We start from the raw sequence: 43,176 nt of genomic DNA, 5'->3' as shown, positions 1-43,176 counted from the left end.
TTTCATCGTCCCTTCTGGCCCGACATCGGGCCACAGGACTCTAAAACTGGTTGGACTCATTCACTGGGAACACGCCATGCCCACGTGTCCATCGCAGCGCGGAACGCTAACGTCCCAATCGCGACCGATTCACCTTCTTGAACTGCCGTCACCCCGCGCGTTGACGCCGCGCGTCCGTCGTAGAGGCGCTCCACTGCGAAGTCGCATAACTGTCCGCCATCGGCCGGCCTGAGGAAGTGCACCGTGAGACTACTCGCGCGGAGGCTTGATGCGCTGTCAATGGCCAAGTAGAAGTCGCCGCTGGTGGCCAGGGAAAGTCCCCACTCCGTTGCGGGTAGTTGGCTAACTCGTCTTGGCGGCTCCCTTCTTGTGGTCGGCGTGGCGCATCCGGTAGGACTCGCCGGAGGTGACGACGATGGTGGCGTGGTGCAACAAGCGGTCGAGGATGCTGGCGGCGGTGGTGTGTTCGGGCAGGAAGCGTCCCCATTGCTCAAAGGGCCAATGTGAGGCGACAGCCAAAGAGCGACGCTCATAGCCGGCGGCCACGAGCCGGAACAACAGTTGGGTGCCGGTGTCATCGAGCGGGGCGAAGCCGATTTCGTCCAGTATGACGAGGTCGGCGCGGAGCAGGGTGTCGATGATTTTGCCGACGGTGTTGTCGGCCAGCCCGCGGTAGAGCACCTCGATGAGGTCAGCCGCGGTGAAGTAGCGGACTTTGAATCCGGCGTGCACGGCGGCGTGCCCGCAGCCGATGAGCAGGTGACTCTTGCCCGTCCCGGGCGGACCGACCACAGCTAGATTATGTTGCGCCCGAACCCATTCCAGACTCGACAGGTAGTCGAACGTTGCTTGGGTGACCGAGGACCCTGACACGTCGAACCCGTCGAGGGTCTTGGCGACCGGGAACGCCGCGGCCTTGAGGCGGTTGGCTGTGTTGGAGGCATCGCGGGCGGCGATCTCGGCCTCGACCAAGGTCCGCAGGATCTCTTCGGGGGTCCAGCGTTGGGTCTTGGCCACCTGCAACACCTCGGCGGCGTTGCGGCGCACGGTGGCCAACTTCAGCCGCCGCAGCGCAGCGTCGAGATCAGCGGCCAGCGGCGCCACCGAGGCCGGAGCCACCGGTTTGGTGGCGGTCACGACGCCGTTCCGTTGGTCGACGTGCCAACGATCTTGTAGGCGTCCAGGGATCGTGTCTCGGCGGTGGGCAGGTCGAGGACCAGGGCGTCGCCGGCGGGGCGGGGTTGTGGAGTGCCGGTGCCGGCGGCCAGGATGGAGCGCACGTCGGCAGCGCGGAACCGCCGAAACGCCACCGCTCGGCGCAGGGCGTCGACCAAGACTTGTTCGCCGTGGGCGGCGCCGAGTCCGAGCAGGGTGTCGATCTCGGATTTCAGTCGGGTGTTGCCGATCGCGGCGGCGCCGACGAGGAACTGCTGCGCTTCGACACCGAGAGCGCAGAACTGTTTCTCTGCTTGGGTTTTCGGGCGTGGCCCACGCGAGGGTGCGGGGCGGGGTCCGTCGTAGTGTTCATCGAGAATCGAGGTCTCGCCCGGGCTGACCAGTTCGTGCTCGGCGACGATCACCCCGGTCGCCGGTTCCAGCAGGATCAACGCGCCGTGATCCACGACGACGGCCACGGTGGTGCCGACGAGGCGTTTGGGCACCGAGTAGCGAGCTGAGCCGTAGCGGATACATGACAGGCTGTCGACCTTGCGGCGCACTGACCCGGCGCCGATCGCGGGCCGCAGCGACGGCAGAGCCGTCAGCACCGTGCGTTCCTCCACCAGCCGCACATTGGGCACTGCGCAGATCTCGGCATGCACCGCGGCGTTGACTTCGGTGCACCACGATGCGGCATGGCTGTTAAGGGCACGCAGATCAACCGTTTCGCCGGCCAGGGCGGTTTCGGTGAGCAGCGGGATGGCCAGGTCGTCTTGGGCGTAGCCGCACAGATGCTCGACGATGCCCTTCGATTGGGGATCGGCACCGTGGCAGAAGTCTGGGTCGAACCCGTAATGGGAGGCGAACCGCACGTAATCCGGGTGTCGGGACAACGACATTGGCGACCACGCCGCCTTTGAGGCAGCCCATCCGGTCGGCCAGGATCTTGGCCGGCACCCCGCCGATCGCCTCGAGGGCCTCGGCGATCATCGCCAGCGTGGTGGAGGCCTTCTCGTCAGCGGCGAAGCGCACGAACCGCCACCGTGAATACGCCAGCACCGCGCAGAACACCATCAAGCCCGGTGCGGCTTGGGCCCAGTCCATCACCAGATACTCACCCGGTGACCACACCGCCGGACGGCGCTGATGCCGGTTAGCGTTGCGCCACAACACTTTCTGCTCGGCCACCAACCGGCGAAAGTTGCGTGCCGAGCCCTGATAGCCGGCCGCCCGGGCAATCGGCAACATCCGCTTCGCCGACATCTTGCCCTTCGACTTCTCCACCCGAGTCGCGACCAGGTCGGTGAACGCATCGACATTGCGTGGTCGTGGTTCGCGCGGCGGCGGCCCGCCGGCCTCGGCCCGCTCGATGACCCGCTTGACCGTCTTATGGGTGGTGCCGCACAGCTCAGCCGCGCCGCGATACGACCCGACCTGGCGATACGCAGAAATGATGTTCATACGCTCCCTTGCAGACTTCAATAGAGCTCCCTGGGCGGTGTGGTGACAGTTGGCGCTATCACCGTCACCGCCCAGGCCCACAGCTCCCGGAAATGACACGCGAGCCCGCAAAGGAGTGGGGACTTCTACATGGCCACCAGTGGGGACTTCCTACTGGCCACAAACGGGGACTTTCTCATGGCCATGGGCATGCGCCGACGGTTTCGCGCGCCGCCGCAAGGGTCAATGCCAAGGTCGTTCCGCCGAACATCCGGCCGCGGCGCGGGTCGGTGTTTCGTGAACGCCATGAGCGTTCGGAACCGACGCGGTCGAGCTCGAATATGCCCAGTATCTGGGCGGCGAGCTGACTAGCCTTTGATATCGGGGTCAATCGCGCCGTGGCCTAACATTTTCGGGCCCGCGTATCCGCGGACTAGGCCGAGGGCTTTATATCGAGGTCGCCGTCGTATTCGACGATTGCTAACGCAATGCGCAAGTACCGGGACACGAGCATGTCTACAGTTATGTTCCCGGCTGGGCGGTACCACTCGGCGATCGCATTCAACGCGGCGATGAGCGTCCGGCGCGCGTCGTCGGGATACGGTGTCTTGAACGCGCCGGTCTTTACTCCTTGCGCAATAACCTCATCGAGCAATCCCGCGACGGCGGCCCGTCGATCCGATAGCCGCTCGGCATATTCAGGCTCGAGATTGCGGATCTCTCGAATAAACAACAGGCTGTCAACACGGCGGTTTGCGCGGTATTCGACCAAGCTCTCGATGAGAATCAAGAACCTATCGACCGGATCGTCCCCTGCCCTTTCATCGGATGCCGAATGACGAGCCAAAATGTCGTGGAAACTGTCGATCGCCTCATTCAACACGCCATAGAGCAGCTCTTGCTTACTCGCGTAGTAGTGGTATAGCACAGAAAAGCTGAGCGCAGCTTCTCTGGCGATGTCGCGGATTGAGACAGCGTGATAGCCACGCTCCACGAACTCGCGACGAGCAACATCCCGTAAGGTGCCAAGCCCAGCGGGATTGTTCTTGAGCGCTCGCGCCGTGGTACGCGAGCCTCCAAAGCCGTCGGCCGCCGCGTCGCGCTGTTTCATCGCTTTCCCTGGTCGTCGACGTGGCGAGACTGCGGCCCCTCCGCGATATGCGTCTTGTGACGAAGTTGCGCCATCGCAACATCATCTCATCCCAGAACGAACGATCGTCCTATAAATCATGAGATTACAGAGTTCACGGCGACGGTCGCCGCCGCGCTGGGCCATTCGGGTGCGCGTCGTTCGTGGAAAGCCGCCATCCCCTCGACTACGTCAGGTTCCTTCATCGTCTGCGCCTCCAACGACGCGGACAACATCACGTTGAGCACTGCGTCCCTCGCTTGAGCAGCGTTGATGGCCCGCTTGGTGTACGCAATCGCTTGGCGCGGGCCAGCCGATAGGCGCGCGGCTAGGGAGCGGGCCTCGGCAAGGACAGAGGCTGTGGGAACGACTCGATTGACCAGTCCAATTCGCTCTGCCGTCGACGCATCGACCGGATCACCCGTCAGTAGGAATTCCTTGGCCCGTGCTGGTCCGATCAGCGCAGGCCATATCGCGGTGCCGCCGTCTCCTGCAGCGATGCCCATCCGGACGTGAGGGTCGGACATAGTTGCGGTATCGGCCATGATGACGACATCGCTTAGCAATGCCAGGGTGGCACCGAGGCCGACGGCCGCACCATTGACGGCCGCGATGACCGGCTGTGGAACTTCCAGGAATTCGCGCACGATCTTGCTCACATCACCCATCGCTCGCGCTGTCGACCATGGGTCCGCATCACGGGTTTGCTGAATGAGCTCGGTGTCCCCGCCTGCGCAGAAAAAGCGGCCTGACCCGGTGATCACGACTGCACCAATGTCACGCTGTTCTGGTATCCAGCGCAAGAAGGCAAGGATTTCGTTGTGCATGGCGCTGTTGACCGCGTTCGCCCGTTCGGGTCTGTCGAAGGTGAGTGTCATCACTCCGTCGGAAGCGGTTTCCATGCTAAGTGTGCTGAACATGCGCGACATCGTCTACACCCTCACTTCTGGTCGATTGCTGCCACCGAGGCGTCTGGGCGAACGCGATCTCTTCGCTCCCGCGAGGAGGCTGCGGGCGATCGTCCGCACCTGGATTTCATCGGTCCCGCCGAAGATCTGCAGAACCTTGGCGTCACGACAGAGCTGCTCGACGTTGTTCTCGGCCATGTAACCGTTGCCCCCGAATATCTGAACCGCTTCGAGGGCGACCTCCATCGCCGCCTGCGCTGTGTGCAGCTTGATGGCGGACGCCTCTGCGAGCGTGGGGCGAATCCCCGCATCCGACATCGCGATGTACTGCAGCAGCATGTGTTCGGTATTGAGACGCGCAACTTCCATTTGGCCAACTTCAGTTGGATCAGCTGGTAGTCACCGATCGGCGTGCCGAACTGAACGCGGGTCCGCACGTACTCGGTGCACAATTCAAGGCAGCGCTCGATTATCCCCAGCGCGTTGGCAGCCATGCTTGCCCGCTCCATCGCAAAGGTTGCCTTGGGTCCGGAGTCCGATGACTCCCCGGACTTGCCGGAATGGCCATCCTTGCCCGTCCCCCGCAGCAATCTATCCAGGGTGACGAAGACGTCATTCAGCTGGAGTTCACCGGTCGGCGAGGAGTGCAATCCCATCTTGCGCAGGGGTCCGCTCTGCCAAAGCCCAGGCATCCCCTTGTCGAGCACGAACGTCATGATCTTGCGCTTAGCCGGCGGCGTCTCATCGTCGAGCTTGCAGATGAACACAATAGTGTCGACGTTCGGCGCGTTGCTGATGAATGTCTTGCTCCCACTGAGCAACCACCCGCCGTCGGTCGGTCGGGCGGTAGCGCGCATCGCACCGAACGCATCTGAGCCCGATTCCGGCTCGGTGATTGCCCAGGCGCCAACCTTAGTCAGTGTCAGTAGATCTGGAACCCAGCGGCGCTTCTGTTCGTCGTTACCTGTCCGCAGGATGGCTCCTGCCGTCAAGTCGATGCTGGCACCAAGCGCGGTCACCAGGCCGGGTGAGTGCCGGGAGAACTCCAGAAGCGGAATGAGCTTCTCGCTCGCGTTGCGCGGCGGCCTCTCACCAGCCAGCGTCGCCTCGAAGCGTTCCATCGCGCTCTCGCCAACACCGAAGTCTGCGTAGAACTTTCGGAGGATATCGAAAGGTGGAACGCCGTCGAATTCGATCGCCTCCCGCTGCGGGGCGACCACCGTTTCCACGAAGCGGCGGACCGCAGCGCGGTACATCAATTGTTCATCTGACCAACAAAGCATCGCGAGTCCCTTCTCGGCTGCGAATGATGCCTTGGTTCCGCGGCCGACTGTGCGCCGCTGCACTGCGGTCCACACGTCTCGGCGACGGCACGTGGCCCTCCTGGGCGTCCGCCGACCTGAGCACCTCCTTGATCAGAGGCGCTTGATACGAGTAGAAGTCGTCTCCGCGACCATGGGCATAGCGCACGAATTGACGCGACGCGCTCACGCCAAGCGGTGCTTTCTGTGTTCCGGCGGTCAACGGCAGCGAGCAGACCATTGCTGAGCGCAGTGTCGATCGCTTTCCGCGCGGATTGACCATCGATGGTGATCAGCAGCGTGCCGTCACTGTATTCGACCATTACCTCATCTGTCATTCTCCCTCCCCTGATTCGCGATTCATCGAGGCGGAAGACGAACGGCACCGTCGAGACGGACCACCTCGCCGTTCAGGTAGCTGTTGGTGATCAGTTCCATCGCCATGGAGGCGAACTCGTGATCGAAGCCGAGTCGTGGCGGAAAGCCAACACTTGCGCCAAGTCTGGCCTTGAATGCGTCGGCCTTCTCCCCTTGACCGTAGATGGGGGTGTCAATAAGGCCTGGCGCTATGGTGTTCACCCGAATGCCGTGTAGAGCCAGGTCACGGGCCATCGGCAGAGTCATCGCAACCACTCCACCCTTGGCGGCCGAGTACGGTGTCTGACCGATCTGTCCGTCGAATGCCGCGACCGACGCCGTGTACAAGATTACCCCCCTGGCACCGTCGTCGAGCGGTTCCGAACGCGTCATGGCGGCGGCAGCAAGGCGAGCGCAGTTGTAGCTACCGATCAGGTTGACTCGGACGACGAACTCGAACTTCTTGAGCGGAATCGGGGTCCCCTCGCGGTCCACGATTCTGGCCGCCGGACCGAGACCGGCACAGTTGACCAGCACGCATAGCGGGCCGAGTTCGACCGCTGCGTCGACTGCGGCCTGTACCTGCGCTTCATCGCTGACATCGGCGTGAGCGAAGCTTCCGCCCAACTCGGCGGCCACCTTGCGGCCTAGGTCTTCCTGTCGGTCGAGATCACGACCCTGGCGCCGTGCTCTGCGAGCGCTTTGGCGGTGGCCGCACCGAGGCCGGAGGCGCCACCGGTGACGATCGCGGCTACACCGTCGATATTCATGTCTCAGATCCGTTCGATGATCGTGGCGTTGGCGAGACCGCCGCCTTCGCACATGGTTTGCAAGCCGTAGCGACCGCCGCTGCGCTTGAGCTCGTTCAGCATGGTGGCCATCAGCTTCGCGCCCGATGCACCTAGCGGATGGCCCAGCGCGATGGCGCCGCCGTTGACGTTGACCCGATCCATGTCGGGATGCACTTCCTTCTCCCAGGCGAGCACTACTGACGCGAATGCTTCATTCACCTCGAAGACGTCGATGTCGGCAGCCGTCAAACCGGCCTTCTTCAAGGCCTTTTCGGTGGCAGGGATGGGTCCAGTCAGCATGGACACCGGATCCACACCGGCGAGAGCAAAGGTGTGGACCCGCGCCAGTGCCTCGAGGTTAAGCCGCTCCGCCGCTTCTTCGCTGGCGATGAGTACCGCCGCTGCGCCGTCACAGATTTGGCTGGATGTGCCTGCGGTGATCTTGCCGCCCTCCTTGAACGACGGCTTGAGCGTTGCCAGGGATTCAACCGTGGTTTCCGGTCGTATGCCTTCGTCGGAATCGACGACGTCACCTTCGGTCACCTCGCCGGTTTCCTTGTGGCGCCGCTTGGCCGGCAGCGGCAGGATCTCGTTGTCGAACCGTCCTTCGTCGCGCGCACGCGCCGCTCGCTGCTGACTGCGTGCCCCGTACTCGTCGAGTTGCTCACGAGAGAGATTCCACCTGTCGGCGATGATCTCCGCCGAGATTCCCTGCGGAACAAGTCCGCCGGCAGGCTTGTAGCGCTTGCGCACCGCTGGCCCGTACACATATCCCCCAGGCGTGTTCGAGGCACCCATCGGGGTCGTACTCATGACCTCCACTCCGGCGGCTACCGCGATGTCGTAAGCGCCGGCCATCACCCCTTGCGCCGCGAAGTGCACGGCCTGCTGCGACGATCCACACTGACGATCGATCGTGGTGGCTGGAATGCTCTCCGGCAGTCCTGCAGCCAGAACACTGCTGCGACCGATGTTGAAGGCCTGATGCCCTACCTGCGTTACGCAGCCCATGATGACGTCGTCAATCAGCTCCGGATCCAATCGATTCCGCACGACGAGCCCATTGAGCACCTCTGCTGCGAGGTCGACGGGATGCCAGCCCGACAGATTTCCGTGGCGCCTCCCGCCTGGCGTGCGGATCGCGTCAACGATCACCGCTGATGAACTTCTCATTGATTGCTTCCTTCCTTGGATTACCAGTCACCAGCGGTTCCGCTGCTTCGGTCCGGTGAGAAGCGGCTTCCAGTTCGCTAACCATGCGCACAGCCCACTTGTAGTCGGGCTTGCCGGTATCGCTGTGGACGATGCTGGGAACCACGTGGACAACTTTGGGAGCTTTGTAGCGGGCCAGCCGGCGACGGCAGAAGCCAATGAGCTCAGTCTCATCGATGCCATTTGGAGCCACCACGACGGCAGCGACCTCGGATCCCCATCGCTCGCTCGGTCGACCGCAGACCAGTGCGTCGACGACGTCGGGATGGTCCTTGAGCACGGCCTCGACCTCTTCGACGAAGACCTTTTCTCCACCTGTGTTGATGGTCAACGAGTCTCGCCCGAGGAGTTGAACTTGGCCGTCGGCGAGTAGTCGCGCGCGATCGCCTGGAATGGTCAATCGGATACCGTCGACGACGGGGAACGTGCGCGCGGTCTTGTCAGCGTCGCCGAGATATCCCAGCGGGATTCGACCGGAGCGTGCAAGCCACCCAACGCCCTGATGCCCCGCTTCGAGGAAGCGGGTGCGGTCTTCGGCGACCACTCTCATCGACTCGTCGGGGGTGAAGGTGACGTCCGCGGCTGAGGCGTCGTCGACACTTAGCCGACTACCGAGGATGCCGGATTCGGAGGACCCGATGTTCACGATCACGCGAACGCCGGGCATGAGCTCGATCAGGCGCCGCTTGCAGTTTGCGTGCAGCGCAGCGCCGCCCGAGACGATTACGCGGAGCGACGACACATCGTAGTGCGTGTGCTCCAGTTCCTGCACGAGCGGCCATCCGAATGCGTCGCCCACGAACGTGATCACGCCGACGCGGTGTTTCTCTACCGTTGTCAACACGTCCGCGGCGGCGAAGTTTTGTGCGCGCTGTGGGAATACAACCGTGTTGCCTTCGCAAATGGCCTGCAGCGCCGCCCACTGCGCTGCGCCGTGCATCATCGGCGCACACGGCAATACGCGGATCGGCTCGCTACGAATCGCCTCGAGGCTTTCATTGAGATCAATCCATTCGCGCCCCGTGCGCCGGTTTCGCAATCCGAGCGTGGCGACCGCCACGTCGCCCTGGCGCCACAGCACACCCTTCGGCATTCCCGTGGTGCCTCCGGTGTAGATGACGTAAAGGTCATCGGGCGAGAGCTCGTCGTGTGCCACCGGTGACACTGATGCCAGCGCCTCTTCGTAGTCGATCGCTCCGGGCAGCAGAGGATGACCGCTTCCGTCAGCTACTTGCAGCAGCGTCTTGATACCTGTCAGGTCAGGCAGGACCTTACTCAGCGCCGGGGCGAAAGCAGCATGAAACTGAATCACGGAAGGAGATGCATCAAGCAGCAGATAACGCAACTCATCAGCCGTGTACCGATAGTTGACGTTGAACGGCGCAGCTCTTCCGAGAAATGAGCCCACCAGGCCCTCGACGAAGTGCGCTCCGTTGTGAAGATACTGCGCCAGGAGGTGTTGTCCCGCCTCGTGACCGCTCAACGCCGAGCGGTCTACGAAGTGACCGATGCCGCGCTCGTTGAGGAATGCTGCCAACCTCGAAGATCTGTCGATGAGCTTTGCGTACGTCAACGATTTGCCGCCCTGGAGCACGGCGGTTCTATCCGGAACCTTAGCTGCGACAGCCCGGATCAGTGCACCGATGTTCAGGTCATTGGTCATCGGCGCAAGATCTGGTTCGACACGATTCCGTTCATTCGGCACATCGGAACTTGTTCGGTTCGGGTGAGCCGGAATGACTTTGGTGGTTGCACAACGATCGGCGGGTGCCGGTGTGCCGAAGTCGGAGGGCAACACCGGCCACTGGTCGACGTCGCCTGGGCTTCACATGGGGACGGCTTCCAGCGGGTGGTTGATGCATGAGACGACATAGCCTGTGACGACCGGCTAATCCTGTGAATGACCGGCTAAGGCGATCATCTTGTCGTGGTCCTCGGCCGGGTAGAACTGAGCAGCCCAACGACGCATCGCCGAGTAAGCCTTGGCTTCTTCTGCAGCGAAGTGTGGGCGTTGAAGGTAGGTCATGTTCGCCCAGATAGGGAAGTCTTGCTCAATGACCGTCTGCTGCACCTTGATGAATGTGACCCCGGGCCCTTCGGGCTTCGTCCGGTCGGCGCCTTCCGGTTGCTGCGAACACTGACCGAAGTAGTAGTCGATGTACTCGCCGTCCACAGTGGTGAAGCCAGTGAACTGAATGGTCGGAATCGGCTCGGTCCAGCGGATGAGCGAGAGCCCGATGCCGTACGTGTTCATCTCGACCAAAGCCTCGACCGGACCGTCAGGCGTGAACTCCGTGCGTTCCTTGCCGGCACCGTAGACGACCGAGACGATCGATTGGAACCAATGCCCCTCGGAACGGAAGCTGACCTGCTTCGGGATCTCTCCGGCACCGTGGATGTAAGCGATGTGCGCGGGATCGACGGCGTTCTCGATCGGCATCTGAACGTGAGTCTTCGTGCGGTGCACGATGGAACTCCCGGATGCATGTCGAAGAAGTCGGCGCGCCCGTACTCCGGTATCACCGGCGGCTCCCAGGTCGGTTGCTTCTCCGGGTCCTCTGAATACCAGACGACGATCGCGCCGCAGAATTCACGCACCGGATAGGTGCGGATTTTCAGGTTCGGCTTGCATCCTTCAGCGGAATACGGGATTCGGCTGTTGTGCCCGTCGCCCCGCCATTCCCAGCCATGCCATGGGCATGCGAGATCGTCGCCGACGACCCATCCACCAACGCCGCGGTGCGCCCCGAGGTGGAGGCAGTACGCATCTTGCACGTAAGCCTGGCCACCGGCTCCACGCCAGAGCACCAGCTCACGATCGAAATAGGTTAGGCGCCTGACGTCACCTGGCGCCAGGTCGTGGCTCCATGACACGGGGAACCATCCCTCGGGAAACTTGGAACTTGGAAACCCGTTGCGGTTTCTTGCTCCTGTGCCCATCGCTTCACTTCCTTCAGTTCGTATCTTGGAGTAGGTTTCGGCGACCGCACCGACGGCCAGCAGGCCGGCCCACCAATCGCGCAAGAGAGCTGAGCGAACGTTCGATTATCTAGCTATGGTATCAGACTTCTGTCGACGGAACAGCCTTAAAGTCGGATGCCGGTCCGCATGGGTGATCCCCGCCGGACAGGCTGGCGATACGATCAGCGCCCCAAGAAGGATGGTGGCCGTTTCTCTCTAAGCGCCGCAACGCCTTCACGGAAGTCGTGGCTTCGCACCAGTCGCTTCTGGCCCGCCGTCTCGCGGTCCATGGCGCCTGCGATGTCGTCGATCGTCGCAGAGTTGATGGCGCGCTTGGTTTCTGCGTAAGCCAGCGGCGGACCGGCCGACAAACGGTCGATCAACCCGTCGACATCGGTTTGAAATGTCTCGGCTTTGCTGACGTGGCTTACCAGGCCCCATTCGGCAGCTTCCGTGGCGCCAATACGCTCCGTTAGCAAAGCCATGCGAAGGGCCCTCGCACGGCCCACTGCCGCAGGAAGTAACACCGTGGCGCCGCCATCCGGCATGAGCCCGATGTTTGTCAAGGCCAGAAGGAAGTATGCGCCTTCCGCGGCCACCCCCACGTCACATGCTGCGGCGAGTGACACGCCGACACCGGCAGCTAACCCGTTTACTGCCGCCACGACCGGCTTGGCGATCTCCCTGATCGCCAGGATGGCTCGGTTGGCAGCTGTGAGCGTGTCGCCGCCGCTGGAATCTCCCGTCCGCAGCATGTCCGCATTCGCGGAATTCAGCGCCGCGGGACGATTTAGCGTGATCCACAATGCGGCGCCGTTGCGTTCGACGAGCACGTTCGGTTCGGCTTCACCGTTTGTCATGACAATTTTCCTCACATTCGGTTGAGTCGGCCGGCCGCAGGCTGCATTGCGGGCGCTCCTGTCGATTCAAAACCGTCGAGCGCGAACGACGCCCTACCGAGGTCGAGGGCGATTCGTTCCGCCCGCCCGCCTTGAACTAGCCTGCGTCGACAGCTAGGCTAGCCGCCCGAACGTTCGATCACTATGCGCTCGTTGGTGGCTACCCGCAACGTTGTCGCCGTGATTGCGGCCCGACCGCACGCTTGTCCGCCTGCTCATAGCGCGAGGGAGTCAGTTTTGATGGATCACGTGACCGTCGAACACAGCCGGCTCGGTGCGCGTACGTAGAAAGCCATGGGCAATGACCGCTGGCCAGATTCCTGCCACTGTCGATGCCCTGCTTCGCCGTGGCGCGGCGCTTTGGCCTGATCGCGATTTCATTGTCCTGGAAGACGGCGCCCGCTGGACTTGGCAACGCTGTCTGAAGGAAGCATCCGGGGCCGCAACGGCATTCGCCGCCCGAGGTGTCGGTCGAGGAGATGTAGTGATGCTCCTCGTGCCTAATGGCGGAGCCTGGCTGCGCGCCTGGTGGGGTACGGCCCTTCTTGGCGGCATCATGGCCGCGGTTAATCCTGCCTACAAAGGCCAATTGCTCACAGACGTATGCAACACGATCAGGCCGAAGGTCATCGTAGCCGAGGCAAACGTGGCTGAACGACTTAACGACAGCGAACACGAGCTGGTGTTGGACCCCTCCGAACTGTGTGAGCTCGTGGCTTCCATCGACGAACTGGACCCCCCGGCGAAGCCGTCCGACACGCATTGCTTGCTTATGACCTCAGGCACCACCGGCCCATCCAAGGCGTCGATCACCACCCACGCTTACGTGTGCAACCTTGCTGCCTGGCTCGTCGATGGTTGCGGACTCAATTGTGACGACGTGTTCCTCGCGGACATGCCGTGGTTTCATCTGTCCGCGTTCGCACCGGCAGTACAGATGATGCGAGTTGGCGGGAAGGTCGCAGTGCGCGCTGCGCCCGCACTGACCGAATACTGGCCAACAGCGCAAGCTCTCGGCGTTACCTTCGCGATTGCGCCCGGTACGGTGGCGCAGTTCCTGCAGTCGCAACCTCGGTCGGGAGCGGAACGCGAGCATTCGATACGGTTCATGTTGTGCGCCCCACTACCGCCCGATCCTGCCTGCTTCGTTGAGCGATTCGGTCTCGACGGACTATGTACCGCCTACGGCTCCACGGAAGCCAACCTAGTGCTCGTCAGCACCTTATCGGCCCCACCGCGGCCCGGAAGCTGCGGCCAAGCCCGGCTGGGATTCGAGGTCCGCATCGTCGACGATCAGGACTGTCAAGTGCCAAGAGGCGAGGTCGGAGAGTTGATCGCACGCGCCGATGCACGGTGGGTGCAGTCCCAAGGCTACTGGGGGGATCCGGAAGCCACAATCCGAACGGCACGCAACGGCTGGATTCACACCGGCGACGCGCTGCGCGTCGATGAGGACGGCCACTACTTCTTCCATGACCGGTACAAGGACGTGCTGCGTCGGCGTGGCGAGAACATCTCGAGTTGCGAAGTTGAACGCGAGGTGCTCGCATACCCCGGCGTTTCCGAAGTGGCATGCGTAGCCCAGCCCGGCGAGTACGGCGGTGACGATGAGGTGAAGGTGTTTGTCGTTCCGGTCGGCCACACCGAGATGGACTTTGCCGCATTGCTCAAGTTCCTGACAGATCGGATGACGTACTTCATGGTGCCGCGGTTTTTCGAAGTCATCGATGAGCTACCCAAGACCCCGACCCAGCGGGTACAGAAGTACCTGCTGAGAGCTCGCGGCAACGGTCCGACGACATGGGATAGGAAAGCAGAGGGTTACCGGGTGACCCGGACCGGACTCGAGCGGACCCACCGCGATCAACCGGCGCACAGCCGCGACTGTCGCTGATGGAGGACATCGAGGGTAGGACGCTCGCGCCTAACGTCACTCAGCGGTTGCTCCGCTTCACGGGGGTGCGGCACTGGGTCTTGCATCCCGCGATGCTCGAGCGCTGGGCTGCGCACCCACGACCGCCTTACTCGGGCTGGCCGTCCAAACGGGTGCTGAAGAAAATCCATGTCGAGCGCTCGGATCTCGACGGTCGCCCGGTGTACGAGGTCAGCCCGCGCCGGGCGGAACCGGGACCGCTCAATGGTCACCTGCTGTATCTGCACGGCGGTGCCTACGTACGCGACCTGTTTCCGCATATCCACTGGCCGGCGATCGCCGACTTGGCCAACATCCTGCGCCGCACGATGACTGTGCCGATCTACCCGCTCGCGCCCGAGCACACCTACCGCGAAGTTTTCCCGTTTCTTATGCAGGTGTACCGCCGGCTGCTGGAAGACCGTGACCCGAGTTCGATTGCGTTTATGGGTGATTCGGCCGGCGGCGCGATGGCGTTGGCCCTGTGTCATGCAATTCGCGACGCCGATCTACCGCAGCCAAGTGATGCTGTGCTGCTCTGCCCGTGGATGCACATCGCACTCCCCCACCCCGACGTACCGGCGGTCGCCAAGATCGATCCGTTGCTCAACGTCGACCACCTGCGTGCCGCGGGAATTCGCTATGCCGGCGGTGATCCCCTCGACATGCCCTTGGTCAGCCCGGGTGCCGGACCGCTGACCGGACTGCCGCGGCTGACGGTGTTCACCGGGACACATGACGTGCTCAACCCCGATGCCCGGGACTTCCATAAACGCGCGATCGCCGAGGGACTCGACATCGGCTGGTACGAAACCCAGGGTGCTATGCACGTGTGGATGTTCCTGCCCGGTCGCCGCGCCGCCGAGGCGTTGGCCCAGATCCGTCAGGTGCTGAACGGGTAACCCGAGTCGTTCTACCGAGCCGGTCGGGCCAGTCGGCCCGGCCGGGCACCTGTATCGCGATCGTCTTCGCGCGTCAGCTCACCTGCCACGAAGGTAGCCACATAGCCGCTGGATGACTGCAGGTAGCGAGAGCCCCCTGCCGGAAGGTCGCGGCGCAGCACAGGCCGGTGGATTCGCAGATTGTCGAGATCGATGACGTTGACGTCGGCTCGCTTTCCCACTTCCAGTGAGCCGCGGTCGGATAAGCCGAACAGCTGCGCGGGGACACGCGTGTACTTCTCAACAACCAACTCGATCGGCAACCGCTCGCCGCGCTGCCTGTCGCGCACCCAGTGAGTGAGAGTAAATGTCGGACTCGACATGTCGCAAATGAAGTTCACGTGTGCACCCGCGTCGGACAACCCGGTGACGGTGTTGGGATCCGCCAGCATCTCCCGGCAGGCCTCAAGGTTGCCTTCGACATAGTTGGCACCCAGTAGCATCGCGACGGCCATGCCGTCGTCCTGCAGCAGAAAGTCGTAGAGGAATTCGATCGGGTCGCGGTTCTCCCGGGCCGCCAGAGCGGCCAGTGACTGGTCTAGTGGCGGTTCGTAGTCCACTGGATCGGCCATCGGGAAAGTCAGTGGCAGCAGACCCTCCCATATGCCGGTCATGATGTTGTCCATGGCACCGGCGTCTGGGTTCGGAACATCCGGCTCGGCAAGGATTGCGGCCTTGACATCGCTGCGGCGAAGCTCGTCAACAAGTTGACCGTGAGGCAGTTCTGCGAGCTTCATATAGGTGGGGCGTTGCATGAAGCGGTGGTAGCCGGTCAGTGTTGTCAGAACTGTCACCCCGCGCGGGGCGACCATCGGCGCCAGGTGGGCCCCGTTCGCGTTCGCCGTACTTACGGCCTCCAACACCTCGCGCCACCGCCCCGGGGCATCGTTGTTCTGGAGGGTCGTGAAGACAATGGGCAGCCCGTGATTTTGCGACAGCCGAGCGAAGAGTTCTATCTCTGACAACAACGACGAATGTTCGGGCTCGAGCCCCCCTCCGATTTCGCCGATTCCTCCGGCTGGAATAGCTTGCAACACTGCGCCGCCACCGGCCTGCAGCCCCGCGGCGATCGCCGAGAGTTCGTCTTCATGGGCGAATGTCCCGGGCACCGGCTCGCCGGACATGGCGCGATGTCCCATGATTCGCGATGTGGAGAACCCCGCCGCGCCGGCCCGCACAGCCTGCTCGGCAAGGCGAGCCATCTGTGCGATCTCGTCCGCGGTGGCCGCCTCGCGGGAGACCGCTCGATCACGCATGACATAAAAGCGCATTGGACCATGCGCGATCTGCGCGGTGACGTCGCTAGTCCAGCGACGGCCGTCGAGAAACTCGAGGTACTCGGGGAAGGTCTCCCATTGCCCCCATGGCATCCCCTCGAATAATGCGGTTCCGGGGATGTCCTCGACACCCTCCATCAGGTCGATGAGCGCCACTTCGCCGCCCTCGGGGACGGGGGCAAAACCGACGCCGCAATTGCCCATCACGACGGTTGTGACGCCGTTGGCGGCAGAGCCCTCGAGCGCATCGTCCCAGGTGACTTGCCCGTCGTAGTGTGTGTGGGAGTCAACCCACCCCGGTGTCACGACGGCTCCCTCGGCGTCGATCACCCGGTGTGCCGCCTCGGTGAGCTTGCCGATTTCTGCGATCCGACCGCCCTGTATACCGATGTCGGCGGTGCGTGGACGCCCTCCGCAGCCGTCGACCACTGTTCCGCCCTTGATCACGACGTCGAGCATTGTTGCTCCCTCCTAACTCAACGGCTGAGGATCGCAATACGCAGAGCCCCATGTGACAACGCTAACACATCGAACGTTCGACCAGTACCCACCCATCGGGCACTACGGGGTTTGTAGTGCCGGGCCTAGTCGGCCGAGCCGATGAATCGCAGTATCAGCTCGGCAACCGTTTCCGGCTGGTCGAGCTGCAGGAAATGACCGGCCTTCTCGAGGACGGCCACATCGCTGCCGGCCGGAAGCACTTTCTCGTTCCAGTGCGCAACAGTCGGTATGGCAGCGCCGTCGTCATGGCCGTGCAAATACAGGGTCGGTAGCTTTGGCGCCGAGGTCCAATGCCGGTGCAGCTCAGCGTAGCGTGCGGGTGGCCGCGTGTTGCGCAGCGTCGCCCGGTACGGCCCCAATGCCGCGCGCCAGTTCTCCGGCTGCCCGATCGCGGCATCGACATGGCGCAAATCCTCCTCGGCGTCAAAGTCCGGTGACCAGCGCCGCCACAGCAGCGGCACCATCCACGAGCCTGAACGATATGGCAGCCAAGGCAATTGGAAGTACATGCTGTACCACACGCGCAACAATTGACGTGGAAGGTCACGAAGCAGCCTGCCCGGGTCCGCGACGCGCCCCAGCGGACGAAACGCCGCCCGCAGCGGCACCGACATGATCACCGCCTTGGCGAATGGACTGTGCGGCATGGCGGCCAAGCCGGTTGCCGTGAACCCTCCCCAGTCGTGGCCAATCACTACATCGCGGTCGGTGCCACCGCCCGCCAGACGCGCCCGTAGCGCATCGTCCATCAGCGCCCCGACGTGATAACTGCCGTCGGAAGGAATCGATGACGGCGCGTAGCCCCGCATGAACGGCGCCACCACCCGCCAGCCCGACTGGGCCAGTCGAGGGGCAATTTTGCGCCAGCCGTAGGCGGTGTCGGGGAATCCGTGCAGGCACAACGCAATCGGGGCATCAGACGGTCCCCAGGTCAGGGCCTTAAGCTCCACCTCTGGGGCATGCACGTCGATCCAGCGGGGTTCAGTCATCGCCCGATCCTTCGCGTATCGGCGGCGCTTCATTTCATGCTGCGCCTCCGCGGGGCGAGTAGCATACAACAGCGCTCATCCACCGCAGACACGAAGCCACGCGAGTTACTTAGACTAGACTCGAGACTAGGGCGATGGATCCGGTGTCGCCAGGCAGGGAAACTGCCGCTGGTGACGCTGCCGCCGAGAGTTTGCCACCCCATCATGGGGTCAGCAAGGACGGCCTTGGCATAGGATTGCCTTGCGCGCAACGTGGCTTTCGAGTGAAGGCCGCCGGTTCGCCGTCGCTGGTAGCCATTCGCGTGGCGCGTGGATCGAGGCACATGATGGCCGATAACTCGCAGCGGAATAAACCCGATCTACTCGGTGACGTAGCCGCCGAATTCGCTGCCCTCGGCTTCGAGGAACTGGAGGAGATCGGGCGCGGCGGTTTTGGGGTGGTCTACCGCTGTCTGCAGCCCTCATTGGAGCGGACCGTCGCGGTGAAGGTGTTGAGCGCCGACTTAGATGAGGAAGCCCTCGATCGTTTCCTGCGTGAACAACGTGCATGGGCAGGCTGTCAGGTCATTCGAACGTCGTCAACATCATGCAGGTCGGCACCATCGCCGCCGGGCGGCCATTTATCGTGATGCAGTTTCATCGGTACGGCTCGCTCGACATGAGAATTCGCACCCATGGTCCTCTCAGTTGGAGAGAATCACTTCGCGTGGGCGTGAAGGTTGCGGGGGCGCTGGAGACGGCCCATCGGTCCGACGTTGTGCACCGCGACGTCAAGCCAGCAAACATCCTGCTCACCGAATACGGCGAACCTGCCCTTACCGACTTCGGTATCGCCCGTATCGCGGGAGCCTTTCAGACCGACACGGGGAATGTCATCGGAACGCCCGCTTTCACAGCCCCTGAGATCCTTGCAGGCCAGAGTCCGACCGTAGCCTCCGACCTGTACGGACTAGGGGCGACGTTTTTTGTGCGCTGACCGGTCACACGGCGTTCGAGCGCCAAAGCGGTGAGCAGGTCGTCGCTCAATTTCTTAGGATCACCCGCGAACCAGTGCCGGACCTTCGTCGAGTCGGCATTCCCGATGGTTTCGCCCGGGCGATCGAGTGGGCAATGTCGGGTGATCCCGCGGATCGACCCAATACTGGCGCCGGACGGTCCTCGCATCGTGGGTGGCTTATCTGCCGCCGCCGGTGGCTCCGGCGCCATTTCGCTGGCTGTCAAATCGCGAGGCGCAGAGCAAGTTGATGAACGTGGCTATCTCGAATGTGCCCGGGCCCCGCGAGCGCAGCCACCTGGGCGGCGCAACGATCAGCGAAATCTATTCGGTCGGGCCGCCGTTGGCCGGGGTGGGGATGAACATCACGGTGTGGAGCTACGTCGATCAACTGAACATCTCGGTGATCACCGACGACCGCACCGTCGACGAACCCCATGAAGTAGCCGACGCGATGATCCGGGCATTCAGCGAAATCTGCGCTGCTGCTGGGCTTTCCGACCAGTTAACCAGGGTCCACACCGCAATGGCCCCAGCCACAGTCGCCAGCTAGCGCACGCTGGCGCCCTTTCCTAACCCGGGCCCGCAGCTCGTTGCGCAGAATCTTACCGGTGCTGCTGCGGGGGAGTTCGTCGAGCACCTCGATCATGCGCGGCACCTTGTAGTTGGCCAGGCCTTGTCGGACATGCTGTTTGAGCGCTTCCGGGGTGCCGATGCGCGGGGTTGCAACACGACGAAGGCGGCCAGCCGCTGACCGTACTGCTCGTCGTCCACGCCGATCACCGACGCTTCGGCAGCCTCGGGATGAGCCAAAAGCGCCACCTCCACGTCGATCGGATAGACGTTTTCGCCTCCGGAGACGATCATTTCGTCGTCGCGGCCGACCACGAACAGCCGGCCGGCTTCGTCGAGATAGCCCATGTCGCCCGAGGCCATGAACCCGTCGTGAAAGTTCTTGCTCTTGCCTGAGGTATAGCCTTCGAATTGAGAGCCACTGCGTACATAGATTTGGCCCACTTCACCAGGGGGCAACTCCGTGAAGTTCTCGTTCAGGATGCGAATTTCGGTTCCCTCGGCGGGTTTGCCTGCGGTGTCGGGAGCCGCGCGCAGATCGCCGGGCGTAGCGGTCGCGATCATGCCCGCCTCGGTCGCGTTGTAGTTGTTGTAGACCACATCGCCGAACTGGTCCATGAACTTCGTCAGGACGTCGCGCCGCATCCGCGACCCGGATGCCGCGGCAAACCGTAACGATCTGCAGCTGTAGCGCTTTCGCACATCGTCGGGCAAGTCCATGATCCGGTCGAACATCACCGGAACGACGCAAAGTCCGGTCGCGCGGTGCCGATCAATCAGCTGGAGCGTCGCTTCCGGGTCGAATTTGCGGCGGGTCACGATCGTGCACGCCATCATCGTCGCGAAGATCAGCTGCGAAAACCCCCAGGCGTGAAACATGGGTGCGACGACGACCGTGGTTTCCTCGGCTCGCCACGGCGTCCGGTCAAGGATGTTCTTCACGACGCTCGGGTCACCGCCGGCCAGCTTCGCGCCCTTCGGTATGCCGGTGGTGCCCGAGGTGAGCAGTATCGTTCTGCCCTTCTGCTTGGCGCGCTTGGGAAGTCGGCCAGCGTGCGTGTCGATCATTTTGTCGACGGTTAGATCGTGCGCCGGCGGTTCGTCGGTCCACGCGACGATCCTTATTGCGTCCGACTTCTCGGCCAGGGCACGGTCTACCGTCTCGGTGAACTCCTCGTCGTAGACCACCGCGTCGGCACATTCGCGGTCCATGACTTCCGCCAGCGCTGGGCCAGCGAACGAGGTGTTCAGCAGCAGCGCGTCGGAACCGATGCGGTTGGCCGCGACCAGCGCGTCGACGAATCCGCGATGGTTACGGCACATGATGCCAATGGTTTTCGGCTGCCCCCCGGGCAGTGCCTGCAGGGCCGCGCCGAATGCGTCGGCGCGCTCGTCGAGCTGCTGCCACGTACGTGCCGAGTTCGTCGACGAGCCCGGACCGGTCCGGACAGCGCTGGGTGGACGACGCGAAACCGGAGGTGGCCGCCAGGTTTTCGCGACGCATTGCCGCCGCGATCCGCAGGTATTTGTCGGGTCACATCGGCGCGATCACCCGCGGCGGCGCATGGTGGCCATCACGCCGGCCATGTTCTCTAGACGGCTGCGCAGTCCCATGGTTCAGCCCAGGACCGGCAGCCGGCGCTTGCGCGCCAGCCCGTTGAGTGTTTTTTGCATCACTTCGCGCACATGTGCGTCGACCACCGCGACATCAGGGTTCTCGCCGAATCGCGCAGCGATGTCGATGGGCTCCAGCACCTCAGTGACGATCTTGGTGGGCAGCGGAAGGTTGGGCGGCAAGACGCCAAAAAGGCTGACTCCGAACGGGAATCCGATAGTGACCGCACGACTTTCATGCGGGCCGCACGTGTGATGAACCGAGCCGCTTCGCCAGTCCGGCTCCGCGAACCAGGAAGAACTGGCTTTGCTGCCCGCCGATCGACACCGCCGGCACGATCGGCACCCCTGCCTCGATCGCGGTCCTGACGTAGCCCTTCCGGCCATCGAAGTCGATCATGTTCTCCGACACCGTAGGCCGCATCGCGTCGTAGTCACCGCCGGGGAACACCACCACCAGGTGACCGGAGCGCAGCGCTTCAACCGCGTTCTCGGGATTGACCCGGATGTAGCCAGTGCGCAGCAGCAAGTTCGCCAGCGGCCCCACGAAGAGTATGTCGTGACTGAGGTGTGGATCGGCCGGCCATAGCCAAACGTCTCGTAGAAGTCGACAGCGAGGATCGGGACGTCCATCGGAAGCATCCCACCGGAGTGGTTGGAGACCACAAGTGCGCCGCCCGCGGGCGAGATGTTGTCCAGGCCGTACACCTCCGACCGGTAATACAGCTTGACGAACCGTCGCAAAACCCCGATCACGCGTTCAGTGAATTCGGGATCCCACTTCGCGATTTCCCCCGGATCGATCTCGGCGTCGCTCAAAGTTGTCCCGTGCGCGCAGTCCCTAAATCGGACACATTGACCAGCCGAAGCCAACAGCGCCTTCCCGAGTCCACGGGCAGCCCCTTACGTGATAGGTGCGAGCCCGCCAATGCCGCCAGAATGACTTCACCGGCGGACCCTACCTGGCGCATAGACACCAGGGCTACGGTACCATATGATTAAGCGTACGTTCGATAAGTATTCCGGCCGGTACGTCGGTCTGTGAGGAGCGAACCAATGAGGACGGGCTTGACCGACCTGCCATCCCGAGTGGGTAGTAGGGGTAGCAGAGCCGTGAGCGCACACTGTGGATTGGCTGACGTGGAGGCGCTGACCCTGCGGACCGGGCGCGGTGTGCACGTGGGCGGACGGAGGTGACCGTGATGAGGCCCGACTACCACACCGTCGTTGTCGGTGCCGGATTCTCCGGCATCGGCACGGCGATCAAACTCGAGGAGGCCGGCTTCGGTGACTATCTGGTGATCGAGGCCGGCGACGGTGTCGGGGGGACTTGGCACTGGAATAACTATCCCGGGATCGCCGTGGACATTCCGTCGTTTTCCTACCAGTTCTCCTTTGAGCAGCGCCCGGACTGGTCGCGGACCTATGCACCGGGCAACGAGCTGAAGGCCTATGCCGATCATTGCGTGGACAAGTACGGCATCCGCTCCAAGATCCGGTTCAACACCAAGGTGTTGGCCGCCGCGTTTGACGACGAGCACGCGCTGTGGCGGGTGCAGACCGATCCGGGCGGGGAGATCACCGCGCGGTTTCTGGTGAACGCCAGCGGGGTGCTGACGGTGCCCAAGTTGCCTGACATCGACGGTGTCGACTCGTTCGGCGGCATCACCATGCATACCGCGCGCTGGGACCACACCCAAGACCTCACTGGCAAGCGGGTCGGCGTCATCGGCACCGGCGCGTCCGCCATCCAGGTGATTCCCGAGATCGCGCCGATCGTCAAGGAGCTCACCGTCTTTCAGCGCAGAGCGATCTGGTGTTTCCCCAAACCCGATGTGCCGATGCCGGCGTTGGCGCGCTGGTTGATGCGCCTGCCGGGCGGCAAGGCAATTCAACGGTGGGTCAGCCAGGCTTACGTCGAGGCGACCTTTGCGATTCCGGCGCACTATTTCACGGTGTTGCCGCTAGCGAGGTGGATGGAGCGGGTCGCGCGGGCCTATCTGCGCTGGCAGGTCAAGGACCCGGTGGTGCGCGAAAAGCTCACGCCGCGTTATGCGATGGGCTGTAAACGGCCGGGCATGCACAACGGCTATCTGTCGACGTTCAACCGCGACAATGTGCGGTTGGTGATCGAGCCGATCGACAAGATCACGTCCTCGGCGGTGGCCACTACCGATGGTGCGAACCACGAGATCGACGTGCTGGTGCTGGCGACCGGCTTTAATGTATTGGACCTTGACAACAGCATGCCCACATTTGCGGTCACCGGGAGTGGTGGCCGGTCGCTGAGCCGGTTCTGGAGCGAGCATCGGCTGCAGGCTTATGAGGGTGCCAGCGTTCCGGGCTTTCCGAACCTGTTTCACGTGTTCGGCCCGTATAGCTATGTCGGGTCGTCGTATTTCGCGTTGATCGAGGCCCAGAGTCGCCACATCGTGCGCTGCCTGAAGCGGGCCCGCCGCGACGGCGCAACCCGCGTCGAGGTCACCGAGGAGGCCAACGACCGCTACTTCGCCGAAATGATGCGTAAGCGGCACCGCCAGGCATTCTGGCAGGATAGCTGCCAGCTGGCCAACAGCTACTACTTCGACAAGAACGGCGACGTGCCGATACGGCCCTCCACCACGCTCGAGGCTTACTGGCGCAGCAGGCATTTCAATCTCGACGACTACCGGTTCACTGCCTAGATACCGTCAAAGCTCATGATCTCTACGGCAACGGCCCAGCGTCGTGAGAGGTGCAATGGAGCCCAACGGCCAACACTCGGTCCGGCCTGCGCGAACAACATTGAATCTCAACCTACTGGAGTGGGAGAAAGGACCGACGATGGGCAGGTTGAACGGCAAGGTGGCGTTGATCAGCGGAGCGGCGCGCGGTATGGGGCGCTCCCATGCGCGGATGCTTGCCGCCGAAGGCGCCGACATCATCGCAGTGGATCTGTGCGCCGACATCGAAACCAACGAGTACCCGCTTGCCCGGACTGAGGATCTCGACGAGACCGCGCGGCTCGTCGAAAAAGAGGGCCAGCGTGTGCTGGCTGAGATCGCCGACGTCCGCGACCGGCCAGCCCTGTCCGCAGCGATCGACAGGGGTGTCGCTGAATTCGGCCATCTCGACATCCTGGTCGCCAATGCGGGGATCGCACCAATGACGACGGGCCTACCACCGCAGGCCTTCGCCGACGCCGTCGACGTGAACTTAGTCGGCGTGATCAACCTGGTACACGCGAGCCTCAAACATCTAAAAGCCGGCGCGTCGATCATCGCAACGGGATCGTTAGCAGGGTTCCTGGCGTCGATGAACAGTGGCGGTTTCAACGCCGGTCCGGGTGGTGCCGGATACGCCTTCGCCAAGCAGCTTGTCGCGCACTACGTCAACGACTTCGCTCTACAGCTTGCGCCCAAGTCAATTCGGATGAATGCGATCCACCCGACGAATTGCAATACCGACATGCTGCACAGCCCGCCGATGTATCGAGCGTTTCGGCCCGATCTGCAGCAACCGACCCGCGAGGACGCAGAAGCGGCGTTCTCGGTTATTCAGGCGATGCCAATTCCGTATATCGAACCCGAGGACATCAGCGAGGCCGTGGTTTTTCTTGCCAGCGACGCCTCCCGCTATATAACCGGCCAACAGCTTCTGGTCGACGCCGGTGGTTTCCTCAAGATGAAACCCTGGTCGGGCGTATGAGGTTCGACCCACCGAGCTGCGAAGCCCACCCTGATGATCGCGATTTGAGCGCCGAAATGACCGAAACGAGCATTGCCGACACGAAGCCGCAGTGGCGGGAACCTCGCGTCGTGATTATCGGCGCCGGTATGGCCGGCATCACCGTGGCTCACGCGCTAAAGGAGGCAGGCTTCGATGACTTCCTGATTCTGGAAAAGGGTTCCGACGTCGGTGGGGTCTGGTTTTGGAACCACTATCCCGGTCTGAGATGTGACTTCGTATCGCACGCCTATCAATTCGCCTTCGCGCCGAAGCCCGACTGGAGCAGCCTTTTTCCCACTGGTCAGGAGATCCAGCGGTATCACCGCGACGTCGTCGAACGTCTCCGGCTCGGTACGCACTTGAGGCTGGGATGTGAGGCCACCTCCGCGGCATTCGTCGACAACCGATGGCGAGTGTCCACGGCCGACGGCGACGAATTCGACGCCGACTTCCTCGTCGCAGCCACCGGTGTGCTGCACCACCCCTTCGTCCCCGACATTCCCGGCCTGGAATCGTTCGCCGGGCCCGTGGTGCATACCGCACGCTGGACCCCCATCGACACAGCCGGCAAAAGGCTAGGGGTGATCGGCACCGGATCGACCGGCGTTCAGGTCTTTTCGGCGCTGCAACCCGACGCGGCGCACATCACGCATTTCACCCGCACGCCGCAGTGGGTGATGTGGATGCCGATGGGAGTGCGGCAGCCACGCGTCATCAGCCGGCTGCTGCGGTCGCTGCCTGGACTCGAGCGGATGGTGGACGCGATGCAACGCGTCGGTTCCGACTTCGCCGTCGACCTAGTGACCCGACCGACCTGGCGGCGACGGCTAATTCAGGGGGGCGTCCGGTCGTGCCTGCGAATGCAGGTACGAGACAAGGATCTTCGCGACCGACTCACACCCGACTACGAACCGCTCTGCAAACGACAGGTAATTTCCTCCAGCTACTACCGCGCGATCAGCAAGCCGAACGCCGGTTTAGTTACCGAGGCCATCACCGCGGTAACCCCGACCGGAATACGCACTGCTGACGGCGCCCATCATGATCTCGACGCGATAGTGCTGGCCACCGGCTTTCAGCCGCACAACTACATGCGCCCGATGAAGCTGCGTGGACGCGATGGCATCTCAATCGACGACGCCTGGGCGAAGGGTCCCCGGGCCTGGGCGACGACCTTAATCCCCGGATTTCCCAATCTGTTCACCGTTCTCGGCCCCAACTCCCCTTACGGATCGATGTCACTGCAACACGTCGCCGAACTGACCGCCCGCTACATCACCGCATGGCTGCGACGATTCCGCGACCGCGAGGTCACGACCGTCGAGATCACCGAGGAAGCCACCTGCCGCTTCGCCGACGATGTCGCCGAGGCAATGGGTCCGACGGTGTGGAACACCGGCTGCAACTCGTGGTATTTCGGCGAGGATAACCACATCGATCTGTGGCCATTCGACCGCAAACGGCTGACCAGCATGCTGACCGAGCCACACGACCGCGACTACATCCTGACGGGGTGACCCACTGAGGATGAAGCAGCCGTACGAATCCGTCGAACTCGACATACGGGATCACGTCGCGCAGGTCACGCTGATAGGACCCGGCAAGGGCAACACCATGGGCCCGGAGTTCTGGTTGGAGATGCCCACGGTATTCGGCGCACTGGGAGCCGATCGCGATGTGCGGGCGATCGTGCTCACCGGATCGGGCGCCAACTTCAGCTACGGGCTGGATGTGTCGACGATGGCTGCGATCATCGGCCCGGTCATGGCCGACGGTGCGCTGGCTCGACCGCGTGCCGATTTTCGGGCCGAGGTGCTGCGCTGGCAAAAGGCCATCAATGCCGTCGCCGACTGCCCCACCCCCACCATCGCGTCGGTGCACGGCTGGTGCATCGGCGGCGGTGTTGACCTGATCTCGGCGGTGGATATCCGCTATGCCAGCGCTGACGCCAAGTTCTCCATCCGCGAGGTGAAGCTGGCGGCGGTCGCCGACGTCGGCAGCCTGGCCCGGCTGCCTCTCATTTTGAATGACGGACACTTGCGGGAGCTGGCTCTGACCGGCAAGGACATTGATGCCGCGCGTGCGGAGAAAATCGGCCTGGTCAACGACGTGTTCGAGGACGCCGAAGCCTCGCTGGCCGCCGCCCATGCCACCGCCGCCGAGATCGCCGCCAATCCGCCGCTGATCGTTCAAGGCATCAAGGATGTGCTTGACCAGCAAAGGATTTCGGCCATATCGGCGAGCCTGCGCTATGTGGCCGTGTGGAATGCGGCGTTCCTGCCGTCTCGCGATCTCGGCGAAGCTGTTTCGGCGAGATTGGCGAAGCGCCCGCCGCAGTTCACCGGCGAATAGGCCCGCCGTAGTCTGTCGTGCGCCTGGCCTTCACCGATGCGCCACCTGCCGGAGTTCGCGCTTGAGAACCTTTCCTGCGGCGTTGCGGGGCAAAGGTTCCTCACGCAGAATCCACGCCGAAGGCACCTTGAAGGCCGCCAACTGCCGTGCGGCGAATTGCTGAAGTTCTTCAACGGTTGTCTGGGAGTCCTTCAGCACCACGACGGCAGCCACCTCCTCGCCGAGATCTTGATGCGGCAAACCGATCACGGCGACGTCTTCCACGCCAGGGCAGCTTTGGAGCACCGACTCGACCTCGATGCCATAGACGTTCTCACCGCCGCGAATGACAACATCCTTTAGCCGGTCGACGATCGTCATCCGGCCCTGCTCATCGATGCGCGCCAGATCGCCGCTGTGGAACCACCGGTTCGAGAAGGCTTGGGCGGTCGCCTCCGGATCGCGCCAGTAACCACTGGCCACATTGGACCCGCGGACCCACAATTCACCGATGTGCCCCTGGTCGAGCGGGTTACCTTCTTGGTCTACGACGCAAACGTCGACAATAGGAAAGGGCGCGCCGACGCACTGTGGTTGTGCGAAGTAGTCCTCACCGGCGTTCGCGCTGATCCCTCCAGTCGTTTCGGTTACGCCAAAGCCATTTGCCCCGATGACACGGCCACCGAACTTCTGCTGCAACCGGGCTGCCAGACTTGGCGGCAAGGGTGCAGCGCCCGAGGTCACGGCACCCAAACTTGATAGTTTGTACTTTTCGAGTTCAGGTGCCTCGAGGATGCGGTGAAGCAGGGTTGGAACCGAAGCCAGAGTTGTCACATGCTCTTGTTCACACAGACGGAGAGCTTCCTCTGTATCCCAGCGAGGCATCAGGATCAGCTTCGATCCAGTTGCCGCGGCCGTATAGGACAACAGCAGCCCACCGATATGAAAGAGCGGAAAAGGATTCAGGGACACCGCCTGCTCGGTCGGTTGCAGGCCCAAGTCCGCTTTTGTCCTCGATAGCGCCCCGAAATACATCATATTCATCAGGGCCATGCAGTGGTTTCGATTGGTCGACACAACGCCTTTGGGTCGACCGGTGCTGCCGGCCGTGAAGAGAATCGTTGCGGGATCAGTTGGTGTGACGTCAACGGTGGGTAGCTGCGGATCCTCTGGCGCCGAGGCCAACAGAACCTCCCAGCGGTGCGCGGTGTCAGGCAGGGGGCCATCAGGTCGGACCACGACCCAGTGGGCAACCGGAAGCTTTTGCCACACATCCGACAGACGTTGCCAGCGCTCACCGTCGACGATGACGACCTTGGGTTCGCAGCTTCGAATTGCGTTTTCGAGTTCCTCTGTGGTCCACCATGCGTTGAGAGGAACGCTGACGGCGCCGAGGACTTGAGTGGACCAGAACGAGAAGATGAACTCCGGACCGTTGCGAGATGCGAGCGCAACCCGATCCCCCGGACGCACTCCTAACTGACCTGTCAGCACGTGCGAGAACCGGGCGACTATTCGTCGTTGATCGGCATAGGTGTAGCACTCACCCTCGCACAGCACCGCATCCCTTTCGGCGTACTGGTCCATCGACTCGAACACGGCCCGCATCGTGGGCGGTGCGTTGCGGTATGCGCGCATCGTTTGGCCTGCGACGTCGATGTTCTCCATCTCGAACGGAGCGCCTGGCGCGGTCAGGATGGCCGTGGCCTCTGCATCGTTGACCATGTCGGTCCCTTTCCAAGCTCAGCGCGCGCCGCTGGCCCATCATCCACAGTGCGGCCGCAGATCGCGCGATCTACTTATCGAACGTACGCTTAATATAGTCGCAGAGCAGCGCCGGTGTCTACGACGCGTCAGAGCAAAACTCTCAGCGACCGCCCATTCCGCGGCCCCGGCCCGCCGACCGCACCACCCATGTCAGCGTCAAATTCGCTGGCCTACTCATCCCGACATGTCTCGATCATCACGCGGATGTGGACACCGGCCGTGCTGCGATGCCATCATAGTAAGCGTACGTTCGATAAGTAGGCGGACGTCTTCGAGTGATCGACCGGTACGTCGGTCTGTGAGGAGCGAACGGATGGGGACGGGCTTGACCGACCTGCCATCCCGAGTGGGTGAAGGGAGCAGGGCCATGAGCGCACACTGGGGTCGCGGCGAACAGAGCCAATCATGAGGCCCGACTACCACACCGTCGTTGTCGGTGCCGGATTCTCCGGCATCGGCACGGCGATCAAACTCGAGGAGGCCGGCTTCGGTGACTATCTGGTGATCGAGGCCGGCGACGGTGTCGGGGGGACTTGGCACTGGAATAACTATCCCGGGATCGCCGTGGACATTCCGTCGTTTTCCTACCAGTTCTCCTTTGAGCAGCGCCCGGACTGGTCGCGGACCTATGCACCGGGCAACGAGCTGAAGGCCTATGCCGATCATTGCGTGGACAAGTACGGCATCCGCTCCAAGATCCGGTTCAACACCAAGGTGTTGGCCGCCGCGTTTGACGACGAGCACGCGCTGTGGCGGGTGCAGACCGATCCGGGCGGGGAGATCACCGCGCGGTTTCTGGTGAACGCCAGCGGGGTGCTGACGGTGCCCAAGTTGCCTGACATCGACGGTGTCGACTCGTTCGGCGGCATCACCATGCATACCGCGCGCTGGGACCACACCCAAGACCTCACTGGCAAGCGGGTCGGCGTCATCGGCACCGGCGCGTCCGCCATCCAGGTGATTCCCGAGATCGCGCCGATCGTCAAGGAGCTCACCGTCTTTCAGCGCACGGCGATCTGGTGTTTCCCCAAGTTCGATGTGATGCTGCCGAGATGGTCGCATTGGTTGATGCGCCTGCCGGGCGGCAAGGCAATTCAACGGTGGGTCAGCCAGGCCTTCGTCGAGGCGACCACCGCGATTCCGGTGCACTATTTCACGGTGTTCCCACTGCCGAGGTGGATGGAGCGGGCTGGGCGAGCCTATCTGCGTCGGCAGGTCAAAGACCCTGTGCTGCGCGAAAAGCTCACGCCGCGGTATGCGATCGGCTGTAAACGGCTGGGCCTGCACAACGACTATCTATCGACATTCAACCGCGACAATGTGCGGTTGGTGATCGAGCCGATCGACAAGATCACGTCCTCGGCGGTGGCCACCACCGACGGTGAGAACCACGAGATCGACGTGCTGGTGCTGGCGACCGGCTTTAACGTGTTGGACATCGACGTGCCCACATTTGCGATCACGGGCAGCGGGGGGCGTTCGCTGAGCCGGTTTTGGGGCGAGCACAGGTTTCAGGCTTATGAGGGCGTGACCGTTCCGGGCTTTCCGAACCTGTTTCACGTGTTCGGCCCGTACGGCTATGTCGGGTCGTCGTATTTTGCGTTGATCGAGGCCCAGGGGCACCACATCGTGCGGTGTCTCAAGGAGGCCGATCGACGCGTCGCGTCCCGGGTGGAGGTCACCAGGGAGGCCAACGACCGCTATTTCGACAAGGTAATGCGGCGCCGACACCGCCAAGTGTTCTGGCAGGACAGTTGCCGGGTGGCCCACAGCTACTACTTCGACAAGAACGGCGACGTGCCGTTTCTGCGGCCGACCACCACCGTCGAGGCCTACTGGCGCAGCCGGCGTTTCGATCTCGACGACTACCGGTTCACTGCCTAGCTGTCCCGGCCGAGATATCGCGGGTTGGCGATTGTAAGCCTGTGCATCACGATCGTTTGTAAGAGGGTGCGGAGCTCTTCCGCGCGCTCGTCGAGTTCACCCCTGCGGATAGCGGCTGCGAGCAGACTCTCGTCTGGATATCCGAAATCACGCAGGGCTTGGGCGGTCGACTCGCAGCGTTCACATTGCAGCTCGCGTCCGACGATGTGCAGAACGTTGGCAGCGACCCGCCGATGAAACTTGAACTGGCCGGTTGTCGTGGGTTCAGCGTCGTTCTCAAGGAACTCCGCCACGGCATCTAGCAGCTCGGCGGCGGTGGGCGTGCCATGCTGGCGTGAATTCATTGCAGTGGTGCCCTATTGGAATTGAATAGCTCGAGGATGTCCCATTCGGCCTCACATGCTCGTCGTCCGATAGCGGCGAGCTCGACCGACCGGTTCTGTCCGGACAGGTGTCTGTGGGCTTGAAGGCGGCAGATGACGCCCCAACGTAGCGCCGCCATGACCGACCACCACAGAAATCTCGCTGGACCGATAACCGGCCCGCCGGCATTCTCATACGCTTCGAGGAAGTCCCTGATGCTGCCCAGGCCGCCAGCGGCGCGGCTAGCCGGGGCTCCGAATCGCCACGCAGGTGCGCAGAACCAGGCCACATCCTCCGCTGGCTCGCCGATGCGCGCGCCCTCCCAATCGAGAACGGCGGCAAGCTGAGCATCGTCGACGATCAGATTGCCCATGCGGAAGTCGCCGTGCACCAGCCGGCGGTGCGCCTGAGGTGGTCGATGTAGCGCAAGCCAGCGCAGTGCCCACTCGAAAACAGCTGTGGTGTCGCCGATTTCGTTGAGCCAATCGCGTGTTTCGACCAATGGGTCGATCGCTTCGAGCCGCGACTGACTGCTCGAGGCCTGGGAGGGTTCGGATCGGTGGATTGCGGCTAGCGACCGAGCACAGTCCACCAGCACTCGGGACCGACCCTCCTGGTCGAGGCCACGCAAGATCTTGCGCCCGATGGTCTCACCGCCGACGGCTTCGGTAACCAGGAACGGATCCCCCAGCAGATCGGAGCTGTCCGCGGCAATCAGGACCTGCGGCACAGGCGCGCCTGCTGACCGTGCCAGGGCCTGAACATGCGCTTCGCGTTCCATGCTGGCAGGCGGGCCGCCGCGTCTGGCGATCTGGAGGATCAGCGACCGCACCCTCGAACTGGTCTCCGCCTCGAATGCCCACGTTGTGCGACTAGCACCGCCGGTGAGGATATGCAGACCACGGACAACGACCCGCTCGCCGAGAACCTCTGCGAGGACAGCGGCAAGAGCGTCGCGCAGCCCATCGCCATCTCTGTCACCCATAAATGTCCATGTCAGCAGTCCTTGTCTGTAGACACCAGCGCTACGATACCGTACCGTGAAGCGTACGTTCGATAAGTTACATCTTCGATTGGCGCCGGCATGAGGTCGAGTGAGGGGCGAACCAAATGAGGACGGATTTGACCTACCTTCCACCCGAGAGTCAGAGGTGATGGGCACATGAGTGCAGCCGGTAGGACAGACGACCTGCGGGCGCTGGGCGCGTCGCTTAGCAACTGGGGTCGCTGGGGTGACGATGACGAACGCGGCACCACCAACCTAATCACGCCGGACAAATTGGTCGCGGCGGCCAAGCTGATCAAGACGGGGCACATCTTCGATCTCGGCATCCCCTTCGACGAGAAGGGCCCGCAGCCCGGTGGGGTGCGGCTCAATCCGGTACGGTTGATGTCGGAAACTGGCGCCCTGCAGGTGTTTCCGGGCGGAATGAAGTACGCCGATGACTACGTGTTCATGCCGCTACAAGCTGCGTCGCAGTGGGATGCACTCGCGCACGTCTACTATGACGATCAGCTCTACAACGGATTCCCGGCCGGGGACGTGACCGTCAAGGGCGCTACTCACAACGCAATCGACAAGCAATCCAAGGGGATTGCTGGTCGCGGCGTGTTGTTGGACATTGCGGGGCTGCGGGGCGTCGACTGGTTGCAGCCTGGCGATGTCATCGGGCCCGAGGACCTGGAAGCCGCGATGGAGCGCCAAGGGGGCGTTGCCGTGGGCAGCGGCGACATCTTGCTATTCCGGACTGGGTGGCGGAAGAAATTCCTGACCGACGGGGATGCGGCGTCATTCATGGCCGGTGAACCCGGTCTGGGCCAAGCGTGTTGTGCCTGGCTGCGCGAACGGGATGTTGCCGTAGTGGCCTCCGACAACTGGGCGATTGAGGCGTTGCCGGGCGAGAATCCAGACTACGTGTTGAACGTTCATATGGTGTTGATCCGCGATATGGGAATGACTCTCGGTGAGATTCTCGATTTCGAGGAGCTGACGGCCGATTGCAATGCCGACGGTATCTGGGAGTTCTTCTTCTGCGCACCCCCGCTGAAGTTCTCAGGAGGGATGGGATCTCCGATCAATCCATTGGCGATTAAGTAGCAAGGAGTGACCATGGAAGGGTTTGCCGGAAAGGTCGCCGTCGTCACAGGCGCAGGATCCGGGATTGGCCAAGCGCTGGCCGTCGAGTTAGCCCGCTCAGGCGCCAAACTGGCCATCAGCGACGTCGATTCCAAAGGACTGGCGCAGACCGAGAAGTGGCTCAAGGTCATCGGCGCGCCGGTCAAGGCCGATCGCCTCGACGTCACCGAACGCGAGGACTTCATGGCCTACGCAGATGCGGTCAATGAGCATTTCGGCACGGTGAATCAGATCTACAACAACGCCGGAATCGCGTTCATGGGCGACGTCGAGGTCAGCCAGTTCAAGGACATGGAACGGGTGATGGACGTCGACTATTGGGGCGTGGTGAACGGCACCAAGGCATTTCTGCCGTACCTGATCGCCTCCGGCGACGGGCACATCATCAACCTCTCCAGCGTCTACGGGATGTTCGCGCTGCCGGGGCAGGCCAGCTACAACGCCGCCAAGTTCGCCGTCCGCGGCTTTACCGAAGCGCTGCGCCAGGAGATGGTGCTGGCCGGCCACCCGGTGCGGGTGACCGCCGTGCATCCCGGCGGCATCAAGACCGCGATTGCCCAGCACGCCACCGCGGCCGAGGGAGTCGACATGGACGAGCTCGCCCGATTCTTCGAAAAACGGCTCGCCATCACCAGCGCGGAACGGGCCGCGCGAATCATTCTGGGAGCCGTGCGCAAGAACAAGGCTCGGGTGCTGGTCGGCCCCGACGCCAAGGTGCAGGACCTGATCGTGCGGCTAACCGGTTCCGGCTATCAACGGCTGTTCACGGCGGTGGCGGGCCGCCTCCTGCCCTCCACGGCTAAGTCGTCGTGAACCATTGATTAAGTTGCACTAGCTAATTGGCGACAGTTGTGGTTGTGCGGCGGGTATGGGGCGACCGTCGACTATCTGGTCCAGAGCTTCGACAAAGCCTGTGCCGAAGCGGCCGTCGCACCGGAAAACAAAAGGAGCGTAAGCGATTCGGGTGACGGACTCGGATCCGTCGGCATCCTGTCTACGGTGCCGCAGCGGTATCCATTGACCGTCATTGGACTCGCCGGTGACGGTCAGCGTCCCCAGCGGCGATTCGAGGGACATCGCCACCGCGCGCTGATAGTAGTCCAGAGTCCAGTCAACGATGAGCGAGGACAATTGCGCCTCGGTGGTCTGTCCACCGGAGAGCACTAGGCCCTTCGCGTGAGTAGTACCGCCGCGGTTACCGAGCTGCATACCCATGACCGCCGAGCCGTCATCGAAAGCCGCTGTGATCCAGCGGTAGTACAGCGGACCAGCCCAGTCGCGGGGCCCCCACGAATGATCCCGCAGGCCGGCGCCCGAGATCTGCCAACTTTCGTCGCCGAGACTGAGTGACCCTTCCACGCGGATGAATTGCTGGTAATGGCCTAGTGCCATCGTAAGATCCGTGGCCTTGGACTGGTCTGAGCCGTCGTGTCCGAGCGCTGCCCCGCGCCCAACGACTTGCAGGTTGACGGTGCACGGCGAACTCGGTGCGCTGCTGAACGCACGTTTGGGATTGACCATCGCCCGTCCGTCGGAGAGTACAGAGACGGGCCCGCGATAGTACGTTGTCTGTTCCTCATGCGGTGTCACGATGGAGATTGACAGGGGGCCGGCGCAGAACTCGTCTGGTGCGGGCGCAGCCCCGCGGGAGTAAGCGAACGCGATCCGTCCGTCAGGTAGGAACAGACAGATCGTTGCCTGCGCCGTGTTCTGATTGGCTTGGATGCCAACCCTGAGCCATCCGCTGACGGCGCCGGCCGTCTGGCACGAGAAATTGTAGTATGTGCTCTCGTTGTAGGCGGGATCAGCGTCCGCGGTATGTCGTAGGTCGTGGACTGGGTCGATCGCACTGTCAAACATCGCAGTACCCGATCGGTATTTCAGTAGCGCTTAATCAGCCGCGGGTTCATTAACGCTCAGCTCGATGGAGCCATAACCCTGCCGATCGCCCCACTTACACAGTGAATATGCGTCGTTCCATTGACGATCCGCGTTGAAGCTTGGGAATGTCGAGCACAGGTGGTGGCGCGTCGCGTAGTCGAGCCTCACCGGTTCGCGGCCCTCCGGCTCATACTCGACGCTGACGGCGGTATAGCTCCCCGGACTCACTTGTCCGCCCTTCACGTTCACGTCGACCTTGCCGGCGGCGGAGACTCCATGTTCGTCTGCGACGAGCCCGTACCCGAGGACGCTATCGCCAACTTCGACCGCCACGCCCCCGGCATACGCACCCCCGTTGTCGATGCATGTAGGCCACCACCAAGAAGTGCCAAATAGATCGTATTCGCGTGCGCCCCAGGTGTGGTCGCGCCAGAAGACGCCGTCGAAGTCGACGAGACCACCGTCAATGTGCACCGACCCGATAAGTCGTCCCACCGCCTCGTAGTGGTCGTGTTCGACACCCGGCAGCCCCAAGCTGATCATCGCCGCCGCGTGGTCTATGGCGGCAATCTCCGATCGAAGTTCGAGATTGAATCCGATCTGTTGGCCTGACCAGTCGAGCCGTAAATGCTCGTAGGGCGTTACGATCTCTGGCCACACATCGTCGTTGCTATCCACCCAGTTAATCGCATCTCCGCGTCCTGCGGCCGCTTTGATCTCCACCCGATCGATCAGCCGGGCCACATGGAAATAGATGCTGACGTCTCGATCTGCGTCATAACCCATGAGGGTGCAGTTCTCTTGCCAGTTGTCCGGAGCGCCGTCCGGACGCAGATGAACCGATTCGGCCTCTGCGCTCAGCGTGTTCATATGCCCTCCTCGGGTTGTGAGATCAACTACCGGATGTCGTTACCGATGAGCTCAACTGCCGCAGACCGTGCACGATGTGATCGCGGCATTCGGTGAGTCATCCGAACCTCAGCGTTGGGGCGGATCGGCAACGCCGTAGCGCTCGGAGGCGGCGGCGAGCAGGCTCATGACGCCCGACGGCGGCGGCAGCAAAGCGGGATCATGGTGAGGCTTCAGCCCCCGTACGACAAGGCGTGGCATCACGAAGCTGAAGAGGCGAAAGAGTGCCTTGACCTCCCGGACCCGGCTGAGCCACGTGTTGGGCAGGCGGCCGCTGTTGCGATCGGTACGGATGAGTTGAAACGCAACCCGCATCACCCAGCCCAAAAAGTGAACGCAGAAGGCGTATAGGGCTCTAATTCGGGTGAAGTAGTCGTCGTAGAGTTCCCTATACAGGTAGTTGCACACGGTGCGGTGCTCGTACTCCTCGGCCATGTGCCAGAGCCACAAATAGACTGTCGGCTCGTCCCACGGCGTGAACAGGTCCCTGCCCTTGTCGAAGCAGAAGCTCGCGGCCAAAGGCCCGAAGGTTTCGAACGCCTCAGAATAGGCCAGGGCGAACTTGTGTCCTCGGCGGACGCGAATATCCTCAAGATGGTCGTGAAGCTCCTTCTGTAGTTTGTGCAGCCAGGTGTAGCCTTCCTTGATCAATGTGTCGTTGAACTGGCGGTGCAGTCGCGAGTGACGTCCCTCTTGCCCGACGAACAGGGCGGCGTCGCGAGCCAGTTCAACGTCGTGCTCCGAAAGTTTTTCCCGTGCCGCGTTGACTACCTTGCATAGGAACGGCTCCAGCTCCGGAAGACTTGCCGACGCCGCATTCATGATCTGCGAAAACTCCGGCTGCCCAGGGCTCCAGTACACCTTTGCATCGGTGAAATCAATCATCATCTTGCGGACGACCATGTCCCTGGTACTGCGGTCGGTAGTCGCCATGTGACTCCATCCCTTATCGAACGTACGCTTAATGGTACGGTATCGCGGCACGGGTGTCCATGACCGGACGGTCGCTAAACGGTCCGGTCCAGCCGCCGACGGTCAAAGGTTTGGTTGCATGGCCGATGTCGCCATTGTCAGTGCGCGCCGCAGTTGCAGTCGGGCGCCGCGGTGGATCGTTGGCGGCGATGCATCCCACCACCCTGCTAGGCACGGTGATGCTCGATGCGCTGGACCAAGCTGGCGTCAATCCCGGATCCGTCGGCCAGGTGATCGGTGGCTGCATCGATCAGGTCGGGACTCAAGCCGCCAACGTCACCCGCATGGCGTGGTTGGCGGTCGGTGGCCCCATTCACACGCCGGCGAGCACGATGCACAGCGCGTGCGGAAATCATCCCAGCAGGCCTTCAACCTCGCCGCGTCTCTCATCACTGCTTAAACCGAAGACGTCGTCGTGGCATGCGGTGTCGAGCTGATGAGTCTCATCCCGCTTGGGTCCGCCATTCTCGATGGAGCGGCTGCCGGACACGGACTCCCGCAGTCAGGAGGTTACGACTAGCGTCACGGCCAATTGGACCAGTTCGCCGCCGCTCAGGCGCTGGCCGCTAAGTACGGTGTGAGCGGGCGGAAACCGATTATTTCGGTCTGGAATCCCAGAGACGGGCGCTCGCCGCGATTGAGCAACAATATTTCGCCGGCCAGATCGTGCCTATCGCGGTCGAGTAGCAGACCACGACGTTGTTCGACACCGACGAGGCCCCGAGGACAACCGACCTCGCCACCTTGTCGGCGCTCAAGCCGGTGGTCACCGGTGGAATTCACACGGCCGGAACGAGCTCGAAGATCGCCGATGCGGCAGCAGCCGTTGTCCTGATGAACGCCGATCGCGTTGCGGCCGAAGGGTTGACGCCTTTGGCGCTGGTGCGCGCGACCAGCTTCGTGGGATGTGATCCGCGGATCATGCTGGAAGGCCCGATACCCGTCACTGCAGACCTCCTCAAAAAGGGCGGTATGACGATCGACGACATCGATATTTTCGAGGTAAACGAGGCGTTCGCCGCGGTTGTGCTCGGCTGGCAACAAGTGACCGGCGCGGATTCGGCACGCACCATTCCAGACGGCGGTGCAATTGTGCTCGGACATGCGCTCGGGTCTACCGGATGCGTCTTGATCACCAAGGCCGCCCACGAGATGTCGCGAACGGGCAGTGAAACCGCGCTTGTCACGATGTGCTGCGGTGGAGGCATCGGCACTGGCACACTGTTAGCGGCATGACCGCTGCAACCGAGCGTCCGCACGGCGATGCGATCGTCGAGCGCACCGATGACCACCTCCTCCTACTACGGCTCAATCGGCCGAGGCTGCGCAACGCAATTGGTGGCACGATCCCGATAGCGCTTCACCGGGCACTCGACGACGCCCAGCACGTCGACGACATCCATGCTGTGGTGCTGGGCGCAACGGGCGATCACTTCTGCGCCGGCGCCGACCTGACCGGTGTGGATCCCCAGCAGCCCGTCGACATCAATGACCTCGTGCATTCCGGTGTGCTAGGGGGTGATCACGAACTCGGCGACTCCTCGCCCAACGAGCGGCGTCTGGACGGCTCGGACCGAGTCGGCTTGCTCTGCGGTTTTTGTCCCTCGACAAGCCAATCGTCGCCGCCCTGCACGGCGCAGTCGTCGGCGGCGGACTCACTCTTGCGTTGTTGGCCGACGTGCGCGTCGCAGCCGATGACAGTCGGTTTCGAGCCGGGTACATCGACGCGGGGCTCGGCCCTAGAACTTGGTCTCAGCTGGCTGCTCCCCCGTGTCGCGGGTCACGGCGCCGCACTGGACCTTCTCATCGGGGAAAGACCATTGATGCAGCCGAGGCGTACCGTCTTCGCATCGCTGACCGGCTCGTGGGAGCGGGCCAAGCGTGGGAAGCAGCCCTTGAAATCGCGCGTGAGTATGCGGCCCAGCCCACCCTGGCCGCTCAGCTGACAAAGCGGGCCCTGCGTACCGCCTGGATAACCTCAGCCGAAGCTCATATGGCGCTCGAATGGACCAACCAAAGGTTCCTGTTTACTACCGAGGGTTCAATTCCCGCCTCACCGCATTCCAAAAACGCCATCGGGGTGGGCTCAACAAGAGCGATTAGTGTCCTCGCCGGGAAGCCGCTGAACGACAAGCTGCAATGGTGCGCGATGGCTAAATCGTCGCGGGCGTCGGCGCAGCGCTAGCGGACTGAGTTGAGTTGCGCGGCAGGCTAATCCAGCAGCGACGTTGCCGACGAGAGTAGGTACATGATCGCGCGGACCACTACCGCATTGACGAGATGATGATCCATCCAGCTGGCCCCGGCGCGAGATGGCACCAGTACGCAACATCGCCCGGCCGCGAAGTTATGCTGGACCTGCTCGTGCTCGCCAAGGAGCTGTTCTGGGCGGTCGCGGCGGCGGAGCGCCGCCGCGGCTCTAGGAGTCTGCTGAATTAGGGGTATTTGGGGTGGGGCGTCTCAAGCGCTCGTGGCGCGTGTGTGTAGTCAGACCCGGAGGTCGACGGCTGTGAGATCGCCCCGCCGGTATTGAGCGTGACATTGGCGTGGGGCACGGCAAGACCACAGATCGCTAGTGTCAGGTGGTGCCGGTGTGGGTGAGTCCCATCGCGATGAGACGGCGCAGGTTCTATCCGGCGCTGCGGTGATGCAGCCAGTGATCATTTTTCAAGATGCCGCGGTAGCGGACCTTGCGGTTGCCGCGGGTCAGCCAGGCGATGGAGCGTTCCACCATGGGTCGGTGTCGGCGGTATTCGGCCTGCCATTCGGGTGCGCGCGCCGCCGCCCGGGCGGCACGTAGCAGTGGTTCGTGTTCGCTCAGGGTGAGTTTGCGTCCCCGTTTGGCTGTCGTGCACTGTGTCGCTAAAGGACATGAGCGGCAGTATTTTTCGAACATCGCGCCGCCGCTGGGTGTAATCCTGACGGTGTGGTTGGCGGGGCAGGTCACCGTGTGGGAATCGAAGTCGACCGTGAAGTCGTCGCTGGTGAAACCGCCGGGCACCCATGTGCGCAGCGGGATCGGTTTGATCACTGCGCCGTGCTTCATCTCGACCAGTGCTGCCCGGATGGCCCCGGTGCCGTAGGCCGAATCGCCGAGCACCCGCACCGGGCCGGGCTCGCCCTCGAGGAGGGCCAACCCCACGATGGCTTCGTGGTTGTCTGATCCGCTGGCCTGAGTCAGGGCGCAGTCGGTGATGATTCCGGTATCGGGTTCGCCGCGATATGGGCTTTGAAGCCGTCCTGGCGGCGGTGCACCGTCTTATGGGCATGGCGGGCTTCGGGATCCACCGTGGAGATCACCCGCTCCGGGGCCGCCAGCCGGCGCCGCCAGTAGGTCAACGTTGTGGAGTGAAACGCCGGCGCGGTGATGGGCAACCCGCAGGCGGCCTTCCAGCGCAGATCGAATGTCACCGCGTCCACGGTCTCGTTATCGGACAAGCCGTGCAGAGCCTGCAGTGTGATCACGCTGGTCATCACCTCAGCCGGGACACTGGGCCGGCACCGCCGCGACGGAAACAAATCGGCGAACATCTCCTCGGGAAACAACTGGCTGCGACGAGTCGCCAGGAACGCAAACATGCTGTCGGACTTCAGAAGATGCCCGGCAACCGATTCGGCATCCAACAATTCACGCTGATCATCAGATCGACCCTGCACCCGCCAATCATCCCGAAAACCCCAGGACAACCACCCTCGCCACGCGGGATTAATTCAGCAGACTCCTAGTGCGTCGCCTTCAGTTCGAAGATTGGTATCGGCCGCGCCGTTCTGCGCTGATAGGCGTTGTATCGATTGCCGTTGTTCTTGTTGACGAGCCGCCACATCCGCTCGTAGTCGGAGTCGTCAGATGTCACCAGCCGCGTTGTGATGCCGAATCGCTTTGAGCCAACGTTGATTTCGGCATTCGGATGGGCGCACAGGTTGTAGTACCACCCAGGGTTACGATTGGAGCCTCCGTTGGACGCGACAATAAGGTAGCCATCGCCATCGCGCGCATACGTCAACGAATTAGTCCGCGGCCGGCCGGTCTTGGCCCCGGTGGTGTGCAACAGCAGGCTGGGCGGGACACCGGGAATTCTGTGTCCGATCCGGTCCTGGGTCTTCTGATACACGGTGTGGTGCAACCGCAGTAACGGTCCACCGACGTTCTTCTCAACCCAGCGGGAAACGTTCATGACTCCCGCCTTGGGGGCCGATTCGTGCCCAGGAGCGCGGCGCGCAGGATGCGGCCGGTCCCTTGCGGGTCCGGGTCGCAGCGCCACACCGTGCCTTTCGCGAATGACAGCTTGTCGCCGTCGTCCCGGACAGCACCTGCAAATGGATGCCGAACACGGATTGCCCGGCCCCCCGTCCGGCGGGGATCACGACACGGTCCTGGCCTGCGTGCACCTCGGATGCGCGTCGCACGACCAATACGTTTTCCCTATCGCGACCATGTCGGCAAGGGCCTGCGGTGGTGTGTCTGTCAGGCCGACCGACAGTGTGCTCTTGGGATCCCAACATCTGTCCGCGCGTAAAGGCCTGACGTCGAGCATCGGCAGGTGCTCAGCGTCTTCGTAGACCCCGCATGACATGCGGCCACCTCAGACTACGACTCGTGATCGCCGCTCACCCAGCGAAGCCGCGCCGAAGCCACCGAAGATCTGGACCGACCGGGATTTATCACACGTGTTCGGTGCAAAGAACGCGAGCAGTGCGTCAGTTGCGCGGGCCTGCCTGGTCAACCATCTGCTGCCAGCCAAGCAAGTTTTGTACGAGGCCACATCCTGACCGTTTGTCTGGCGTCCGAAAAACGCCAAGCCATCGCGACGGCGAAGCCAGCCATCGACATCGCCGCTGCCTAAGACACCGTGCCCAACGTCGGGGCGGCAGCCGCGACTAGGGCACAAACCTCAACGGGCTCCTGCCGAAGGCATCTGCATTTGGGGGCATCGCCCTCCGGTGTGGCCCAGCGCACTGGAGTACATTGACAACTACGGACGCCGATTGAAACGCACAATGAGTTCATGACACGACATGGTCAGCCACAACGATCGAAAGTGGCGGCGCCGAAAGCGCCGTCACGCCTACGCCGCAGCGCAAATCGCGGCGCGACCGCTCGTCGCGACCAGACGGCGAAGCCAAAACCCATCGACGGTTCGCGGACAGGGTCGCGCACGACCAAGGCCACCCCGGCCGGGCTGGCCACACTGCGAGAGGTAGCCCGGCACGAATTCGCGGCACGGGGTTACCATGCGGTGTCGATCCGCGATATGGCGACGGAAGCCGGCCTTAGCTTGTCTGTCCTTTACCACTATTTCGCCACCAAGCAAGAACTCCTCTTCGACATCCTCAACGAAGCGATCGACGATTTCCATGCCGTTCTAGCACGCCACGCGTGGGAGAACGCCTCCTCCGATCCCCTTGAGCGGTTTCTTATTCTGGTGGCAAGTATGGTCGAGTATCGAGCGCGGTCTCCAATCGACAGCATCCTGTTCATTCGGGAGGTTCGAAACCTCGATCCTCAGTACGCCAAGCAAATCGGCGTCCGACGTTCGGCAGCCCAAGATCTCTTCGAGCAGGTCATCGGCGACGGCATCGATAGCGGCGTATTCAAGACCCCCTACCCTGATGATGCCCACCGCGCCATCATCGCGATGCTGAACGCGATACCCGAATGGTACCGCCCATCGGGCAAGCTGAAAGTCGAGAACTTGGTCGCCAGGTACTCACGCCTTGGACTTGCCATTGTGGAATACGTCGGCGATCTGGATACGCTGCCGGAGAATTAACCAGGCTGGTTTTTCATCGCCATTCGGCTCTGGCGTCGCGGCCACACGTGCCGCGGCCCGCCAACCGCGCGTCACTTTGGCGCTCAACCTGACGTCTACTAATCCCAATCCCGTCGGCGTTGGCTTGGCACTGGAAGAGCGTGTTGCCGGCGCCCATTGGCGCACTGGCGATTTCGGCCGACGTGCTGTTAGCCGCCCCCTCCCCCGGTATAGGTGCCGCCTAACCGGCGATTGGCGGTGCCGGCACGCCCGAGCGTGGACCCGCCAAGATCATGCCGGGCGGTTAGACCGTAGTGCAGCCAGTTGTCGGTGGTAAGGAAATGACGTTGGCGACGACGTTCTGGTCGAAGCTAACTGCACGCGTGCGCTCGTGTTCCAGGGGTCGTCGATTACCAGGACATGCATACCGCTCAGGTCTACTGGCGAGTCCCCGATACTGAGTCCACCCGGTTCTCGAGTCGGGGTTAGTTTGATCCGTTCTCAGTTAATGCTGCAG

31 protein-coding genes and 9 pseudogenes are annotated in these 43,176 nt (G+C 62.7%); 15 read left to right on the top strand and 25 right to left on the bottom strand.

Annotated features, from left to right (window positions below; genetic code table 11):
• Positions 1-56: 56 nt before the first annotated feature.
• The 12 genes and pseudogenes from AU187_RS26160 to AU187_RS13140 all read right to left on the bottom strand — a co-directional run bounded on the left by AU187_RS26160 (position 57) and on the right by AU187_RS13140 (position 12,117).
• On the bottom strand, positions 57-287 hold the full coding sequence (locus tag AU187_RS26160; RefSeq protein ID WP_353612196.1) for an acyl-CoA thioesterase domain-containing protein: 231 nt from the start codon (positions 285-287) through the stop codon (positions 57-59).
• Positions 288-342: 55 nt separating this feature from the next.
• Positions 343-1,137 (bottom strand): IS21-like element IS1612/ISMav1 family helper ATPase IstB, encoded by a 795-nt coding sequence (gene istB, locus AU187_RS13185; RefSeq protein ID WP_059099539.1) that lies wholly within the window; start codon positions 1,135-1,137, stop codon positions 343-345.
• Positions 1,134-2,640 (bottom strand): annotated as a pseudogene (gene istA, locus AU187_RS13180) (IS21 family transposase). The gene istB and the pseudogene istA overlap by 4 nt, the downstream one beginning before the upstream one ends.
• 391 nt (positions 2,641-3,031) lie before the next feature.
• The gene (locus tag AU187_RS13175) at positions 3,032-3,709 is read right to left on the bottom strand and encodes a TetR/AcrR family transcriptional regulator (RefSeq protein ID WP_059099538.1); all 678 of its coding nucleotides are present in this window, start codon (positions 3,707-3,709) and stop codon (positions 3,032-3,034) included.
• A 116-nt stretch (positions 3,710-3,825) separates the two neighbouring features.
• Positions 3,826-4,656 carry an enoyl-CoA hydratase/isomerase family protein gene (locus tag AU187_RS13170; protein WP_082683831.1) on the bottom strand — a complete coding sequence of 277 codons (831 nt, stop codon included), beginning with the start codon at positions 4,654-4,656 and terminating at the stop codon, positions 3,826-3,828.
• Positions 4,657-4,659: 3 nt separating this feature from the next.
• Positions 4,660-5,918 (bottom strand): annotated as a pseudogene (locus tag AU187_RS13165) (acyl-CoA dehydrogenase family protein).
• Positions 5,919-6,296: 378 nt separating this feature from the next.
• Positions 6,297-7,063: pseudogene (locus AU187_RS13160) on the bottom strand (SDR family NAD(P)-dependent oxidoreductase).
• 3 nt (positions 7,064-7,066) lie between these two features.
• Positions 7,067-8,257, bottom strand: coding sequence for a thiolase family protein (locus tag AU187_RS13155; protein ID WP_059099536.1), 1,191 nt, complete (start codon positions 8,255-8,257; stop codon positions 7,067-7,069).
• Positions 8,229-9,959, bottom strand: a complete 1,731-nt coding sequence (locus tag AU187_RS13150; protein WP_082691822.1) for an AMP-binding protein — start codon at positions 9,957-9,959, stop codon at positions 8,229-8,231. Before AU187_RS13150 ends, AU187_RS13155 begins: the two co-directional genes overlap by 29 nt.
• Before the next feature lie 225 nt (positions 9,960-10,184).
• Positions 10,185-10,763 (bottom strand): hypothetical protein, encoded by a 579-nt coding sequence (locus AU187_RS25965; RefSeq protein ID WP_059099535.1) that lies wholly within the window; start codon positions 10,761-10,763, stop codon positions 10,185-10,187.
• A gap of 149 nt (positions 10,764-10,912) precedes the next feature.
• Positions 10,913-11,236: pseudogene (locus AU187_RS26155) on the bottom strand (Rieske 2Fe-2S domain-containing protein); the annotation flags it as partial.
• Between the two features lie 203 nt (positions 11,237-11,439).
• Positions 11,440-12,117 carry an enoyl-CoA hydratase-related protein gene (locus AU187_RS13140; RefSeq protein WP_082683827.1) on the bottom strand — a complete coding sequence of 226 codons (678 nt, stop codon included), beginning with the start codon at positions 12,115-12,117 and terminating at the stop codon, positions 11,440-11,442.
• Between the two features lie 340 nt (positions 12,118-12,457).
• Here AU187_RS13140 and AU187_RS13135 point away from each other — a divergent pair, with 340 nt between their 5' ends.
• Positions 12,458-14,050: an AMP-binding protein gene (locus AU187_RS13135; RefSeq protein WP_082683826.1), complete on the top strand. Its 1,593-nt coding sequence runs from the start codon at positions 12,458-12,460 to the stop codon at positions 14,048-14,050.
• On the top strand, positions 14,050-14,970 hold the full coding sequence (locus tag AU187_RS13130) for an alpha/beta hydrolase fold domain-containing protein (protein ID WP_059166844.1): 921 nt from the start codon (positions 14,050-14,052) through the stop codon (positions 14,968-14,970). The genes AU187_RS13135 and AU187_RS13130 overlap by 1 nt, the downstream gene beginning before the upstream one ends.
• An 11-nt stretch (positions 14,971-14,981) precedes the next feature.
• Here AU187_RS13130 and AU187_RS13125 read toward each other — a convergent pair whose 3' ends face one another.
• On the bottom strand, positions 14,982-16,745 hold the full coding sequence (locus AU187_RS13125; RefSeq protein ID WP_059099531.1) for an N-acyl-D-amino-acid deacylase family protein: 1,764 nt from the start codon (positions 16,743-16,745) through the stop codon (positions 14,982-14,984).
• A 125-nt stretch (positions 16,746-16,870) separates the two neighbouring features.
• Positions 16,871-17,776 (bottom strand): alpha/beta fold hydrolase, encoded by a 906-nt coding sequence (locus AU187_RS13120; protein WP_059099544.1) that lies wholly within the window; start codon positions 17,774-17,776, stop codon positions 16,871-16,873.
• Between the two features lie 326 nt (positions 17,777-18,102).
• Here AU187_RS13120 and AU187_RS25025 point away from each other — a divergent pair.
• A pseudogene (locus AU187_RS25025) lies at positions 18,103-18,925 on the top strand (serine/threonine-protein kinase); the annotation flags it as partial.
• 5 nt (positions 18,926-18,930) lie between these two features.
• Positions 18,931-19,323 (top strand): annotated as a pseudogene (locus AU187_RS13110) (WS/DGAT domain-containing protein); the annotation flags it as partial.
• Between the two features lie 21 nt (positions 19,324-19,344).
• Here the strand turns inward: AU187_RS13110 and fadD12 are convergent.
• Positions 19,345-20,957, bottom strand: a pseudogene (fadD12, locus tag AU187_RS13105) (acyl-CoA ligase FadD12); the annotation flags it as partial.
• A gap of 3 nt (positions 20,958-20,960) precedes the next feature.
• Positions 20,961-21,776 (bottom strand): annotated as a pseudogene (locus AU187_RS13100) (lysophospholipid acyltransferase family protein).
• A gap of 383 nt (positions 21,777-22,159) precedes the next feature.
• Here AU187_RS13100 and AU187_RS13095 point away from each other — a divergent pair.
• The 4 genes from AU187_RS13095 (at position 22,160) to AU187_RS13080 (ending at position 27,017) form a co-directional block, all read left to right on the top strand.
• A complete protein-coding gene (locus tag AU187_RS13095) occupies positions 22,160-23,641 on the top strand; it encodes a flavin-containing monooxygenase (protein ID WP_059099543.1) in 1,482 nt (493 codons plus the stop codon).
• 139 nt (positions 23,642-23,780) lie between these two features.
• Positions 23,781-24,644: a mycofactocin-coupled SDR family oxidoreductase gene (locus AU187_RS13090; RefSeq protein WP_059099528.1), complete on the top strand. Its 864-nt coding sequence runs from the start codon at positions 23,781-23,783 to the stop codon at positions 24,642-24,644.
• 56 nt (positions 24,645-24,700) lie between these two features.
• A complete protein-coding gene (locus AU187_RS13085) occupies positions 24,701-26,182 on the top strand; it encodes a flavin-containing monooxygenase (protein WP_502687757.1) in 1,482 nt (493 codons plus the stop codon).
• Positions 26,183-26,192: 10 nt separating this feature from the next.
• The gene (locus AU187_RS13080) at positions 26,193-27,017 is read left to right on the top strand and encodes a crotonase/enoyl-CoA hydratase family protein (protein WP_059099527.1); all 825 of its coding nucleotides are present in this window, start codon (positions 26,193-26,195) and stop codon (positions 27,015-27,017) included.
• 30 nt (positions 27,018-27,047) lie between these two features.
• Here AU187_RS13080 and AU187_RS13075 read toward each other — a convergent pair whose 3' ends face one another.
• Positions 27,048-28,721 carry a class I adenylate-forming enzyme family protein gene (locus tag AU187_RS13075; protein WP_059099526.1) on the bottom strand — a complete coding sequence of 558 codons (1,674 nt, stop codon included), beginning with the start codon at positions 28,719-28,721 and terminating at the stop codon, positions 27,048-27,050.
• Between the two features lie 447 nt (positions 28,722-29,168).
• Here AU187_RS13075 and AU187_RS13070 point away from each other — a divergent pair, with 447 nt between their 5' ends.
• A complete protein-coding gene (locus AU187_RS13070; RefSeq protein WP_059099525.1) occupies positions 29,169-30,647 on the top strand; it encodes a flavin-containing monooxygenase in 1,479 nt (492 codons plus the stop codon).
• Here the strand turns inward: AU187_RS13070 and AU187_RS25660 are convergent.
• Together AU187_RS25660 and AU187_RS13060 are read right to left on the bottom strand one after the other, a co-directional pair.
• Complete coding sequence (locus AU187_RS25660; protein ID WP_059099524.1) at positions 30,644-30,991, bottom strand: DUF6285 domain-containing protein; 348 nt, start codon at positions 30,989-30,991, stop codon at positions 30,644-30,646. The genes AU187_RS13070 and AU187_RS25660 overlap by 4 nt on opposite strands.
• Positions 30,988-31,995 (bottom strand): phosphotransferase family protein, encoded by a 1,008-nt coding sequence (locus AU187_RS13060; protein WP_082683825.1) that lies wholly within the window; start codon positions 31,993-31,995, stop codon positions 30,988-30,990. Before AU187_RS13060 ends, AU187_RS25660 begins: the two co-directional genes overlap by 4 nt.
• Before the next feature lie 177 nt (positions 31,996-32,172).
• On the opposite strand from AU187_RS13060, the gene AU187_RS13055 reads away from it, so the two are divergent.
• On the top strand, positions 32,173-33,108 hold the full coding sequence (locus AU187_RS13055; RefSeq protein ID WP_059099523.1) for a cyclase family protein: 936 nt from the start codon (positions 32,173-32,175) through the stop codon (positions 33,106-33,108).
• Between the two features lie 12 nt (positions 33,109-33,120).
• Positions 33,121-33,960: an SDR family NAD(P)-dependent oxidoreductase gene (locus AU187_RS13050; protein ID WP_059099522.1), complete on the top strand. Its 840-nt coding sequence runs from the start codon at positions 33,121-33,123 to the stop codon at positions 33,958-33,960.
• Between the two features lie 18 nt (positions 33,961-33,978).
• On the opposite strand, the gene AU187_RS13045 is transcribed toward AU187_RS13050, so the two are convergent.
• The 3 genes from AU187_RS13045 to AU187_RS13035 all read right to left on the bottom strand — a co-directional run bounded on the left by AU187_RS13045 (position 33,979) and on the right by AU187_RS13035 (position 36,870).
• Complete coding sequence (locus AU187_RS13045; protein WP_059099521.1) at positions 33,979-35,007, bottom strand: DUF7064 domain-containing protein; 1,029 nt, start codon at positions 35,005-35,007, stop codon at positions 33,979-33,981.
• A gap of 30 nt (positions 35,008-35,037) precedes the next feature.
• The gene (locus AU187_RS13040) at positions 35,038-35,898 is read right to left on the bottom strand and encodes a DUF7064 domain-containing protein (RefSeq protein ID WP_059099520.1); all 861 of its coding nucleotides are present in this window, start codon (positions 35,896-35,898) and stop codon (positions 35,038-35,040) included.
• A gap of 108 nt (positions 35,899-36,006) precedes the next feature.
• The gene (locus AU187_RS13035) at positions 36,007-36,870 is read right to left on the bottom strand and encodes a metal-dependent hydrolase (RefSeq protein WP_059099519.1); all 864 of its coding nucleotides are present in this window, start codon (positions 36,868-36,870) and stop codon (positions 36,007-36,009) included.
• 59 nt (positions 36,871-36,929) lie between these two features.
• Here AU187_RS13035 and AU187_RS13030 point away from each other — a divergent pair, with 59 nt between their 5' ends.
• Together AU187_RS13030 and AU187_RS13025 are read left to right on the top strand one after the other, a co-directional pair.
• On the top strand, positions 36,930-37,346 hold the full coding sequence (locus AU187_RS13030; protein ID WP_502687756.1) for a thiolase family protein: 417 nt from the start codon (positions 36,930-36,932) through the stop codon (positions 37,344-37,346).
• 262 nt (positions 37,347-37,608) lie between these two features.
• Positions 37,609-38,145 carry a thiolase family protein gene (locus tag AU187_RS13025; protein WP_059099517.1) on the top strand — a complete coding sequence of 179 codons (537 nt, stop codon included), beginning with the start codon at positions 37,609-37,611 and terminating at the stop codon, positions 38,143-38,145.
• Between the two features lie 65 nt (positions 38,146-38,210).
• On the opposite strand, the gene AU187_RS13020 is transcribed toward AU187_RS13025, so the two are convergent.
• Positions 38,211-38,411 (bottom strand): hypothetical protein, encoded by a 201-nt coding sequence (locus tag AU187_RS13020; RefSeq protein WP_059099516.1) that lies wholly within the window; start codon positions 38,409-38,411, stop codon positions 38,211-38,213.
• Between the two features lie 86 nt (positions 38,412-38,497).
• Between AU187_RS13020 and AU187_RS26150 the strand changes: the two genes are divergently transcribed.
• Positions 38,498-39,094 (top strand): enoyl-CoA hydratase/isomerase family protein, encoded by a 597-nt coding sequence (locus tag AU187_RS26150; RefSeq protein WP_082683824.1) that lies wholly within the window; start codon positions 38,498-38,500, stop codon positions 39,092-39,094.
• A gap of 447 nt (positions 39,095-39,541) precedes the next feature.
• Here the strand turns inward: AU187_RS26150 and AU187_RS25015 are convergent.
• Together AU187_RS25015 and AU187_RS13005 are read right to left on the bottom strand one after the other, a co-directional pair.
• Positions 39,542-40,566 (bottom strand): annotated as a pseudogene (locus AU187_RS25015) (transposase); the annotation flags it as partial.
• A gap of 65 nt (positions 40,567-40,631) precedes the next feature.
• Positions 40,632-41,084 (bottom strand): nitroreductase family deazaflavin-dependent oxidoreductase, encoded by a 453-nt coding sequence (locus AU187_RS13005; RefSeq protein WP_059099514.1) that lies wholly within the window; start codon positions 41,082-41,084, stop codon positions 40,632-40,634.
• Positions 41,085-41,915: 831 nt separating this feature from the next.
• On the opposite strand from AU187_RS13005, the gene AU187_RS13000 reads away from it, so the two are divergent.
• Positions 41,916-42,680 carry a TetR/AcrR family transcriptional regulator gene (locus tag AU187_RS13000; RefSeq protein ID WP_082683823.1) on the top strand — a complete coding sequence of 255 codons (765 nt, stop codon included), beginning with the start codon at positions 41,916-41,918 and terminating at the stop codon, positions 42,678-42,680.
• Positions 42,681-43,176: the final 496 nt, after the last annotated feature.

Source organism: Mycobacterium sp. IS-1556, assembly GCF_001499985.1.
In the GTDB taxonomy this organism is placed as follows: domain Bacteria; phylum Actinomycetota; class Actinomycetes; order Mycobacteriales; family Mycobacteriaceae; genus Mycobacterium.
The sequence above is the reverse complement of the archived record's forward strand: the minus strand, read 5'-3'. Positions and strand labels throughout refer to the sequence as shown.

Bases quoted from the DNA above. Each gene is read 5' to 3' on its own strand.
- AU187_RS13175 (WP_059099538.1), bottom strand. From the start codon at position 3,709: ATGAAACAGCGCGACGCGGCGGCCGACGGCTTTGGAGGCTCGCGTACC.
- AU187_RS13170 (WP_082683831.1), bottom strand. From the start codon at position 4,656: ATGTCGCGCATGTTCAGCACACTTAGCATGGAAACCGCTTCCGACGGA.
- AU187_RS13155 (WP_059099536.1), bottom strand. From the start codon at position 8,257: ATGAGAAGTTCATCAGCGGTGATCGTTGACGCGATCCGCACGCCAGGC.
- AU187_RS13150 (WP_082691822.1), bottom strand. From the start codon at position 9,959: ATGACCAATGACCTGAACATCGGTGCACTGATCCGGGCTGTCGCAGCT.
- AU187_RS13140 (WP_082683827.1), bottom strand. From the start codon at position 12,117: ATGACAAACGGTGAAGCCGAACCGAACGTGCTCGTCGAACGCAACGGC.
- AU187_RS13135 (WP_082683826.1), top strand. From the start codon at position 12,458: ATGACCGCTGGCCAGATTCCTGCCACTGTCGATGCCCTGCTTCGCCGT.
- AU187_RS13130 (WP_059166844.1), top strand. From the start codon at position 14,050: ATGGAGGACATCGAGGGTAGGACGCTCGCGCCTAACGTCACTCAGCGG.
- AU187_RS13125 (WP_059099531.1), bottom strand. From the start codon at position 16,745: ATGCTCGACGTCGTGATCAAGGGCGGAACAGTGGTCGACGGCTGCGGA.
- AU187_RS13120 (WP_059099544.1), bottom strand. From the start codon at position 17,776: ATGACTGAACCCCGCTGGATCGACGTGCATGCCCCAGAGGTGGAGCTT.
- AU187_RS13095 (WP_059099543.1), top strand. From the start codon at position 22,160: ATGAGGCCCGACTACCACACCGTCGTTGTCGGTGCCGGATTCTCCGGC.
- AU187_RS13090 (WP_059099528.1), top strand. From the start codon at position 23,781: ATGGGCAGGTTGAACGGCAAGGTGGCGTTGATCAGCGGAGCGGCGCGC.
- AU187_RS13085 (WP_502687757.1), top strand. From the start codon at position 24,701: ATGACCGAAACGAGCATTGCCGACACGAAGCCGCAGTGGCGGGAACCT.
- AU187_RS13080 (WP_059099527.1), top strand. From the start codon at position 26,193: ATGAAGCAGCCGTACGAATCCGTCGAACTCGACATACGGGATCACGTC.
- AU187_RS13075 (WP_059099526.1), bottom strand. From the start codon at position 28,721: ATGGTCAACGATGCAGAGGCCACGGCCATCCTGACCGCGCCAGGCGCT.
- AU187_RS13070 (WP_059099525.1), top strand. From the start codon at position 29,169: ATGAGGCCCGACTACCACACCGTCGTTGTCGGTGCCGGATTCTCCGGC.
- AU187_RS25660 (WP_059099524.1), bottom strand. From the start codon at position 30,991: ATGAATTCACGCCAGCATGGCACGCCCACCGCCGCCGAGCTGCTAGAT.
- AU187_RS13060 (WP_082683825.1), bottom strand. From the start codon at position 31,995: ATGGGTGACAGAGATGGCGATGGGCTGCGCGACGCTCTTGCCGCTGTC.
- AU187_RS13055 (WP_059099523.1), top strand. From the start codon at position 32,173: ATGAGTGCAGCCGGTAGGACAGACGACCTGCGGGCGCTGGGCGCGTCG.
- AU187_RS13050 (WP_059099522.1), top strand. From the start codon at position 33,121: ATGGAAGGGTTTGCCGGAAAGGTCGCCGTCGTCACAGGCGCAGGATCC.
- AU187_RS13045 (WP_059099521.1), bottom strand. From the start codon at position 35,007: ATGTTTGACAGTGCGATCGACCCAGTCCACGACCTACGACATACCGCG.
- AU187_RS13040 (WP_059099520.1), bottom strand. From the start codon at position 35,898: ATGAACACGCTGAGCGCAGAGGCCGAATCGGTTCATCTGCGTCCGGAC.
- AU187_RS13035 (WP_059099519.1), bottom strand. From the start codon at position 36,870: ATGGCGACTACCGACCGCAGTACCAGGGACATGGTCGTCCGCAAGATG.
- AU187_RS13030 (WP_502687756.1), top strand. From the start codon at position 36,930: ATGACCGGACGGTCGCTAAACGGTCCGGTCCAGCCGCCGACGGTCAAA.
- AU187_RS13020 (WP_059099516.1), bottom strand. From the start codon at position 38,411: ATGCACGAGGTCATTGATGTCGACGGGCTGCTGGGGATCCACACCGGT.
- AU187_RS13005 (WP_059099514.1), bottom strand. From the start codon at position 41,084: ATGAACGTTTCCCGCTGGGTTGAGAAGAACGTCGGTGGACCGTTACTG.
- AU187_RS13000 (WP_082683823.1), top strand. From the start codon at position 41,916: ATGACACGACATGGTCAGCCACAACGATCGAAAGTGGCGGCGCCGAAA.